We start from the raw sequence: 40,788 nt of genomic DNA, 5'->3' as shown, positions 1-40,788 counted from the left end.
TTCCGGGTACACCAACCGGGGGGGGGGGGGGAGGCGGAATGCCTCCGCCGCGCCGTTTCCACACCCAGAACCGACGAACGAACGAAGGAGCCACACGATGAGCGACGACGACATCGGAGCCAGCACACGACTGGAGGACGCCCCCGCGCCGGACGACCCCCGCAAGCCGGACAGCCCGCCGAAGCTGCACCGCGGCTCCTGGAAGCTCGTGCTCAGACGCACGCTGCGCGAGTTCAGCAACGACAAGTGCACCGACTTGGCGGCCGCGCTCACCTACTTCGCCGTCCTCTCGCTGTTCCCCGGGCTGCTCGCACTGGTGTCGCTGCTCGGCGTGCTCGGGCAGGGGACGTCCGCGACCACGGCGCTCCTCGGGATCCTGAAGCAGGTCGCGCCCGGCGACACCGCCTCGCTCCTCAAGGGGCCGCTCGAGAACGCGGCGCACTCCCCCGCCTCCGGCCTCGCACTCGCGCTCGGCATCGTCCTCGCGATCTGGTCGGCCTCCGGCTACATCGGCGCGTTCTCGCGCGCAATGAACCGCATCTACGAGCTGGACGAGGGACGGCCGTTCTGGAAGCTCAAGCCGCAGCAGCTGCTGGTCACGGTCATCTCCCTCGTGCTCGTCGCGATCGTCGCGCTCATGCTCGTGGTGTCCGGTCCGGTCACCAAGGCCGTCGGCGGCGCCCTCGGGCTCGGATCGACGCCGCAGACGGTGTGGGAGATCGTCAAGTGGCCGCTCATGCTCGTGGTCGTGGTCGTCATCCTCGCGGTGCTCTACTACGCGGCTCCGAACGCCAAGCAGCCGAAGTTCCGGTGGATCAGCGTCGGTGCGATCGTCGCGATCCTGGTGCTCGCCGTCGCCACGTTCTTGTTCGGGCTGTACGTCGCGACGTTCGCGAACTACTCGAAGACCTACGGCCCGCTCGCGGGGGTGATCGTCTTCCTGCTCTGGGTGTGGATCGCCAACCTCGCGCTGCTGTTCGGCGCCGAGCTGGACGCCGAGATCGAGCGCGGCCGCCAGCTCCAGGCGGGCATGGACTCGGAGGAGACCATCCAGCTCCCTCCGCGCGACACCCGGCTCAGCGAGAAGTCGCTCAAGAAGGAGGAGGCGCTCGTCGCGGAGTCGGCGACGATCCGGGAGAACGCGGACGCGAGCGGCGCTGGCCGCCCTGCAGGGGACGATTGAGGGCGCAGGAGCAGCAGATCTGCGAATTTTCATAGCCTGACCGGGGGTTCTCCCCAGATTCGCGGCTACCGTCCGGCCCAGCAGGGTCACAGAAATGACCCACCGACGTCACTGAAAGGACACAGGGGAGCCATGGGCGATACTGCGCCGTTGGAGAAGCGACCGCCCGAGGAGCACGTTCCCGGCGTCGGCACCGGGCGCGGCGAGGGCGCGTCCCTCCGTGCGGCACGCCGCAGCCCGCTCGCCCGATTCTTCGGCGCGCTCGGTCCCGGCCTGGTCACGGGAGCCGCGGACGACGACCCGTCCGGGATCGCGACCTATTCCCAGGCGGGTGCGACGTACGGAAACAGCATGCTGTGGACGGTCCCGCTCACCCTGCCGTTGATGATGGCGGTCCAGGAGATCTGCGACCGGATGGCTCTGGCCACCGGCGACAGCCTCGGCAAGCTGATCCGCCGGCACTTCAGCCGCAGCTTCCGCATCGCGATCGGTGTCCTGCTCGCCGCCCTCATCTGCGCGAACGTCCTCAACGTCGGCGCCGATCTGAACGCCATCGGTCAGGGCATGTCGCTTCTCCACGCCGGGCCGGCCTGGATCTGGAGCCTGGTCGCCGGTGTCGGCATCGGCATCGCCGTCGTCGCGGGTTCGTTCGAGCGGATCGGCATGATCTTCAAGTGGCTCTGCATGGTCCTGCTGGTCTACATCGGCGTGCTTTTCGTCATGCACGTCGACTGGGCGGCCGTCGGCCGCGGCCTCGTCGGGTCCGGCATCCGGATCACCCCCGCCTACCTCGCTCTCGTCGTGGGCGTGCTCGGGACGACGATCAGCCCGTACATGTTCTTCTGGCAGTCGGCGCAACGCATCGAGGAGCTGCGCGCGGAGGAACGCGGCGGCGACGAGGCTCCCGCGCTGTCGGACCGTCCGAAACCGGAGGCGAAGCGCCGCCTCCGCAACAGCCGACTCGACGTCTTCACCGGCATGGCCTTCAGTGTGCTGATCATGTTCGCGATCATGGCGTCGTCGGCGGCCACACTGGGGCTGCATCACAAGGCCATCTCGAGCGCGGCCGACGCCGCCAAGGCCCTCGAACCCATCGCGGGGAACTACGCCGGCATCCTCTTCGCGCTCGGGTTCATCGGATCCGGCGTCCTCGCGGTGCCTGTCCTCGCCGCCTCCGGGGCCGCGGGGATGGCCGGCCTGCTCAACAGGGACTGGGGTCTGGACCGCAGCCCCCGCCGCGCGCCGCTGTTCTACATCCTGCTCGGCCTCGGGATCCTCGTGGGGAGCGTGCTCGCGATCGTGTCGACCGACCCGATCCAGTTGCTCGTGCTCTCCGCGATCGTCAACGGGATCGCGGCCGGGCCGTTCCTCATCGTCATGATGCTCATCTCGCGGAACCGGCAGATCATGGACGGCCACGCCAACGGCCCGCTCGCGACGGCGATGGGGTGGGCCACGACGGTCATCATGTGCGTGGCCGGCGCGTACGGGGTGTTCTACACGGTCACGGGAGGGTGAGCGTCCGGGCTCCCCACCGGTGATGCGGCGTTGATGGCTGCCGCGAGGTACGGCGCCGAGGCGCTGGCGGGCGCATCCGCGACCTCACGGGGTGTGCCCGTGGCGACGACGGTTCCGCCGTTCTCGCCCGCGCCGGGGCCGAGATCGATGACGTGGTCGGCGGTGGCGACGACGCGCATGTCGAGTTCGACCACGACGACCGTGTTCCCGGCGTCGACGAGACTCTGCAGATGCTCGACGAGGCGGTCCGCGTCGGCGCAGTGCAGCCCGGAGGTCGGCTCGTCCAGCACGTAAAGGGTGTCCGCGCGCTGGGCGCGCTGCAGTTCGGAGGCGAGCTTCACCCGTTGCGCCTCGCCGCCGGAGAGCTCGGTGGCCGGCTGACCCAGCCGCAGGTAGCCGAGTCCGACATCCACGAGCGCGGTCAGGGAGCGCATGATCTCGTTCTCGCCGGGAAAGAACGCGTGGGCCTCCTCGACGGACATCGCCAGGATGTCGGCGATGTTCCGGTCACGCCAGGCGATCTCGAGCGTGTCCTCCGTGTACCGGGCGCCGTGGCAGTCGGGGCACACGGTGTAGACCGACGGCAGGAACAGCAGCTCCACCATGACCGACCCCTCGCCTTCGCAGGTGGGGCAGCGGCCGCCGGCCACGTTGAACGAGAACCGACCCGGCCGGTATCCGCGCGCCCGCGCTTCCGGCGTCTCCGCGAATCGGCGCCGGACGTGATCGAACAGTCCCGTGTACGTGGCGACGTTGGAGCGGGGCGTTCGGCCGATGGGCTTCTGGTCGATGCTGACGACTCTGCGCACGGCGCCGAGATCGCCCGACACCGTTCCTTCGAGCACTTCGGGCCCTCCGGCGAGGAGCAGGTCGTCGGTCTCCGGGGCGTCGTCGTCCACGCTGACGGGCCGGCCGAGGTGGTCCCCGAGCAGCGCGGGGAGGACCTGGCTGACGAGGCTGGACTTGCCCGACCCCGACACTCCGGTCACGGCCGTGAAGGCGCCGAGAGGGAACGAGACCGACGCGTCGCGCAGGTTGTTGCGGCTGACGTGCTCCAACCTCAGCCACCCGGTCGCCTCCCGTGGGGTTCGCAATGCGAGCCCGCGGCCGCCGAACAGATAGCCTCTGGTCACCGACTCGTCCACGCCGGCAAGCCCGCCCGGCGCTCCGCTGTAGATCACGCGACCGCCGCGTTCCCCCGCGCCGGGCCCGATGTCCACCAGCCAGTCCGCGTGCCGCATCACCTCCACGGAGTGCTCGACCACGAACAGGCTGTTGCCTCTCCTTTTGAGCCCCTCGAGGATGCCGAGGAGAGCGTTCACGTCTTGCGGGTGGAGGCCCGCCGACGGCTCGTCGAGCACGTACACGACACCGAACAGCTCGGAGCTCAGCTGGGTGGCGAGACGCAGCCGTTGCAGCTCGCCGCCGGACAGCGTCGGTGTCGTGCGGTGCAGGGAGAGGTACCCCAGCCCGAGGTCGATGATGGGTCGCAGGCGCTCCAGCAGCTCCGCCGCCAGCCGCGCCGCCGCGGCGCGCTTCTCCACCGACTGATTCGGAGTCCGCCGCACGTCGGGCGCGGCCGCGTGCGACGCGCCTCCCGCGGCGACCCGCTGCTGCGTCGCCTCGTGCCGGGCCTCCTCGCCGAGCGCCGCTCCCGAGGTGGCGAGGTCGTCGGCGGCCGCGGCCACGACCGCCGCGAGCCGGCCGGAGAGCTCACGGAGCGGGAGTCGTGAGAACTCGGCGATGTCGAGCCGTTCGAACGTCACGGAAAGCGCCTCCGGCTTCACACGCTTCCCGTGGCACACCGGGCACACGGCGGAGGTCAGGAACTCGGCGACCCGCCGCTTCATCGACGCGCTCTTGGTCGTGGCGAACGTGTCGAGCACGTAGCGGCGCGCACCGACGAACGTGCCCTGATAGCTGGGCTCCATCCCCGCCGAGATCGCCCGCCGCGTCTGCGCCGGCGTCAGCCCCGCATACACCGGGACGGTCGGCCGCTCCTCGGTGAACAGGATCCAGTCACGGTCCTCCCGTCGCAGGTCACGCCACTCGGTGTCGACGTCGTAGCCCAGCGACACCAGGATGTCCCGCTGGTTCTGCCCGTGCCACGCCGTCGGCCAGGAGGCGATGGCCCGCTCCCGGATCGTGAGCGTCGGGTCCGGGACCATCTGCCGCTCGGTGACTTCGTACACCCGGCCGATGCCGTGGCATTCCGGGCACGCGCCCTGCACCGTGTTGGCCGAGAAGTCCTCCGCGTAGAGCATGGGCTGACCGTCCGGGTAGTCGCCGGCCCGCGAGTACAGCATCCGCACCAGGCTGGAAAGCGTGGTGATGCTGCCCACCGTCGACCGGGCACTGCGCCCGCCGCGCTGCTGCTGCAGCGCCACCGCCGGCGGCATGCCCGTGATCGAGTCGACGTCCGGGACGCCGGCCTGGTCGATGAGCCGCCGGGCATACGGGGCGACCGACTCCAGGTAGCGCCGCTGCGATTCCGCGAAGAGCGTCCCGAACGCGAGCGACGACTTCCCCGACCCGGACACCCCGGTGAACACGACCATCGCGTCGCGCGGGACGGTCAGGTCCACATTCCGGAGGTTGTGCTCGCGGGCGCCCCGGACCCTGACATCCGGCTGGACCGCGGATGGGACTTCGTTCGTCATCGTCTGAGACCCTCCTCACCGCCGGACGGTACCAGCGCTCCTGGAGTGCACAAGGGCGCGCACCGCGACGGAGTGCCACGATCAGAGGTGGACGATCTCGACATCTCCCCACGCCGCGGCGAGATACTCCGCAGCCAGGCGGCGGTGGCACCGCTCGGGAGCCGCCTCCGAGCACAGCAGGACCCCGCCGTCGAGGTCGGCCGGTCGCAGCACGGCCTCGACCTGCCGGTCGCGGAGGAGCCGGAGGTACGTCTCCGCGTAGCGATCCCACGAGAGCTCGCCCCTCTGGTAGGCCCGCAGGTGTTCAGCGGTGGGCGCGAGCCGCAGTTCATGGCGATAGGACATCCCGCACAGCTCGCGGACGAAGAACTCGAGGTCATCCCGCTTCGCGAAGCCGGCGAGCTGCGAGACGTTGTTGAGCCGAGTGTCGACGAGCGCTTTCGCGCCGCTGTCCCGCAGCATCCCGAAGAACCGGCTGGCCTTCTTCTTCGTGAAACCGATGGTGTAGAGCCTCATCATCCCGCCCCTCGGAGATCTCCCCCACTGTACGCGGGCTCGAGATTCCGGCAGGAACGGGCCGGGCGGCATGGAGGGACCGGCCACACCGCCCGGCATCGGCGCCTCAGCCGATCCTCGGCACCTCGACCCACAGTCCGGTCTCCGCCGACTGCTCGATCGCGTCGTCGATGAGTGCCGTCGCGTAGCCGTCGGCGAAGTTCGGGCTGACCCCGGTGCCGTCGGCGATGGCGCTGAAGAAGTCGTGGGCCTCGATGATCTTCGTCTCGCCGTAGCCGATGCCGAGGGCGGGGATCGGCCAGAGAGCGTCGCCGTTGGGGTGAGCCGGCCCGGTGTAGATCGTACGGAACCCGCGACGGTCGTCGCCGTCCGAGGCGAAGCAGACCTGCAGCTCGTCGCGGCGCTCGTAGTTGAAGACGATGCTGCCCTCGGTCCCGTGGATCTCGAAGGTGATGTAGTTGTTCCGGCCGTAGCCGTTGCGGGTGGCCTCGATGGAGCCGATCGCGCCGTTGTCGAAGCGGATCATCGTCATCACCTGGTCGTCGACGTCGACCGCGCCGCGCGGTCCCCCGCCGCCGCGCGCGTTACCCAGGCTGTCGGCCCCGCCCGTCTGGAGGGGGCGGTCCGGGATCCAGGTCTCCATCATGGCGTTGACTGAACCGAACTCGCCTACGAGGTAGCGGGCGATGTCGATCACGTGCGTCGCGATGTCGCCGAGGGCGCCGGAGCCCGCGATCGACTTCTGGAACCGCCAGGACAGCGGCGAGTCGGGGTTCGCGCTCCAGTCCTGGAGGTAGGTGCCGCGGAAGCTGAGGATGCGCCCGATCGCGCCTTCCTCGATGAACTTCCTGGCCAGCGAGATGGCGGGCGTGCGGCGGTAGTTGAAGGCGACCATGTTGACCACGCCGGCGGCCGTGACGGCGTCGTACATGGCCTTGGCCTCGGCCGAGGTGCGGGCCAGCGGCTTCTCGCTGATGATGTGCTTGCCGGCCTCCGCCGCCGCAATCGCGATCTCGGCATGGAGATGGTTGGGCGTGGCGATGTCGACGACGTGGATGTCCGGGTCGTTCACGACGCTCCTCCAGTCGGAGGTCGAACGCTCGAAACCGAACCGGCGGGCCGCCTCGGCCGCCAGCTCGTCCGTCGCCTCGGCGATCGTGTGCCGGACGGGGAGCGCCGGGGCCGGCCAGAAGAACATCGGCATCGCCGCATACGCCAGCGAATGGGCCTTGCCCATGAATCCGCCGCCGATCAGTCCCACGTTGAGGTGCTGCATGGTTGTTGTCTCTCCTTCTCGAAAAATGGTCGGTGTGCGGCGCCGTCAGGCCGCGAGCAGACGGCGGAGGGTCTCGCGGCTCGACTCTGCGGCCTCCCTGGGGTGGCCTGCGTAGTCGTCGAGCTCCACCATCAGCCAGCCGTCGTATCCGGTGTCCTGCAATGCCGCGACGATGCCGCGGAGGTCGAGCTCGCCGGCCCCGAGCGGCTGGAAGGTCACCGACTCCCGGTCGAGGTCCTTGAGGTGCACATGATTGATCCGGTCCCCGTACGCGCGGATGATCGCCGCGGGGTCGCCGCCGCCCGCTGCCAGGTGCGCGACATCCGGGCAGAATCCGATGCGGGTGTTCGGAAGCAGCCGGTCGAGCTCCTCGGGGCTCTCCACGATCGTGGAGAGATGCGGGTGGTAGCTCGCCTCGAGGCCGGCGGCCTCGGCGATGTCGGTCACCTGGTTCAGCGAGTCCGCCAGCCGGCCGTAGTCGCCGTCCTTCGTCCCGGTCGCCCGCCGTGCGCCTCCCCCGATGACGAGCCGCTGCGCTCCGAACCGCGCCGCGAGGTCCGCGGACCGACGGATCCGGTCGAGCTCGTCCGGCAGGATGTCCGGGTAGATGAAGTTGGCCCCGCTGTAGACGCTCACGAGTTCCAGCCCGGCGTCGCGGAGGTGGCCGGTGAGCACCTCCGGCCGGTCGGCGTAGTCGACGAGGTTGCCGTCGAACATCTCGACGCCCTCGTATCCCGCCGCTCCGATGTCCCCGATCGCCTGGCGCATGTCGCCGTGCGTGAGATAGAAGAGGTCCTTGACGCTGGTCACGCCGGTCGGATGACCGACGACGCCGCCCCAGGTGATGGAGCAGTATCCGAGTCGCATTGCTTGCCTTTCCGTGGGTTCGTTACTTCTTGCGGGCCAGGGCGACCGCGAGGATGATGATCCCGCCGCGGACGACCTGCTGCTGGCTGCTGTCGAGGCCGGCGAGGATGAGTCCGTTGTTGATGAGTCCGATCAGCAGCGATCCGAAGAGCGTGCCGATCACGGTGCCGCTGCCGCCGAACAGGCTGGTTCCGCCGAGGATCACGGCGGCGATGGCGGAGAGCTCGTCGCCCGTCCCCCACTGGAACCGCCCCGACTGCAGGCGCCCGGCATAGAGCATCCCGGCGACGCTGGCCACCAGTCCCGAGAGCAGGAGCACCTGGAAGGTGATGCGCTTGGTGTTGATGCCGGTGAAGTCGGCGGCGGTGCGGTTGCCCCCGGTCGCGAGCACCTGACGGCCGAACTTGGTCCGCGCGAGCACGACCGCCCCGACGGCGACGAAGACGCCCGACCAGAGGATCAGCCCCGGGACGGGTCCGATGTTCCCCGAGCCGAAGATCGTGTTGTACGTGTCGTCGAGGATCGGGATCGGCGCCGAGGCGGTGATCCACTGGGCCGTGCCGACCGCGATCCCCAGCATCCCCAGGGTGACGAGGAACGACGGGATGCCGAGCATGCTCACGAGGGCGCCGTTGATGGAGCCGACGACGGCGCCCACCGCCAGCCCGCACAGGATTCCGGGCACGGGCCCCCAGGCCGCGATCCCCATCGCCGTGACGACGCTGGCCAGGCCCGCTGTCGACCCGACGCTCAGGTCGATCTGCGCGGCGGCGATGACATAGGTCATCCCGACCGCGATGATCGTGATGGTCGACGTCTGCCGGAAGATGTTGAGCAGGTTGTTCGGCGAGAGGAACCCCTGGTCGTGGAGCAGGATCGCGAAGAACGCGAACACGACCACGAATCCGATGTAGATGACGTAGCGACGCCAGTCCCAGTTCTTGACGGCCTCCGCGAGGCCGGTGCGCGGGGTGGCCGAGTCGATCGTTGCCGGTTGGTTCATTTCTGGACTCCTTGTACTGCGAGTTCGAGGGTCTCTTCGTCCGGCACGTCGCCGCGCGGGAGCTCGCGGACGATCGAGCCCTCCCGGATGATCAGGATGCGGTCGCTCACGGCGAGGAGTTCGGGGTATTCGGACGAGATGACGATCACGGCCTTGCCGGAGGCGGCCAGGTCGCGCACGCGGTCGAGGATCTCGCTCTTGGTGCCGATGTCGACGCCGGCGGTCGGTTCGTCGAGGATGAGCACGTCGGGCTCGGTTCCGAGCCATTTGGCGATCACGACCTTCTGCTGGTTGCCGCCGGAGAGCAGCCGGACCGGCCGGCCGGGGTGGCTGACCTTGATGCGCAGCCGCTCGATGAGGGACGCCGAGAGTCTCCGGCTCTCGGCCGTGCTGAGCAGCGGGCCGTGCCGCACCTCGTCGAGGAGGGGCAGCAGGAGGTTCTCCCGCACCGAGTGGTCGAGCACCAGCCCCTGCTCGCGGCGGTCCTCCGGGACGAGGGCCAGGCCCGAGGCGATGGCGCGCTTCGGCGAGGAGAGCACGACGGGGCGACCGTTCACCAGCACCTCGCCGGCGTTCGCGCGGTCGATGCCGAACAGCGCCCGGGCGAGCTCGGTCCTCCCGCTGCCCATGAGCCCCGCGAGCCCGACGATCTCACCGCGGCGCAGGGAGAAGGAGGCATCGCGGACACGGTCGCCTGCCGTGAGCCCGCGGACCTCCAGCAGCGGTGGACCGTCGTGCTCGACGGTGTCGCGAGAGCGGTAGGTGAGCTGTCCCTCGATCCTGCGACCGACGATTCCTTCGACGATCTCCTCCGGGGTGACGGCGCTCAGCGGGGCGGTGAACAGGCGACGTCCGTCCCGGAGCACCGTGATGCGATCCGCGATGCGGTAGACCTCGTCCATCCGATGCGAGATGTAGATGATCGAGATGCCGCGCGCCTTGAGCCGTCCGATCAGTTCGAACAGCGCCTCCGTCTCGTGACGGGCGAGGCTCGCGGTGGGCTCGTCCATGATGAGGACGCGGGCGTCCTGCGACAAGGCCTTCGCGATCTCGGTCAACTGCCAGTACGCGGTGCCCAGCCGCCCGACTTCCGCGCGCGGGTCGATGTCGACGCCCATGCGGGCGAAGACCTCTGCCGCCTGGCGGACGACCGCGCGCTCGTCGATCAGTCCGAGGCGCGTCAACGGCTCGGCGCCTAGCAGGATGTTCCGCGCGACGGTCAGGCTGGGGACCAGGCTGAACTCCTGGAAGACCATGCCGATGCCCGCGGCCTTGGCGGAGTGGATGGAGTCGATGCGCGTGGGGGCGCCGTCGACGAGGATCTCCCCGGCGTCGGCCTGGTACACGCCTTGCAGGATCTTCATCAGCGTGGACTTGCCCGCGCCGTTGCCGCCTGCGAGAGCGTGAACCTCGCCGGGCCGGACGTCGAAGTCGACATCGTCGAGGACGACGACACCGCTGAAGGCTTTCGAGACGGCGCGCATCTCTACGGCGTTGTTCGATGTGGTCATGGATCCGCCTTTCGACCGGCCGGGAGCGCGGCTGCGCTCCCGGCCGGCTCGCCTACTTCTTGTACGAGTCCTTCAGGTCCTGGGGCGGGTCCTGGTGGTAGACCTTCTTCCACGCGTCCAGCACGTTCGAGTGGTCGACCGGCAGCGCGCTCAGCGCGATGTACGGCGGGGCGCTCTTGCCGAGGAGGGCCCCGGCGCCGAGACGCGCCTCGGTCACTCCCTGGTCGAACGGGACCTGCGCGCCGAGGCCGACGATGAGCTGGTTCTTGGCCAAAGCGATGGCGACGTTCTTGCCGAGGTCCTCCGTCGCGATCTTGAGGTCCGCGCGGCCGGAGGCGCGGGCCGCGGCCATCACGCCCTCGGCGGGGACGTCCCAGACCCCCCAGATGCCGGAGAGGTCCGGGTGCTGGCTGAGCATCGCGTTGGCCGCGGCCTGGGCGTCTCCCGCGAAGTCAGGACCGGCGATCCCCTTCTCCGTCACGATCTTGATGTCCGGGTAGTCCTTGGTGATCGTGTCCTTGAAGCCCTGATAGCGCTGCTTGGTCACGAAGAAGTCGGCCTGGTGGAAGATCGTGCCGATGGTGCCCTTGCCGCCGAGCGCCTTCGCCAGTTCGTGGGCCGAGACGACGCCGTTGCCGTAGTTGTCGGCCGAGACGACCGAGACGTAGTCCGAGCCGGCCTTCAGTCCCTGCGGGACGTTGTCCATGAACACGAGCTTCGCGCCCGACGCGGCGGCGGCCTTGTACGCGGACGCGGTCGCCACCGGATCGGTCGGGATCGAGACGATGATGCTCGGCTTCTGCGCCAGGACGGTCTCGAGGTCGGAGACCTGCTTGTCGGGCTTGAAGTCTGCGTCGGTGGTCGCGATGACCTTGATCCCGAGCTTGCCGAACTCGCTCTTGAGCCCCGCGATCTGCGCGGTCGCCCAGTCGTTCCCGCCGTAGTGCATGACGATCGCCGCCGTCGCGCCGAGCCCCTTCACCTTGGCGATCTCGTCGGCGGACAGGTCGGCGGCGGAGGCCGGGGACGGCTCCTCTCCGTTCGGGCCCTTGCTGAACACCTGCCCGGCCACCTTCTCGAGGGCCTTCTCGGCCTTCTGGGAGGCCGCGGAGTTCTGGTCGGCGCCGGAACTCGTCGTGGAACTGCAACCGGCGACCGCGAACACGAGCGCTGCTGCGGCTGCGATGAGTGCTGTCTTTCGAAGCATGCTTCTTCAGTCCTTTCTGGATTGCGATGGATGAGGTGCGTGGATCCCCGGCGTCCTGCGCACGCCGCTGCCGCGGTCGGACGCACGCCGGGGGGCGGACTCCGCCCCGAGATCACGATCGGCTCCCTGGACAGTCGTCACTGACGTCGGGGCGGATCGATCTCGTTGACATCGCCGGCGTCGGTCCGTCGAACTCCGTCGGCGCCTCTATCGTGAACGTTCACGGAACTATTTGTCAAGCCGGGCGGACCGACGTGTCCCACCGGTCAGGCGGCGGGGATCGCGCTGTTCCGGACGACGAGGGTCGGCACGCTGGGCGTGCGATCGACCTCTCGGCCCTCAACGGCCCCGAGCAGGACCTCCATCGTCCCCCGGGCCAGCGCGGGGAAGTCCTGCCGCACGGTGGTCAGCGGCGGCAGGAAGTAGTCCGACCCCTCGAGGTCGTCGAAGCCGACGATGCTGACGTCCTGCGGGACCCGCACCCCGTTCTCGACGAACGCCCGGATCAGTCCCAGCGCGGTGTGGTCACTCACGGCGAAGATCGCCGACGGGATTCGGCCCTCCTCGATGAGACGGAGGCCGACCTCGTACGCCCACCGAGGGGTCCAATCGCCCTCCAGGCAGAGCCCGGGCCGCAGCCCGGCGCCGGCCAGTGCCGTCTCCCACCCGCTCTTGCGCACGCGTCCGTCGAACCAGTCCATCGACCCCGCGATGTGCGCGATGTCCGTGTGGCCGAGGTCGATGAGGTGCTGGGTCGCCATGCGCGCTCCCAGCTCCTGATCCTCGGAGTACGTGAACACGTTCGGAGTCCCCGACGCACCCGCGGCGATCATCTCCACCGGCACGCGCACCGACGCCGCCCGCGTCGCCTCCGCCATCGACAGCCGCGGGGCGATGACGATGATGCCGTCGACGCCGATCTCGTCGAGCGTGTCGAACGCGCGCTGGATGGAGAACTCGTACGGCTCGTTCGCGGCGACAACGGTGACGACGTAGCCGCGCTCCCGGGCCTCCCGCTCGAGCGAGAGCAAGGTCCCGACGGGTCCGAACCGCGGCGACCCGTCGGTCACGATCCCGATCGAGGTCGACCGGTTGGTGACGAGGGAGGTGGCAGAACGGTTCCGCCGGTATCCGACCTCGGCGATGATCTCCTGGATCCGGGCGCGGGTAGCGGCGTTCACGTCCGGGGCGTCATTGATCACCCGCGAGACGGTCTGATACGAGACGCCGGCGATCCGTGCAACGTCGGTGATGGAGGGCTTCCGCGTCGGCACAGGGCTCCTTTCGGCGAGTGGCTCCCAACGGACTCTATCTCCAGCGGGCACGCACCGGCTCTGCCCTCACCCGAGGCCGCGCCGGAGGCGCTCCCCCAGCAGCCAGTTGATCCCCCAGCCCGCGACGATGGTGAACGCGATCGCCGCCGCCATCGAGAGGATGCCGGGCGGGGTCGCGATGATGCCGAGGCTCACGATCAGGGTCGTCGCGCCGGCCGGCGGATGCGGCAGCTTCACCACATGCAGCACGAACGCGGTGAGCGCGACCGAGACCGCGCCCGCGAGGACGTACCCGGGGGTGGGGCCGCCGACCGGTGCAGGCGGCTTTCCGGCCATCCCGAACAGATACAGGCAGATGAGGCCGGCGACGATCGCGACGGCGTGGCCGACGGCGGCGTTGAGCGGGCGCGACGCCTTCTCCTGCGGTGAGCCGAAGATCAGCATGACGGTCGGGCCCAGGCTCGGGAACAGCCAGGGAGAGGTCAGCGCGATCCCGATCGCGCCAGAGGCGCCCAGCACCACCAGTGACAGCACCGCCGTGTACGCGCCGGCTCCGGCCTGCCCGCCGGCCCGCGTGACGCGCTTCAGCACCGAGGGGCGCCCCATCCGCATGCTCATGACGCGGCCACCAATGCCTGGGGCGCCGCCTGCTTCATCCGGGTCAGCAGCCAGCGGAGCTGGACGGCGGTCTCCTTGTCGCAGTTCTGGACGACGGTGAGCAGCTCCTCGTCGCGCAGCGCCTGCGCCGCCTGCTTCACCATCGTCCAGGTGACGTCGGCGAGGCTGGCGAGGAGGTAGAGGTCCTGCAGGTCGCGGAGCAGCCCGACCGGCCCGCTGCGCGGCTCGCTGATCGCGTCGGCGTGGAGGCGTTCCGGCTCGTCGTCCGCCGGCGCCTTTCCGATGCGCTCGATGACGGGGTCGAGAGCGGCGCGGTGCGCGTCGCACTGGTCGGCGAGGGTCATGCACAGGAAGTGGACGTCCGGCTCGTCGCCGTGCGCCTCGGCGACGGTGCGATACGAGCGGCCCAGCGTGGACTCCGACTCGGCCAGCAGGGTGAGGTACACCGGCAGCTTCATGAGCCCGCCTCCTCGGCGTAGCGGCCCACCTGGACGGCCGCCGACTTGAAGACCGGCTGCTTCGAGACCGGGTCCCACTCGGTGATGGTCAGCTCGTTGGCCGCGGTGGGATGCCGCTCCTCCGCGCCGGGCGGGGCGTCCCAGTAGCCGTAGTGGAAGGGTGCGAACACCGTCCCGCGGCGGATCTCCGAGATCCGGGCGGGAGCCACGATCCGGCCGCGGCGCGAGACCACCTCGACCAGGTCGCCTTCGGCGATGCCGCGCTCCTCCGCGTCCTCCACCGCCACCTCCAGCCAGACCTCGGGCGCGGCCAGCGTGAGCTCCGGGCTACGACCCGTCTTGGTGCGCGTGTGGAAGTGGTAGACGCTGCGTCCGGTCGTCAGCCGCAGCGGGTACTCCTCGTCCGGCGGCTCGTGCGGTCCGGAGTAGGCCGCGGACTTCAGCAGGGCGCGCCCGTCGGGACGCAGTGCCTTGTACGACTCGTCGCCGACGGTGGCGCCGGTGAGGAGGTCGTGGCCGTAGCTCTCGCAGTACGCGGGATGCGAGGGGAAGTCGAAGTCGGTGTACAGCCGCGGCGGGCTCTCAGTCTCGCCTTCCCGTCGCGGCCACTGGATGCCCGACTCGCGTCGCAGATCGTCGTAGGAGATGCCGGTGTAGTCGCAGGGACGGCCGCGCGACGCCTCCTGCCATGCGCGGTAGGCGTCCTCCGGCCCCTCCCAGTCGAGCAGAGGGCGCCCGTCGTTCCGGCGGAAGCCCATGCGCCGCGCGTAGTCCAGGAAGATGTCGAGATCTGCGCGCGCCTCCCCCGGCGGTTCGACCGCCTTCTCGGAGAGGTGGACGGTGCGGGTCGCGTTCGTGAAGGTGCCCGTCTTCTCACCCCAGCCCGCGGCGGGCAGCACCACGTCCGCCAGCTCGGCGGTCTCCGTGAGGTAGAGGTCCTGCACCACCAGGAACAGCTCCTTCTTGGCGAGCAGCTCGCGGATGCGGGGCAGCTGCGGGAGGGAGACGGCGGGGTTCGTCGCGGAGACCCAGAGGAAGGAGATCGACCCCTGCTCGGCGTACCGGAACAGCTGCATCGCGTGGGTCGGGGGCGCCCAGTGCGGGATCTTCAGCGCGTCGACGCCCCACAGGTCGGCCAGCTGCTGCACGTGCTCCGGGTTCTCCCAGTTGCGGAAGCCCGGCAGGTCGCCGTCCGCGCCGCACTCGCGGTTGTTCTGCGCGGTGGGCTGCCCGTTCATCTGCAGGAGACCGGCGCCGGGCCTGCCGATCATCCCGCGCAGCAGGTGGAGGTTGTTGACCTGGCACGCCGACGCCGTGGCCTGGGCGGACTGGTAGAACCCCTGCAGCACGGTCGAGAACACCCGGTCGGTCTCGCCGAAGATGCGGGCGGCGCGGCGGATGTCGTCCGCGTCGACGCCGCACACCTCGGCCGCCCGCTCCGGCGTCCACTCCTGCGCCCGACCGCGCAACTCCTCGATGCCGAGCGTGTGCGCGTCGACGAACTCCTCGTCGATCCAGCCGTTCTCCATGAGCTCGCGTTCGAGGGCCAGGAGGAGCGCGAGGTTGGTGCCGGGCCGCACGGGCAGGTGCACCTCCGCCTTCTCGGCGGTGGGCGTGCGCCGCGGGTCGATCACGACCAGTCGCGGCGGATTCGGCCCGGCCAGCCGGTCCAGCACCCGCGACCAGGTGACCGTCTGCGTCGCCGCCAGGTTGTGGCCCCACAGGAACATGGCCTCGCACTCGTCGATGTCCTCGTAGCAGCCGGGCTGACCGTCCGCGCCGAACGTCTCCTTCAGCGCGGAGGCAGCGGTCGCCGTGCACAGTCGCGTGTTGCCGTCCATGTGCGGGGTGCCGACGCCGGCCTTCCCGAGCACGGCGAGCGCGTAGTACTCCTCGATGAACAGCTGGCCCGAGGTGTAGAAGCCGTGGCTGAGCGGGCCGACCTCCTCCAGCAGCGCGGAGCTGCGCTGCACGATCGCGTCCATCGCCTCGTCCCAGGTGCACTCCACCAGCTCGCCGTCGCGCCGGATGAGCGGATGCGTGAGCCGGTCGCCTCCGCGCATCCCCTGCCAGCTCGCGTAGAGGCCCTTGGGACCGAGCCGGCCGTGGTTGATCCGGTCGTCGGCACGGCCGCGGATGCCGACCATGCGGCCGTCCTTGACCGCGATGTCGCACCCGCAGCCGTTGCTGCAGAGCACGCACGCGCTGCGCACCCAGGTGTCGACGTCCGCCTCGCTCAGCCCGGACTGGAGGGCGAGGTCGACGCGCCCGGGCCAGTGGCCTCCTCGCTCGTACGGCGTGCGGTCGCCCCACACGTCCTCGATCCGGGAGGCATCCCCGGCGGACGTCGTTGTTCGCTGAACCATGACCGCCACTGTCGGCTCGCGCGGTCGCCGCTGCAAGGGGTGGGGGTCAGGTCGCGGGGCGCGACCCCCGACGGTTCGGCTGCTCGATCGGGGCGGCGTCGATGAACGTCCGCGCGATCGTCCCCCCATCGACGGTCAGCCACAGGTGCAGCCGGGACGGTCCGCCAGGGGCCGGCGCCGTCAGCACGGCGGCGTCGCTCAGGCGGTACGGCGCCGCGACGACCGGAGCGGAGGCCACAGGTGCAGCTCCCTCCGAGAACGTCGATCCCGCAGCACCCCAGGCGGCGCGCACCACGCCCTCGACGCCGGTCGCCCCGAGGTGCGACACGTGAACGGACACCGTCAACGGCTCCACGGGCACGGGGATGTCGGCGCCGGCGTGGGCCGGCACCACGTCCACGACCAGCACCGTCGGGCCGAAGGAGTCCGCAGGGTTCAGGCCGCCGAGGTCCTTGCGGCGGCGGCCGGCGTCGAGGAGGCCGGCCATCTCGTGCTCGACGTCGGTGAGCTCGGTGTAGACGTAGCCGGCGAAGCGGTCGTGGCGGCGGATCTCCTGGGTCTGCCAGCGCACGTGCCAGGCGCGCTCCAGACTGGTGAAGCCCGCGCCGAACTCGCTGTTGAGGATGGGGACCCCGGTGCGCGGGAAATCCTCCGAGCCGTAGAACGACTTGTCGACGATGAAGTCGGGGCCGAGCTTGACCTCGAACGTCTCGCGCTCCCCCGCGGCCAGCTCCGCGAGGTTGCGCGCCCAGTTCGCCGGGTTCTCGTCGTAGTAGTGCCAGTCCACCAGGTCGGTGCGCACGTGCGCCCAGCCGGAGTTCTCCACGATCGGGCGGGTGTCGTCCAGCGCCCGCATGGTCTCGTAGGCGTGCACGGCGGCGGCTGCGCGCTCGGGGCTGCCGGGGATGTCCCAGTCCAGGCCCCACTCCTCGTTGTAGAGGCCCCAGACGACGATCGACGGGTGGTTGCCGTCGCGGGAGACCAGCTCCGGCAGCTGCGCCTCGAACGCCTCGGCGGCCTCCGCGCTGAACCGGCTGGGGCACGGCGGCTCGGCCCACACCAGCATGCCGGTTCGGTCGGCGTAGTCGAGCCAGAGCGGCTCCTCGAACTTGAGGTGCTTGCGCACGAGGTTGAAGCCCAGCTCACGGGCGAGGTCGATGTCGCGGACGAGCGTGCCGGCATCCGGCGCGGTGAGGCCGGTGCGCGGCCAGTAGCCCTGGTCGAGCACGCCGCGCAGGTAGAAACGCTCCCCGTTGAGGTAGAGCGCCTCGCCGCGGGTCTCGATGCGGCGCAGGCCACCAGTGACGGTGAGCCGGTCGGCGGCCTCGCCCTCCCCCACGGTGAGCTCGATCGCGTAGAGGTGGGGGTCGTCCGGGCTCCAGAGTCGCGGCTCCGGGAGCTCGATTCGACCCCGGAAGCGGCCGCCGACGATGGGCAGCTCGACCCGGCTCCCGGCCACCTCGGCCACCACGGGGAGGCCGTCCGCCGGGTCGCCGGCGACGGCGCCCTCCAGGTCGAAGCCGGTGAGCGAGTCGCCGCGGACCGAGACGTCCACGACGTAGCTGCGGCCTCGCGCCTCCAGCCAGACGCTCTGCCAGATGCCAGAGGTGGGCGTGAAGGCGACGCCGTCGTAGTCGTCGCGCGGGATGGAGCGCTGCTTGCCGTGCGGGAGGGCGCGCTTGTCCGCCGGCGCGTCGACCTCCACCCGCAGTTCGGCGGGTGCACCCGGCGCCAGCAGCCCGGTGACGTCGAACTCGAACGAGCTGTGCCCGCCGGAGTGCCGCCCGACCTCCACGCCGTCCAGCGAGACCACGGCGTGGTGGTGCACCGCGCCGAAGCACAGCACGATCCGGCGGCCCGACCATTCGGCCGGGGCGATGATCGTCCTCCGGTACACGGCGTGCTCCAGCCAGGTGCGCTGCACCCCCGACGCCTCGGTCTCCCAGGCGAACGGCACCACGATCTCGTCGGGCGTGCGCTCGTCGCCCTCGAAGCTCCAGCGTCCGTTGAGGCTCAGCCAGGCGGCCGAGCGGTCGCGGTCGGGGCGCGGATACTCGGGCCTCGGAACGTCGAGGTCGGCGGCGGCGTCGAGGTCGACGGCGGTTTCTGCGATGGTCATGGAGTCAGCCCTTTACGCTTCCGGCGAGGATGCCGTTGATGAAGTGCTTCTGCAGCACGATGAACAGGATGAGGAGCGGGATGAGCGCGACGGTCGCCGCGGCGAGCAGCTCGCCGGTGACGGTGGCGTAGTCCGCGCCGACCTTGTTGCCCGAGATGTTCTGGGCGAGGGTCGAGAGCACCACCTGGAGGGTCGCCATCCGGCTGGAGCTCGCGACGACGACCGGCCAGACGAAGTCGTTGTAGATGTTCATGATGGTCAGCACGGCGAGGCCGGCCAGCCCCGGGCGGATCACCGGCACGATCACACGCCAGAAGATCCCGAACTCGCCGCAGCCGTCGACGCGCGCCGCGTCGAGCAGCTCGTCGGGCACGGCGGCGATGACCTGCCGCATCCAGAAGATCGCGAACGCGTCGACCGAGCCGGGGAGGATGAGCGCCTGGTAGGTGTTCACCCAGCCGAGCTCCTTCATCTCCAGCAGCAGCGGGATGATGAGGACGATCGTCGGCAGCATCAGCGTGAGCAGCACCGCGCCGAAGATCAGGTTCTTGCCGCGGAAGTCGTACTTCGCGAAGGCATAGGCGGCGAGCGGCGCGAAGAAGAGCGTGATCGCCCCCTTCACGAGCAGCACGACCCCGGTGTTGAGGAACCCGGAAGCGATCGGGACGTCCTGGAGCATTCCCCGGAAGTTGTCCAGCGTGAAGGCGGACGGATCGAAGCCGAGCGGGTCGCGGATGATCTCCGCCGCCGGCTTGAGCGACGAGAGGATCGCCCACGCGACGGGCGCGAGGAACGCCACTGTCAGCACGAGCAGGAACGCGTGCGAGCCGAGGTGGGGGCGGCGCTTGCGGATAACGACGTCGGCCATCGGTCAGTCCTTGGCTCGCAGCAGGCGGACGAACACGAGCGAGAGCGCCATGACGACGATCACGAGGAGGAACGAGTTGGCCGCTCCCGTGCCCAGGTCCGCCCGGGTGATGTGGTTGTAGAGGTAGAGCCCGGCGGTGGTGGTCGACCCGTACGGGCCTCCCTTGGTCACCACGTACGGCTCGGCGAACATCTGGAACACCGCGAGGGTCTGCAGCACCACGCAGAACATCAGCGAGCGGCGCAGCAGCGGCACGGTGATGCTCCAGAGCTGCCGGATCCGGCCGGCGCCGTCGAGGGATCCGGCCTCGTAGAGGCTGGCGTCGATCGACTGGAGGCCGGACAGCAGGATGATGACGACGAACCCGGTCGTCTTCCAGAGGAACAGGAGCGCGAGCGTCGGCTTCGCCCAGGCGCTGGTCACCAGCCAGCCGATGTGCGGCAGCCCGACTGCGCCGAGCACCGCGTTCACCGCACCGTAGTTCTGGTCGAACAGCACGATCCAGATCTGGGCGACGGCGACGAGCGGCGTGACGAACGGGACGATGAACGCCAGCCGGTAGAACCCGCGCAGCCGGAGCTTCGAGGTGTTCAGCAGCACCGCGATGACCACGGAGACCACGAGCTGGACCGGGACGATCAGCAGCCAGAGGATCCCCGAGTTCGCCAGCGACGACCAGAAGTCGGCGCTGCCGAGCAGGTAGGCGTAGTTGCCGAGACCGACCCACTCCGCCGCGCCCGCGCCGTGCCAGTCCGTGAAGCTCAGGCGCAGCGTGAAGATGAGCGGGTAGATGCTGAACGCGAGGAAGACCGCGACGAACGGGAGCACGAACAGGTAGGGGGCGAGCCGGCGCCGCCAGGGCAGGCCGCGCCCACGGCGCGTTCTGCCGAGGCCGGTCGCCTGCGGTGCTGTCAGTGTGGTGGTCACGTCGTTCCTCGTGGTGCGTGCGTTCGGCGGAGGGGTCGGTCCGGCCGCTACTTGCGGTCGATCAGGTTGGTCTGGATGTCCGTCGAGGACTGGTCGATCACCTGCTTGGGCGTCATCGTCCCGTCGAGCATCTTCTGGAGGTCGTTGCCGAGATAGTCCACGGCCCCGGACCACCAGGACGGGATCGGTGCGCCGCCCGGGATCTGCTTGCCGGCCGTGATCGCCGTGCTCCACAGGTCTTGGTCGCCCAGGGCGGGGATCGGCTTGAACAGCGGCTTGGCCGGGTCGGCTGCGGGCTGGTAGGCGGGGACGGAGGTGTTGAGGCCTCCGGGGTAGACGCTGTTCGGACCGTACACCGCCGTGTAGCCGGCCTTGTCGAACATCAGGAACTTGTAGAACAGCCACGCGAGCTGCGAGTTCTTGCCGTCCTTGGGCAGCACGAACGACGAGCCGCCCATCGCGCCGCTGCGGGCGCCGCCGTTCGACCACGCGGGCAGGGACATCGCGCGCCAGTCGCCGACCGTCGTCTTCAGCTGCTGCTGCGGCGCGAAGTCGAACCACTGCGCCCACGGGTAGAAGACCTCGCTGCCGGAGTCGAGGGCTCCGATGTCGCTGGGGCTGAGGTACTCGGCGCGCGTACCGAGGCCCTGCTTCTGGACCGAGTCGAGCCAGGTCAGGATCTTCGTGTACTGCGGGGAGTCCAGGCGCAGCTTGCCGTCGGCGCCGGCGAGGCTGGTGCCGAGCTGGCTCGCGTACATCTCCAGCTGCAGCTGGCCGAGGAACGTGGTCTGCTCCAGGTGGATCGGCTTGGCGCCCGGCTTGTAGGCCTGGTACTTCTTCGCGGCGGCGATGAGGTCGTCGTAGGTGCGGATGCCGCTCGGGTCGATGCCGGCGGCGCTCAGGGCCTTGGCGTTGTAGAACAGCAGGCCAGGGTCGAGGTCGAACGGGACGCCGTAGATGCCGCCCTTGACCGTGTTGACGTCGACCTTCTGCTTGGCGATGTCCTTCGTGTACGGCGCGAGCACGTCCTTCAGGTTCCAGAGGTAGCCGACGTAGCCGCCGACCTTGGCGTCGTCGAGGAACACCCCGTCGGGCACGTCGGTGCCGGTGATGAGCGTGTTCTGCAGCTTGCTGTCGATGTCGACGGCCTCGTGCTTGACGGTGATGCCGGGGTAGACCTTGTTGAAGTCCTTGATCGCGGCGTCGAAGACCTTGAACAGGTCGCCGGAGCGGTCCCAGATGGTGATGGTGCCCTTCGGCGAGCTCGCGGTGGGGGCCTTCAGGACCGACGCGTCGGCCGTGGAGGTGGAGGCGCTCCCGGAGCCGATCTCCGGGCCGCAGCCGCTCAGGCCGACGGCGACGAGCGCCGCGGTGGCCACGGCCGCGACGCGGACAGCAGCGCCGCGGGCGTTGCGTGGTGTGAGCTTCATGACACTCCTTTGTGCAGGATCGACGATACGTCGGCCAAGGGGATCCGCTCGCTGCGGTGGTTTGCCAACGTATGCAAAACCATAACGCACATTTGCAATCGTTGCAAACGATAGGATGTGGAAACTGCGAGAGGAGAGCCATGCCCGCGACGTTGCGCGATGTCGCCGATCGAGCACAGGTGTCGGTGCGGACGGTGTCCAACGTGGTCAGCGGATACGAGCACGTGAGCGAGAAGATGCGCACCCGCGTGATGCGCGCGATCGACGACCTCGGCTACGTCCCGAACCCGGTCGCCCGCACCCTGCGCACGGGGAAGACCGGCCTGCTCTCCCTGGTCGTGCCGGAGATCGACGTCCCGTACTTCAGCGAGCTCGCGCGCGCGGTGATCGACGAGGCCGACGCGCTCGGGTTCCAGGTGATGATCGACCAGACCGGGCAGGACCACGAGCGCGAGCGCCAGCTGCTGCGCGGCGGGGGCCGGCGCAACCTGTTCGACGGGATGCTGTTCGCGCCGCTCGCGACGCGCGACGAGCTCGACGACATCGAGGCGTCGGAGGAGCTGCCGATCATCCTGCTCGGCGAGCACGTCTTCGACGGGCGGTTCGATCACGTGGCGATCGACAACGTCCGAGCAGCGCACGACGCCACCACGCACCTCCTGGAGAGCGGCCGCACCCGCATCGCGGCGATCGGCGCCCAGCCCACGGAGGAGTACGCCACCCCGCTCCAGCGCACCGAAGGGTTCCAGCTCGCACTCGAAGAGCACGGACGCCGGCCGGTGGAGGCCCTCCAGATGACCGCCCCGCACTACGGCCGCGCCGACGGCTACGCCGCCGCCGCCGCGCTCATCGCGCAGGACCGCCGCCCCGACGCCATCTTCTGCTACTCGGACCTCCTCGCCATGGGCGCCATCCGCGCCGTGTTCGACGCCGGATTGCGGGTGCCGGAGGACATCGCGGTGATCGGGATCGACGACATCGAGGAGGGCCGGTACTCGCGCCCCTCCCTCAGCACGGTCTCCCTCGACATCCCGTTCATCGCGCGCACCGCGGTCAACCGGCTCGCCGCCCGCATCGACGATCCCACGGTGGAGGCGCAGGAGTTCATCGCGCCCCATCAACTGATCCCGCGCGAGAGCACTGCGTGAGCGGGCCCTCTGGCAGGCGCTGAGCACCCGCGCCCCCCGTGCAACGAGCTGCGCAGCCGTAGCACGATGCGCGCGAGGTTCAACCCCGAGGCGATGCCTTCGACTTCGCCGTATGCTCGGTCGACCATGCGGACCGAAGGGCGGCAGATGAGCAGGAACCTCCGATGACCTCAGCGCTGAGCGATCGACGCGCGGGGTCGGGTGGACGATGGCACGAGAAGTTCATCGTCGAGGAGCGGGTCGTCCCTGCGTCCTCGCGGAGGAACCTCTACATCAGCTCGGCCGTCCTCGTGCTGGTCGGGCTGGTCTGCTTCCTCGTCGTCCTGGACTCGGTCCGCGAGAGCGACGGGCTGTCGGTGATCGACCGGCCGATCCAGAGCTGGCTGGAGGGCATGCGATCACCGACGCTGACCGTCGTGATGGCGACCGTCGCCATCGTCTTCGGTCCGGTCGTCCTGCCGATCATCGTCCTCGTCACGGTGGTCTGGTGGGGCTTCGCGGCGCGACACGCGTGGCGACCGCTGCTCCTCGCAGGGAGCATGCTGGTGGGCGTGGCCACCGTCCAGATCCTCGCCCCGGTCATCGGCCGGCACCGGCCGCCCGTCAGCGCCATGCTGATCGGCGTGGACCACACCTCGTCGTTCCCCTCGGGGCACGTGATGGGCGCAGCCGATTTCCTCCTGATCACGACGTACCTGATCTTCTCGCGCCGCCGAAACCCCGTGTACGCGGTCATCGCGCTCGTCGTCGCGTTCGTCCTGGCGCTCGCGACGGCCGCCTGCCGGGTCTACCTGGGGTACCACTGGCCGACCGATGTGCTCGCCTCGATGTCGCTCTCGCTCGTCGTCATCGGCGGCGTGATCGCCGTGGACACCTGGCGGACCGTCCGGGTGCGGCCCGCCGCGCAGGAGTCACCGTGAGCGGCGAGCGGCCCGGACCGGGCGAGGGGCCGGTGGAGGCGGTCGAAGAGGTCCTCCAGAGCGACGCTCCCGCCGAGGTGAAGATCGCGCGACTGTGGCCGGTCGTGTCCGGTGCGGCGGCTCTCCTCTTCGTCGTGCTGCTCGCGACGGTGATCTTCTACCGGCAGGCCGACAAGCCGTTCGGCTTCGAGCTCGCGTGGATGAACGCGCTCGTCGCGGCGCGGGCGCCGGTCTGGACGATCCCGGCGCTCGTCCTCGATCAGGTGGGCGGCGGCATCAGTTCGATCGTCTACGTCCCGCTCGTGATCATCGGCGGCCTGCTGATCTGGCGCCGCCCCTGGGCCGCGCTGTACTACGTGATCGCCGCGGTCACGAGCGGGGTGATCGTGACCATCATCAAGAACCTCGTCGGACGCCCGCGGCCGACGGCGATCCTCGTCCAACCGGACTTCGGCTCGTTCCCATCCGGGCACAGCGCCACCGCGGCCCTCATCGCGACGACCCTCGCCATCATCTTCTGGCGCGCCTGGGTCTGGGTGGCGGGGCTGGTCTACACCCTCCTGATGATGCTCAGCCGCACCTACCTCGGCGCGCACTGGATCCTGGACACCGTCGGGGGCATGCTCGTCGGCGTGGGGGTCGGGATCGTCCTCTGGGCGCCCTTCGCCCTGCGGCTGTACCGCGAGCGCCGGCGGCCCCATCCGCCCATCTGGGTCAAGGTGGACCGGCATCCGGCGACACCGGGAGCCTCGGGTCACACCGCGGAGTAGCCGAGGCGTGAGGAGAGGAGAGTTCGGCGGACGCTGCGGCTGCCGAACTCGTGCCGAGGGGAGTAGCGTTCACGGGGTGACAGAGACACGAACGATGGTGCGCACGGAAGTGTCCATCAATGGCAGGTCGTTCTTCCTCGCCCAGGGCTCGGAAGCGGAAGACCTGCGGGGGCGGATCGAGGCGGCAGTGAACTCGCCGGGCACGTTCGTGACGTTCACGGTGGTGGGCAACCGGGAGGTCAGCGTGCTCATCACCCACTCGAGCCAGGTCGTCTTCACGGTCGAGACCGTGCAGTTCGACGAACGGGACACGGGCGACAGCGAGTTCCCGTTCGGGGGGCTCTACGACTACTGACCGGCGTCAGTTCGCGTGGAACGCCCGGTGCACACCGATCGGCACCGGCCGCCCGACCACGGGATTGCCGCCGTCCTCGCCCTCGACGACCAGACCACGGGTGCTGTCTGCGGCATTGGCCAGCCGGGCGAGCCACTCGCGGTTGATCGACGGCGACCGCGAGCCGTCGAACTCGAAGTAGAGCGGGGTGCTCGGGTCCAACCAGATCGACCCGCGCCCGCTCCCCCGCTCCGAGGCGACCTTCCAGGACATGATGAACGGCTCTCCCCGGCGGAGCTTGTTGACGATCACGACCTGCAGATGCGCGAGCAACCGGTCATCGAACTCGAAGACCAACGACTCGTAAACCAGCGAGCCCATCCGCCACGCCCTCCTCTAGACCGACCCCCATCCATACGTGAGAGTACCTGGCCGGAGGCAGACCGCAACCCGAATCACCCGCGCGGGGCCCGGGGTTTCTCGCTCCCGGTCAGATCGTGAGGTCGCGCAGGTAGGCCGCGTACCCCTCGGGAGCACGCCCGGTGAGGCGGCTCGACGTCGTCACCGGGTGGCGCTCGCTCTCGGCGATCGGGTAGCGGGCCGCGCGCAGCCGGGCGACGAGGTCCACGTCCTCCCCGACGAACAGCGGCAGGAATCCGCCCACCCGCGTGTAGGCGTCCGCCCGCACGCCGAGGTTCGCGCCGTGCACGTGACCGAGGGTGGCGCCGGGTGGATGGCTCCGCTGCCACGCACGCTGCCTGGCCTCGTCGAGCTCGTCCAGTCGCGGAACGACGGCGCCGACGTACGCGGCCGAGGTCGCCGCCTCGCTCAGGTGCTCGTCCAGCCAGCGCTGCGGGACCACGCTGTCGGCGTCGGTGAACGCGATCCAGGTGCGATCCTCCGGGATCGGCGACGCGCCCAGCCCGGCGACGACGGCGTCGTGGCGGCTCCGGCCGACGTTCTCGTGGTCGCGCTCGATCACGATGACGTCCGGGAACCCGCGCGCGACGTCGGCTGAACCGTCCGTGCACGCGTCCAGCACGAGCACGACGGTGGAGCGGACCGGGACCGTCGCCCGTGCCGCCTCGATGGACTCCAGGCACGAGCCCAGCGTCGACTCCTCGTTGCGCGCGGGGACGACGACGAGCACGCCGTCGACCGTCATCCGAAGACCTCCAGGAGGAAGTCCTCGTCCTGGTGCTGCACCAGCACACGGAGTCCGGCGCGGTTCGCGAAGGCGGCATGGGCGTCCCAGCCGGACTGGGCGAAGTCGTCGGCGTGGCCCGTCCAGTGGCAGAGCACGACGTGGCCGCCCTCCGCGAGCGACCCGAGGATGCGATCGACGGTGGTCGCCCACTGATCCGCCGCGAGGTAGTAGGCGACCTCGGAGACCACGATGAGGTCGAACGGGCCGTCGGGCCACTCGTCGGGCACGCGCATCCTCTGGACGTCGACGTTCGGGTGGGCGGCAGTCCGCTCGGTGGCCAACGCCACCGCCGTCGGCGCGGTGTCGACGCTGAGCAGCGCCTCGCACCGCTCCGCGAGAAGCGCGGACATCTCGCCGTTGGAGCAGCCGATCTCGAAGCCGCGCGCGTACCGCTCCGTCGGCAGGACCGCGCACGTGATCGCGCGCTTGCGCCGCTCGTACCACCGCGTGCGCACGGACCACGGGTCGGCGCTCACCCGGTGCAGTGCCTCGAAATGGTCGCCCGCGACGCTCGCCTCCGGTTCGAAGAGGATCTCCCTGCCCTCGACGGCCCGGTCGACGAAGTCGTCCGTGAGCACACCGTCGGGGTTCTCCGCGGTGTGCATCTGGCTGGCGAACATCGAGAGCGCCACGCGTTTCCGAGCGCGGGCGCACGCGGTCAGCTCCACCTCGCTCACCCGGTCCCGCGGGAGGTCGTCCGGGGATCCCCACTGCCACAGCCAGATCGGGTAGAGCAGCAGGGCGTCGCCGTGCACCGCGCACGCCGAGGCGACCTCGCGGCCGAGGGTGCGATGGTCGCCGTGGCGGTCTCCCGGCCAGGGCGCCAGCACGAGCAGGCCCTCGCGGCGGCGAGCGGCCAGGGCCAGCTCCACCGCATCGCGGACGAGATCCGCCTCGTGCTTCAGGCCGCCGTCCGTCAGGCCGAGGACGGTCAGGTCGATGGTCGACCCGAGCCGGGACAGCGCGGACGTCAGTTCCGTGACACGTTCTTCGCGCTCGCTGGTGGCGACGACGACCGAGATGTCGATGCCGAGCTCGGCGGCCATGGCGAGCAGGCCGCCGACACCGAGCGTCTCGTCGTCGGGATGCGCGGAGAAGACGATGATCCTGCTGAAGCCGGCGAGCCAGTCGCGGGTCCGGTGCGGCACGCCCTCCCAGATCGACGGGTCCTCCCAGGCGTCGAACGGCGTCGTTGCGACGAGCGGGTCGAAGGTCACCACGCGAGGAGCCCTCCCGCCAAGTGGCCCGCGAGCGACGCGTCGTCGCGGCCGCGATGGTACTGCGAGACGTAGAGCTCCAGGTCGGCGCAGCGTCGGGCCAGTCCCTCATCGAACGCGAGGGCGGCCGGTCCGAGGACCTCGCGGGCGGCGTCGAGCGTGGCCGCGACCGCGTCGGCGACCGTGCCGCGGACGGCGTGGGCGAGGACGGCCGGATCCGGGACCTCGTGCGCGTCGATCCGGGCGGCTGCGTCGTCCAGCGCCAGCCGGCCGGCGTCGAGGCGGCGGTAGAGCTCGCCGGCCCGTGCGGCGAGGATCGCGTCGTCAGGGCGCTTCCTGGCGCGCGCGATGAGGGCGTCCACGATCGGGAGGCAGCCGCCCCACCAACAGGCGGCGACACCGATCGCGCCCCACCGGAAACCGGGGCGGTCCAGATACCAGCCGTCGCCGCCGACGGGGCGCGCGGGCGAATGGTCGAACGCGACCGGACCGCTCACCACCTCGGCGAGGCCGCGCGCGACCCACTGCGCCGCTTCGGCCGTCACACCGGGAGCCCCCATCGAGACCGCGAACATCCGTCGGCCGCCTTCGGGCGTGGAGGCGGTGACGAGCGCGCTGGTGAGGCTGCCGGCGAGCGAGCACCACGGCTTGCGACCCCGCAGCACCCAGCGGTCCTGCTCCCGGCAGGCCAGCAGCGCGTCGCCGGGAGCCTCCGCGGCGAACACGCCCCAGGTCGTGCCCTGCTCGGGCTCGGGAGCGTCGGCCTCGGCGAGGATCGCCACGGCGTCCAGGTGCGGTTCGATCACGCGCGCTGCCGTCACGTCGACCGCCGCGACCCTGGCGAGTCCGCGGAAGCGTTCGGCCGTGCGCCCCGAACCGGGTAGCGGCAGCAGGGAGCCCGGGGGCGTCGTGCGCAGCGCCTCCAGCAGGGGTGCGACGCTGCCACCGCAGCGCGCCGCGGCGTCGAGGTATGCGTTGATCCCGGTGATCGTGGCCGGCGCGGTCATCATGCGAGGTCGGTCCGGCTCGTGTCCATGAAACGCACTCTGAGCCGCAATCCGACGTGATCAAGCCCCTTGCGCTGCGCCCGCGAGCGTGTGTCCCTCCCTCGCGGTCTCGGGACGGTCGGCGCGCACGGTACGCGCCCTCCCCTGAGCAGACAACCGGCTTCATCCGTGGGGTTCGCCGCGTAGCGTCCGCCTCGACCGACTACGAACGAAAACACTGGAGGAACGCATGAAGGCCGTCGTCTACAAAGGACCCCGCGATGTGGCAGTGGAGGAGGTCGAGGACGCACGGATCGAGCAGCCGCTCGACGCCGTCATCCGCATCACCACCGCGAACATCTGCGGCTCCGACCTGCACCCGTACGAGGGCAGGGCCGACATGGAGCCCGGCATGGTGTTCGGGCACGAGAACATGGGCATCGTGGAGGAGGTCGGACCGGGAGTGGACCGCGTCAAGGTCGGCGACCGGGTCTCCGTGCCGTTCAACCTCGCCTGCGGCACCTGCCGCAACTGCAACCTCGGCTACACGTCCGCCTGCCTGCGGGCGAACCCGTCGGGCAACCCGGGAGCGGGCTACGGCTACCCGAAGATGGGCCCGTATCGCGGCGGCCAGGCGGAGTTCCTGCGCGTGCCGTGGGCGGACTTCAACCTGCTGGAGCTGCCGGCGGGCGACCAGTGGGAGAGCGACTTCACCATGCTCTCCGACATCTTCCCGACCGGCTACCACGGGGTGGAGCTGTCCGGCTTCCGAACCGGCGAGTCGGTCGCGATCTTCGGCGGCGGCCCGGTCGGGCTGATGGCCGCGCACAGCGCCATGCTGCGCGGGGCTTCGCAGGTCTTCGTGGTCGACAAGGAGGACGACCGCCTGGCGCTCGCCCAGACCTTCGGCGCGACCCCGGTCTCCCTCGCCGACGGCGACCCGGTCGAGGCCATCCTGGACGCGACCGACGGCTTCGGCGTCGACCGCGGCGTGGAGGCCGTCGGCTACCAGGCCCACGACTCGTCCGGCCACGAGCATCCCGAGCTCGCTCTCGACAACCTCGTGAGCGTGGTGCGGGCGACCGGCGGGATCGGCATCGTCGGCGTGTACGTCCCGGAGGACCCGGGCGCGGCCGACGCCGGCTCGAAGGAGGGGCGCGTGCCGTGGAGCTTCGGCGCCGCCTGGGAGAAGGGCATCGCGTTCGGCACCGGCCAGTGCCCGGTCAAGCGGTACAACCGCGAGCTGCGCGACCTGATCATCCACGGCAAGGCCACGCCGAGCGCGATCGTGTCCCACGAACTGCCGCTGACCGAGGCGCCCGACGCGTTCGCGCACTTCGACGCGCGCGACGACGGCTGGACCAAGGTCGTCCTGCACCCGGCGGCCTGAGAGGAGCCCGCGATGCCTCAGAGCCAGTACGAGTTCGACAACCCCGTCGACCGCTACCCGCACATCCACCCGCCGGAGACCCAGGTGCCCGAACCGGGGACGGACAGCGAGCTCGACCCGCCGGCGGACCACGGCGAGAGCAGCTACGTGGGCCACGGCCGCCTCGCCGGACGCAAGGCGATCGTCACCGGCGGCGACTCCGGGATCGGCGCGGCCGTGGCCATCGCCTTCGCGCGGGAGGGAGCGGATGTCGCGATCGTCTACCGGCCGGAGGAGGAGGTGGACGCGCAAGCCGTCGCCGAACAGATCCGCGGCGCGAGCCAGACGGCGCTCATGCTCCCGGGCGACCTGACCGAGCGGGCCTTCTGCGACGAGGTCGTGAAGCGGACCGTCGACGAGTTCGGCGGCCTCGACATCCTGGTCAACAACGCCGGCAAGCAGCTGTTCTGCACCGACCTCGCCGACCTCCCGGACGAGCAGTTCGACGAGACGATGAAGACGAACGTCTACGCGATGTTCTGGCTGACCAAGTCGGCGCTGCCGCACCTGCCGGCCGGGGCGACGATCATCAACACCACCTCGGTGCAGGCCTACCTGCCGAGCGAGCTGCTGGTGGACTACGCCACGACGAAGGCGGCGATCAACACCTTCACCAAGGCGCTGGGCCAGCAGCTCGCGCCGAAGGGCATCCGGGTGAACGCGGTCGCGCCGGGGCCGGTGTGGACGCCGCTCCAGGTCAGCGCGGGGCAGCCTCCCGAGAAGCTGCCCGACTTCGGGTCGAAGACGCCGCTCGGCCGGCCGGGGCAGCCGGCCGAGCTGGCGCCGGCTTACGTGTTCCTCGCGTCGCCGGAGTCGAGCTACGTGGTGGGCGAGACCCTCACCGTGACTGGTGGGATGCCGACGCCGTAAGCGGACACGGCTGCGGGCGCGCTCCGGACAGGAGCGCGCCCGCGGCCGGTCCCGCTACTTGACGGCGGGGCGCCGGTTCTCGGCGCTGACCATCCAGGCCAGCTGCTCCAGCCGGTCGATGATCGCGTGCAGCAGATCGGCGGAGGTCGGGTCCTCCTCGTCCACCTCGTCGTGCACCGAGCGCATCGTCCGCACGACGGTCTCCAGCCTGTCCGTGATCAGGTCGACGGCGTCGGAGGTGTCGACCTCGCCGTTCGGGAACTGCGCCAGCGTCGTCGTCTCCGCGACCGTGCGCGATCGGCCGTCCGTCGTCGCGTGCAGCGCGCGCAACCGCTCCCCCACTGCATCGCTGAACTCGCGCGCGGCCTCCACGATCTCGTCCAGTTGCAGGTGCAGGTCGCGGAAATTGCGGCCGACGATGTTCCAGTGCGCCTGCTTGCCCTGCAGGGACAGCTCGATCAGGTCGACCTGGACCTGCTGGAGGTCGCCCGCGAGAGTCGCCGAGGCGACGAATCCGTTCTCGGCGTTCTCGCGCCGGGTCGCGTGCTCGCCGGGCGCCGCGCCTTTCGCGCGCGTGGTCCGGGGCGCGGCCGCCGCCTTCGTCGCCGTGTTCGAGGTCTTGGATGTCGTAGCCACTGTTGGCCCTCCTTCAGTCCGTGTTCAGCGCGAACCTAGGCTCGGCTCCGCCGTGCGGCCAGCGGGTTGACCTTGCGCCGAATCGTGGTGCGGGTCACCGGCCTCCCGTCATCCGGTCGCGGTCCGGGTGAAGAACGCGGCGAGCGCGGTCGACAGCTCCTCGGGAGTCTCCTCGGCCATGTGGTGGCCGGACGCGATCGGGCCGCCCGACACCGTGTCGGCCCAGTCGCGCCAGATCTCCAGCGGGTCGCCGAACAGCTCCTCCAGGTCGTCCCGGGCGGACCACAGGACCAGCAGCGGCCGGGTGATCCGCCGGCCGGCTGCGCGATCGGCGGTCTCCGCGGCTGCGTCCACGCCGATACCTGCGCGGTAGTCCTCCAGCATGGCCCGCACGACACGCGGGTCCTGGACCGCTCGCCGGCGCTCGGCGAAGTTCTCCGGGCCCATCAGCTCCGGGTCGCCGCCGTACCAGGCCTCCGGGTCGGCCATGATCACCCGCTCGGGAGTCTCCGGCTGCGCGAAGAAGAACCAGTGATACCAGGCGACCGCGAACTCCGGCGTGATCCGCTCCAAGTGCTCCACGATCGGAATGCAGTCCAGCAGCGCGACGGCGCCGACGGACTCCGGGTGGTCCATCGCCAGCCGGAAGGCGACGTAGCTGCCGCGATCGTGGCCGGCCAGGAGGAAGCGCTCGTGCCCGAGCGAGCGCATCAGCTCCCGTACGTCATCGGCCATCGCGCGCTTCGAGGCCTGGGAGTGGTCCGGGCGCGGCTCCGGCGCGGACGACCGGCCGTAGCCGCGCAGGTCGGGCACGACCACCCGGAAACCGTGGTCCGCGAGAAGGGGCGCGACGCGATGCCAGGTCGACCCGGTCCGCGGGTGCCCGTGCAGCAGCACGACCGCCGGGCCACGGCCTCCGTGCCGGACGTGGACCCGCACCTCGCCGACGTCGACGTCCTCCTCCACGAATCCTTCGAACACGCTGCGCACGGTGCGCTCCGGCCGACGTTGATGAAGACCTGCTCAGGGACCTGGGAAGCGCGCCCTCGCGGTGGGAGCGTCTATGCCATGAACGCAGAGAAACAGGTGTCGCGGCACGTCTCCGGCATTCGCACCGCCACCATGATCGCCGCCGGCGTCGTCGCAGCGGCGGTGACGGGACTGTTCGGCCAGTGGGCGTATGCGGCAGCGGTGGGCTGGGCCGTCGCATGCGCGGTGTACCTCGTCTGGGTCTGGATCACCATCTCCCGGATGGGCGGCTCCGAGACCGGGCGGCACGCGGCGGCCGAAGACCCGTCGCGGACGACGAGCGATGCCCTTCTGCTTATCGCCTCGATCGCCAGCCTCGCGGCACTGGCGCTGCTGCTGGGGCAGACGAAGAACGCTCCGCCGCCGGGGAAGGACCTGATCGCTGCGCTCGGCCTGGCGTGCGTGGCCCTGTCGTGGTTCTTCATCCACACCCTGTACACGCTTCGCTACGCGGTTCTGTACTACAACGAACCGGCGGGCAGCGGGAGGCACGGGATCGACTTCAACGAGGATGTTCCACCGCGGTATCTCGACTTCGCCTACCTGTCGTTCACGGTCGGGATGACCTTCCAGGTCTCCGACACCGACATCTCCAGCCAGCGGATCCGCGCCGCGATCCTGCGCCACATGCTGCTGTCCTACCTGTTCGGGGCGGTCATCATCGCGTCGTCGGTCAACCTGATCGCGAGCCTCGCGTCCTGATCCCGTCCTCCCAGATGGTTCGTGCGATGCTCGGCCGGCCGCCGATCGACCGGACGTAGAGCGTGCGCGCGATGTGCTCGGCGCCGACCGCTTCCTCCAGCATGATCGCGGCGAGGTCCTGCCGTGAGACGAACCGGCCCGTCATCGGCTGAAGCGACACCTCGGTGGGGCCGGCGGCCTCCCGGTCGAACAGCGCCGGCGGTCGCACGATCGTCCAGTCGAGTCCGCTCGCGCGGATGATCCCCTCCATGCGGAGCATGTCCTCGTACATCGTGCGGCCGAGGCGATGGACGATCGGTCCGATGACGTAACGGCCGATGAGGCGGTCGACCGGTCCGGCGGCAGGGAAGCCGTCCGGATCCACGGCCGAGGAGCTCACCACGACCAGACGCCGTACGCCCGCCTCCGACATCGCGTCCACGATGCACCGCCCGCTTCGCGAGTACAGGGTGATCGGAGCGCGACTGTATGGCACCCCGAGGGCGGAGAGCACCGCGTCCGCCCCGTCGATCGCGGCGCGCACGTCAGCGGGGACGGTCGCGTCGCCCCTGCGGACCGTCAAGCGCTCGTGCGTGCGACCGAGCTGCTCCGGGTGCCGGGTGACGGCCGTCACGGCGTGGCCCGCCGCCAGAGCGTGTTCGACGGCGGCCGCACCCGTTCCGCCGTTGGCGCCGAAGACCGTCACTCGCACCGCGTTCAGTCCTCGGGGACGAGCGTGTAGACGGCGGCGTCGCCGTCCTTCGCGTATCGGGCGGCGACGATCTTGAAGCCCGGGTTCTGCTCTGCGATCACCGGCAGCCACGGGTCCGCGCCGCCCTTGCGCAGCCGGTGCTCGACCTCCGCCGGCAGCCGGGGGATCGTCCTCGTGTCCTTCGGCGCTTCGATCACCTGGAGCACCGGCTGCCGGTGGAACCGGGGACGCGCGCCGACTGCGCGCCGTTCCGCCGGTGCGTACGGGCGACTCACGCGTGAAAGGCGGCCGGCTGCGTTCTCGATGGTGGTCATGGTCCCTCTCTCCGGTTGGTGGACCCCTCCACACGTACCACGCCTCACGGCGCGCTTCGACAGGTGTTCGACGACTCGACCTCAGCGGTGACGGAGCTCCCGTCGGAGCTGCAGGTGCGCTCCAGGGGCGGGGGCCAGGTCTTCGAGGCCCAGCTCGATCAAGGTGAGGCGCGCACGCAGGATGACCGAGCGTGGAAGCTCCGCGAGCCGTGCGAGGCGCGCGTGGGGCAGCGTCGAGACTCCGGTGTCCGACGCCTGTGACGCCTCGACGTGGGCGACCGTGAGCACGGTCTCACGGTCGAGGGCCTTCGCGGCCAGGAGCGGGATCGCGTCAGGGTGCCGGAGCGCACGATCGACCGCGGTGATCCACTCCTCACGCCCCTCGAAGCGGTTGCCTTCCACCGCCCTACCGCCTGGCGAGGCCGATCAGACGGGCGAGTCCACCACGGATCCGCGGCGTGGGCTGCGGTTTCGCGGGCTCGCCCGCTCGGCTCCCGGTCGGCGCTTTCCCGAGATCCACGAAGCCGACGGACTGGCACCGTGTGCACGTCCACAGCTGGGTGTGGACCGACAGGCCGATACCGTAGTAGGGGTTGCTGACCACTCGTGCGCGGGCGCCGCAGCGCGGGCAGGTGCGCCTCCGCGACGGGGACTCCGAGGCGGTCATCGAGGGCCGGCCGCGCTGTGCCGTGGTGGGTGCATACATTTCCGCCTCTTGTCCAGCAGGATGCGGCGGCCCTCCCCACCCGAAGGGGAGGACCACCGTTCGCCGCCGACGGGGGCGCGGCTCGGCGACCCATCCACGCTATGCACGTCGGGGGGCCTTCGATATCCGCTCAGCGCGAGGTGCTGTCCGAAGTGCGCGGCCATCCGTCATTTAGTTAGTGCACATACAATCTCGGCATGCGACCGCAACACGACGAGATGTTCAGGAGCCGCCGCATCGCCTCGGGACGCGACGTCGAGCTGGCCCGTCGCGCGCTCACCGACGTCTACCTCCCAGTGGACTTCCCCCACGCACGATCGACGACCGCCGTCGACCTGACCCTCAACGCCGTGAACGTCGGCCGGATCGTGTGCGGCTTCATGCGGTTCGGGGACGCTGTGCGCCTCGACACCGCCGAGGCGGAGAACTACCACGTGAACATCCCGACCAGCGGCGCCGCGACGATGTGCGCGGCCCTCGGCACGCCGGTGTACGGGACCCCCCGGACGGCCGGCGTCTTCATGCCGGGGAGACCGGTCGGGTTCGACTTCAGCGAGCGCTTCTCCCAGATCGCGCTGATGTTCCCCCGCGACGGGCTGCAGCTCGAACTGGAGGACCTGCTCGGCGGACGCCCCGCTCGCCCACTCGAATTCGAAACCGAGCTGAGCCTCACCGGAGCGGGCGGGCAGTCGATCCTGCACGCCCTCCGGATGATCGACGCCGCCGCGGCGCAGGTGGACGGTCCGCTCGGTCACCCGCTGGCCGCGCAGCGGCTGGAGCAGATGCTGATCCAGGCCCTGCTGTTCGCGCAGCCGCACAATCACACGGCTCTGCTCTCCCGCCCATCGCCCGCTGCGGGCCGCCGTCCGGTGTCGAGAGCGGTGGAACTCCTGCGCAGCGACCCCGGACGCCCGTGGACGGTCGCCGAGCTGGCGGCGGAGGTCTCGATGAGCGTCCGCAGCCTCCAGGAAGGGTTCCGCCGCTCGCTCGACACGACACCGATGGCCTATCTGCGCGGGCTCAGGCTGGAGAGAGCGCATGACGAACTGTCCGCCGCGGAGCCCGGCACGGTCAGTGTGACCGAGGTCGCCACCCGGTGGGGATTCGTGCATCTCGGCCGCTTCGCGGCGGCGTACAGCAGTGCGTACGGCGAGCCGCCGTCGGCGACCCTGCGGAGCTAGACGCCGATCCTCCGCGCCTCCTGGGGAATCCGGTCAACCCCTTGCGTTCGTGCACGAGCGGGCATTCCATCCGGTGTGAGGCGTCGGGACGACAGGGAGGCACGACCATGACCGTCAAGCTCAACCGGAAGGCGCTCGACCACGCCCGCTCGCTCGTCGGTAAGGGCACCGTGGTCCGCGACGAGCGGGACGACTGGAGCGAGGACGCGCCGAGCGCGGACGACGAGAACGCGTTCATCGAGAAGCACGGCTGGGAGCAGTACGCGCTCTGGCACCTCGGGGAGGACGCCGAGAAGAGCGAGGAGACGAAGGGACGCTACAGCTTCCCGTACGGCGACTTCGCCAAGGTCCATCGTTGCGCGGTCATCTCGCTGGAGAGCCGCGCGGCGCAGAACGACCACGACGACATCGCGCGCGCCTCCAAGAAGCTGCTCGAACAGATCGACGGCGAGTGAGGCCGGCGTGGGACGACGGAACACCCGGATGAGACGAGCCGCGCGACGGCCGGCCCGCAGCGCCGCCGTCGGGATCGACCGCCTAGTGCGGAACGTGGAGACGGGCCGGTTCGAGCGCTCGCTCTCCGCCCTGACGGCCGCGGGCGCCGTGGTGACCGCCGCGGAGATCTACTTCGAGCACGACAAGGCGAGCTTCGGCAACCGGTGGATGTGGGCTCCCGTGATCCTCGGTCCGATCGGAGCGGTCGCCGGGGTGGCGGGGTTCTTCAGCAGGACGGCCGCGAAGACGGCGCTCCCGCTCGCCGCGGCGACGATCGTGGCGAACGGTCTGCAAGGCGTCTGGCTGCACGCCCGCGGCATCGGGCAGAAGCCCGGCGGCTGGCGGAACCTCCGCTACAACCTGGAGATGGGGCCTCCCCTGCTCGCTCCGCTGCTGGTCACCCTGGTCGGCGGGATGGGCCTGCTGGCCGCCGTCCTGAGGCGGGAGAAGTGACCGCACGCGAGGTGAGCGACGACGTCCCCCAGCGCTTCCCCGGCTTCCACGTGCTCGACCAGGCGACGCACTGGGACGAGGAGACGCGCTCGGTCGTGCGCTCCCGCGTCGGCCGTCCGCCGGACATCCGGTTCTTCGACGCGGTGGAGGAGGCGGCGGCGACCGCGCTGTTCGACCGCCTGCTCGATCAGCATCCCGAGGACCGCCGGGTTCCGGTGACCGCGATGGTGGACGCCCGGCTGGCCGCGAAGGAGACCGACGGCTGGCACTACGACTCCATGGCCGACGACTGGGAGGTGTGGCGGACGAGCCTCGCCGCCCTCGACGCCGAGGCTCACGCTGTGCATGGCTGTGCCTTCGCGGTGTGCGACGAGGAGCAGCAGCTCGGCCTGCTCTCCGGCATCAAGGACGGCGAGGGCGAGTGGCGCGGCTTCCACCGGGCGCGCATCTGGAGCCTCTGGACGCGCTACGCCTGCACTGCCTTCTACAGTCATCCGGCCGCCTGGGACGAGATCGGTTTCGCCGGGCCCGCGTATCCGCGCGGCTACAAGAACCTCGGGCTCGACAGCCGAGAGCCGTTCGAGGTCGCCGACACGCAGCCCGACGACATGCCGCGCACCGGGACGGCCGGCTCATGAGCACGGTCCGCGAGCGCAACGACTCCGCGTGGCTGCTCACTCCCGACGGCTCCCGCGAGGAACCCCGGCTGCGGCACGGGATGCGCCGCTTCGCCGACAGCGACGAGGTGGACATCGCCATCGTCGGCTGCGGCGCCGGCGGCTCCGTGATGCTGCAGCGCCTGGCACGCGCCGGCTGGGACGCGGTCGCCTTCGACGCCGGGCCGTTCTGGGACCCTGCGCGCGACTGGGTGAGCGACGAGGCCGGCTCGCACCACCTCTACTGGACGGAGCCGCGGCAGATCGGCGGCGACGACCCGGTGCCGCTCGGCTCCAACAACTCGGGCCGCGGGGTCGGTGGGTCGATGGTGCACTACGCCGGCTACGTGCCACGCTTCCACCCGAGCGACTTCCACACCTACAGCGCCGACGGCGTCGGGGCGGACTGGCCGCTGGAGTACCCCGACCTGGCCCCGTTCTACGACGACATCGAGAACGAGCTCCCGGTCGCCGGCGAGGACTGGCCGTGGGGCGACCCGCATCGCTACCCGCACCGGCCGCATCCGGTGTCGGGCAACGGGGAGACCTTCCTGCGCGGTGCGTACGCGGCGGGCATCCAGGCGAAGGTCGGGCCGGTGGCCATCTCGAACGGACGGTTCGGGCACAGGCCGCACTGCATCTACCGCGGGTTCTGCCTGCAGGGCTGCAAAGTGAACGCCAAGGCCTCGCCGCTCATCACCCACATCCCGGACGCGCTCGCGCACGGCGCCGAAGTGCGCGCCGACAGCATGGTGACCTCCATCGAGGTCGACCAGTTCACCGGGCGGGCGACCGGCGTCCACTACGTGAAGGACGGCGTCCCGCGCTTCCAGAAGGCCCGGATGGTCGCGGTCGCCGGGTACTCGATCGAGACGCCGCGGCTGCTGCTCAACTCGGCGTCGGCGCGCTTCCCCGACGGCCTGTGCAACGACTTCGACCTGGTCGGCCGCTACCTCATGGTGCAGGGCGCGCCGCAGACCGCAGGCCGGTTCGAACAGGAGATCCGGATGTGGAAGGCGCCGCCTCCCGAGGTCAGCACGGAGGAGTTCTACGAGACCGACCCGGCCAAGCCGTACAAGCGCGGGTACTCCATCCAGACCGTCTCACCGCTGCCGATCACCTGGGCGGAGCACGTCATGGCGCAGGGCCACTGGGGCGCCGACCTGCGCCGCTACATGACCGACTACGTGCACTGGGCGTGCCTCGGCGCGCTCTGCGAGTTCCTGCCGCGGGCTGAGAACCGCGTCACGCTGGCCGACGAGAAGGACCGCTACGGCCGCCCGGTCGCGCACTTCGCCTACTCGCAGGGCGACAACGACCGGGCATTGGCGAAAGCCGCGCAGGCCACCATGGAGCACATCCTGGAGGCCGCGGGAGCTCAGGAGACCATGACCGTGCAGCGCTACGCCCACCTGGTCGGCGGCGCGCGCATGGGCGCGGACGAGACGCGCGGGGTCGTCGACGCCGACTGCCGGACGTTCGCCGTGCCCAATCTGCTCATCACGGACGGGAGCGTGCTGCCCACGCAGGGCAGCGCGAATCCCGCCCTCACCATCATGGCGGTGGCCGCGCGCGCGGCGGACCGCCTTATCCATCGCAACGACTGAAGGAGAGAGACCCATGGCGACGACAGTCAGCGAGTTCGTGATCGGACGACTGCGGGAGTGGGGCGTGCGGCGTGTGTTCGCGTTCCCCGGAGACGGCATCGGCGAGTTCGACGGGATGCTCGGCAAGGCCGAGCGTGCCGGGGAGGGCGTGGAGTACATCCGTCCCACCCACGAGGAGATCTGCGCCCTGATGGCGACGGCGCACGCCAAGTTCACCGGCGAGGTCGGCGTCTGCATCGCCACCTCCAGCCCGGGTGGCTTCCACCTGATGAACGGCCTGTACGACGCGAAGATGGACAACCAGCCCGTGGTCGCGATCGTCGGCCAGCAAGGACTCAACTCCTTCGGCACCTTCAACCAGCAGGAGAGCAAGCTGGAGCAGACGTTCTCCGACGTCGCGGAGTACGTGCAGACGATCGTGTCGCCGGAGCAGGCGCAGGCCGTGATCGACACCGCGTTCCGGACGGCGATCACCCGCAAGCAGCCGTGCGTGGTCATCCTGCCGCATGACGTGCAGGGGATGGAGATGGCCGCTCCCGGCGCGGAGATGTGGGTGTCGCGGTCGAGCGCGGTGCCGCCGTCGACCGCCATCGCGCCGCCGGCCGAGCAGCTCCGGGCGGCCGCCGACATCATCAACGCGGGCGAGCGGGTGACGTTCCTGGTCGGGCACGGCGCGGTCGGCGCGACCGAGGAGGTCCTCGCCGCCGCCCGGCTGACCGGCGCCGGACTGATGACGACGCTACGCGGAAAGCAGGTCGTGCCGGGCGACATCCCGTTCCACACCCAGCAGCTCGGCCTCCTGGGCTCGCGGCCGAGCTACGACCAGATGCAGGACTGCGACACCCTCGTCCTGCTCGGCACCAACTACCCGTACGGGCAGTTCTTGCCGAAGACCGGGCAGGCCAAGGCGGTGCAGATCGACCTCCGGCCCGAGCAGCTCGGGCTGCGCTACCCCACCGATGTGAGCATCTGGGGCGACGTGAAGACGACGCTGGCCGGGCTCCTCCCGCTGCTGACGCAGAAGGACGACCTGTCGTGGCAGGAGAAGGCGGCCTCCGGGATGCGGGAGTGGGACGCCGAGCTCGCCGCGCAGGCCGAGCAGCACTACGACGACGGCGTGAACCCGCGCCGGGTGTACCACGAGCTCAACAAGCGCCTCCCGGCCGGCGCGATCGTCACCGCCGACGCCGGCACCACCGCCGACTGGTACGGCCAGCACATCCGGCTGCGCGACGGGATGCGCGGCGACCTGTCCGGACGCCTGGCGACCATGCTCGCGGCCATGCCGTACGCGGAGGCGGCGAAGTTCGCCTACCCGGACCGCACGGTCGTCTGCACGATCGGCGACGGCGCGTTCCAGATGCTCGGGATGAACGAGCTGATCACGATCAAGAAGTACCTCTCGCGGTGGTCGAACCCGAACTTCGTCGTGCTGGTGCTGCACAACGACGACCTGACCCAGGTGTCATGGGAGATGCGCACGGAGGACGCCAACCCGGTCTGGTCGACCTCCCAGGACGTCGAGTCGGTGGACTACGCGGGCTGGGCGCAGCTGCTGGGCTTCCAGGGCATCACCGTCACCTCGGACGACCAGATCGAGGCCGCCTGGGATGCCGCCCTCGCCCATCCCGGCGTG

General features: G+C 70.3%; 39 protein-coding genes (1 of these 39 only partly in view). 15 read left to right on the top strand and 24 right to left on the bottom strand.

What is annotated here, in order from left to right:
- Nucleotides 1–97 precede the first annotated feature (97 nt).
- Together ABCS02_RS01235 and ABCS02_RS01230 are read left to right on the top strand one after the other, a co-directional pair.
- Nucleotides 98–1,183: a YihY/virulence factor BrkB family protein gene (locus ABCS02_RS01235; RefSeq protein ID WP_345833793.1), complete on the top strand. Its 1,086-nt coding sequence runs from the start codon at nucleotides 98–100 to the stop codon at nucleotides 1,181–1,183.
- A gap of 150 nt (nucleotides 1,184–1,333) precedes the next feature.
- On the top strand, nucleotides 1,334–2,701 hold the full coding sequence (locus ABCS02_RS01230) for an Nramp family divalent metal transporter (RefSeq protein ID WP_345833792.1): 1,368 nt from the start codon (nucleotides 1,334–1,336) through the stop codon (nucleotides 2,699–2,701).
- Here the strand turns inward: ABCS02_RS01230 and ABCS02_RS01225 are convergent.
- From ABCS02_RS01225 to ABCS02_RS01155, 15 genes are all read right to left on the bottom strand, one after another.
- Nucleotides 2,680–5,361: an excinuclease ABC subunit UvrA gene (locus ABCS02_RS01225; RefSeq protein ID WP_345833791.1), complete on the bottom strand. Its 2,682-nt coding sequence runs from the start codon at nucleotides 5,359–5,361 to the stop codon at nucleotides 2,680–2,682. The genes ABCS02_RS01230 and ABCS02_RS01225 overlap by 22 nt on opposite strands.
- Nucleotides 5,362–5,442: 81 nt before the next feature.
- Complete coding sequence (locus ABCS02_RS01220) at nucleotides 5,443–5,877, bottom strand: DUF488 domain-containing protein (RefSeq protein ID WP_345833790.1); 435 nt, start codon at nucleotides 5,875–5,877, stop codon at nucleotides 5,443–5,445.
- A gap of 106 nt (nucleotides 5,878–5,983) precedes the next feature.
- Nucleotides 5,984–7,153, bottom strand: coding sequence for a Gfo/Idh/MocA family oxidoreductase (locus ABCS02_RS01215; RefSeq protein WP_345833789.1), 1,170 nt, complete (start codon nucleotides 7,151–7,153; stop codon nucleotides 5,984–5,986).
- Between the two features lie 45 nt (nucleotides 7,154–7,198).
- Nucleotides 7,199–8,020, bottom strand: coding sequence for a sugar phosphate isomerase/epimerase (locus ABCS02_RS01210; RefSeq protein ID WP_345833788.1), 822 nt, complete (start codon nucleotides 8,018–8,020; stop codon nucleotides 7,199–7,201).
- A gap of 22 nt (nucleotides 8,021–8,042) precedes the next feature.
- Nucleotides 8,043–9,023, bottom strand: a complete 981-nt coding sequence (locus ABCS02_RS01205; protein ID WP_345833787.1) for an ABC transporter permease — start codon at nucleotides 9,021–9,023, stop codon at nucleotides 8,043–8,045.
- Nucleotides 9,020–10,534 (bottom strand): sugar ABC transporter ATP-binding protein, encoded by a 1,515-nt coding sequence (locus ABCS02_RS01200; RefSeq protein ID WP_345833786.1) that lies wholly within the window; start codon nucleotides 10,532–10,534, stop codon nucleotides 9,020–9,022. Before ABCS02_RS01200 ends, ABCS02_RS01205 begins: the two co-directional genes overlap by 4 nt.
- A 52-nt stretch (nucleotides 10,535–10,586) precedes the next feature.
- Entirely contained in the window at nucleotides 10,587–11,741 is a 1,155-nt protein-coding gene (locus ABCS02_RS01195) for a substrate-binding domain-containing protein (protein ID WP_345833785.1), read from the bottom strand.
- Between the two features lie 266 nt (nucleotides 11,742–12,007).
- Entirely contained in the window at nucleotides 12,008–13,015 is a 1,008-nt protein-coding gene (locus ABCS02_RS01190) for a LacI family DNA-binding transcriptional regulator (RefSeq protein WP_345833784.1), read from the bottom strand.
- Nucleotides 13,016–13,081: 66 nt separating this feature from the next.
- Nucleotides 13,082–13,633: an HPP family protein gene (locus tag ABCS02_RS01185; RefSeq protein ID WP_345833783.1), complete on the bottom strand. Its 552-nt coding sequence runs from the start codon at nucleotides 13,631–13,633 to the stop codon at nucleotides 13,082–13,084.
- On the bottom strand, nucleotides 13,630–14,091 hold the full coding sequence (locus ABCS02_RS01180) for a hypothetical protein (protein ID WP_345833782.1): 462 nt from the start codon (nucleotides 14,089–14,091) through the stop codon (nucleotides 13,630–13,632). The genes ABCS02_RS01185 and ABCS02_RS01180 overlap by 4 nt, the downstream gene beginning before the upstream one ends.
- Nucleotides 14,088–16,457: a nitrate reductase gene (locus ABCS02_RS01175; RefSeq protein ID WP_345833781.1), complete on the bottom strand. Its 2,370-nt coding sequence runs from the start codon at nucleotides 16,455–16,457 to the stop codon at nucleotides 14,088–14,090. The genes ABCS02_RS01180 and ABCS02_RS01175 overlap by 4 nt, the downstream gene beginning before the upstream one ends.
- A gap of 46 nt (nucleotides 16,458–16,503) precedes the next feature.
- Entirely contained in the window at nucleotides 16,504–18,576 is a 2,073-nt protein-coding gene (locus tag ABCS02_RS01170) for a glycoside hydrolase family 2 TIM barrel-domain containing protein (protein WP_345833780.1), read from the bottom strand.
- 4 nt (nucleotides 18,577–18,580) lie between these two features.
- Entirely contained in the window at nucleotides 18,581–19,444 is an 864-nt protein-coding gene (locus ABCS02_RS01165) for a carbohydrate ABC transporter permease (protein ID WP_345833779.1), read from the bottom strand.
- A gap of 3 nt (nucleotides 19,445–19,447) precedes the next feature.
- Nucleotides 19,448–20,371 (bottom strand): sugar ABC transporter permease, encoded by a 924-nt coding sequence (locus ABCS02_RS01160; RefSeq protein ID WP_345833778.1) that lies wholly within the window; start codon nucleotides 20,369–20,371, stop codon nucleotides 19,448–19,450.
- A gap of 47 nt (nucleotides 20,372–20,418) precedes the next feature.
- A complete protein-coding gene (locus ABCS02_RS01155; protein WP_345833777.1) occupies nucleotides 20,419–21,801 on the bottom strand; it encodes an extracellular solute-binding protein in 1,383 nt (460 codons plus the stop codon).
- Nucleotides 21,802–21,941: 140 nt separating this feature from the next.
- Here ABCS02_RS01155 and ABCS02_RS01150 point away from each other — a divergent pair, with 140 nt between their 5' ends.
- The 4 genes from ABCS02_RS01150 (at nucleotide 21,942) to ABCS02_RS01135 (ending at nucleotide 24,994) form a co-directional block, all read left to right on the top strand.
- Complete coding sequence (locus ABCS02_RS01150) at nucleotides 21,942–22,949, top strand: LacI family DNA-binding transcriptional regulator (protein ID WP_345833776.1); 1,008 nt, start codon at nucleotides 21,942–21,944, stop codon at nucleotides 22,947–22,949.
- Between the two features lie 164 nt (nucleotides 22,950–23,113).
- A complete protein-coding gene (locus ABCS02_RS01145) occupies nucleotides 23,114–23,869 on the top strand; it encodes a phosphatase PAP2 family protein (RefSeq protein ID WP_345833775.1) in 756 nt (251 codons plus the stop codon).
- Nucleotides 23,866–24,639: a phosphatase PAP2 family protein gene (locus ABCS02_RS01140; RefSeq protein WP_345833774.1), complete on the top strand. Its 774-nt coding sequence runs from the start codon at nucleotides 23,866–23,868 to the stop codon at nucleotides 24,637–24,639. The genes ABCS02_RS01145 and ABCS02_RS01140 overlap by 4 nt, the downstream gene beginning before the upstream one ends.
- A gap of 76 nt (nucleotides 24,640–24,715) precedes the next feature.
- Nucleotides 24,716–24,994, top strand: coding sequence for a hypothetical protein (locus tag ABCS02_RS01135; protein ID WP_345833773.1), 279 nt, complete (start codon nucleotides 24,716–24,718; stop codon nucleotides 24,992–24,994).
- 6 nt (nucleotides 24,995–25,000) lie between these two features.
- Here ABCS02_RS01135 and ABCS02_RS01130 read toward each other — a convergent pair whose 3' ends face one another.
- From ABCS02_RS01130 to ABCS02_RS01115, 4 genes are all read right to left on the bottom strand, one after another.
- Nucleotides 25,001–25,354: an ATP-dependent DNA ligase gene (locus ABCS02_RS01130; RefSeq protein WP_345833772.1), complete on the bottom strand. Its 354-nt coding sequence runs from the start codon at nucleotides 25,352–25,354 to the stop codon at nucleotides 25,001–25,003.
- A 109-nt stretch (nucleotides 25,355–25,463) separates the two neighbouring features.
- Nucleotides 25,464–26,138 carry a glycosyltransferase gene (locus ABCS02_RS01125; protein WP_345833771.1) on the bottom strand — a complete coding sequence of 225 codons (675 nt, stop codon included), beginning with the start codon at nucleotides 26,136–26,138 and terminating at the stop codon, nucleotides 25,464–25,466.
- Complete coding sequence (locus ABCS02_RS01120) at nucleotides 26,135–27,400, bottom strand: bifunctional PIG-L family deacetylase/class I SAM-dependent methyltransferase (RefSeq protein WP_345833770.1); 1,266 nt, start codon at nucleotides 27,398–27,400, stop codon at nucleotides 26,135–26,137. Before ABCS02_RS01120 ends, ABCS02_RS01125 begins: the two co-directional genes overlap by 4 nt.
- Nucleotides 27,394–28,407 (bottom strand): acyl-CoA dehydrogenase family protein, encoded by a 1,014-nt coding sequence (locus tag ABCS02_RS01115; RefSeq protein WP_345833769.1) that lies wholly within the window; start codon nucleotides 28,405–28,407, stop codon nucleotides 27,394–27,396. The genes ABCS02_RS01120 and ABCS02_RS01115 overlap by 7 nt, the downstream gene beginning before the upstream one ends.
- A gap of 226 nt (nucleotides 28,408–28,633) precedes the next feature.
- Here ABCS02_RS01115 and ABCS02_RS01110 point away from each other — a divergent pair, with 226 nt between their 5' ends.
- Nucleotides 28,634–29,773 (top strand): glutathione-independent formaldehyde dehydrogenase, encoded by a 1,140-nt coding sequence (locus ABCS02_RS01110; RefSeq protein ID WP_345833768.1) that lies wholly within the window; start codon nucleotides 28,634–28,636, stop codon nucleotides 29,771–29,773.
- Between the two features lie 12 nt (nucleotides 29,774–29,785).
- A complete protein-coding gene (locus tag ABCS02_RS01105) occupies nucleotides 29,786–30,682 on the top strand; it encodes a glucose 1-dehydrogenase (protein ID WP_345833767.1) in 897 nt (298 codons plus the stop codon).
- A 54-nt stretch (nucleotides 30,683–30,736) separates the two neighbouring features.
- On the opposite strand, the gene ABCS02_RS01100 is transcribed toward ABCS02_RS01105, so the two are convergent.
- Nucleotides 30,737–31,318: a DNA starvation/stationary phase protection protein gene (locus ABCS02_RS01100; RefSeq protein ID WP_345833766.1), complete on the bottom strand. Its 582-nt coding sequence runs from the start codon at nucleotides 31,316–31,318 to the stop codon at nucleotides 30,737–30,739.
- Between the two features lie 108 nt (nucleotides 31,319–31,426).
- A complete protein-coding gene (locus tag ABCS02_RS01095) occupies nucleotides 31,427–32,299 on the bottom strand; it encodes an alpha/beta hydrolase (protein ID WP_345833765.1) in 873 nt (290 codons plus the stop codon).
- An 87-nt stretch (nucleotides 32,300–32,386) separates the two neighbouring features.
- Here ABCS02_RS01095 and ABCS02_RS01090 point away from each other — a divergent pair, with 87 nt between their 5' ends.
- The gene (locus ABCS02_RS01090) at nucleotides 32,387–33,049 is read left to right on the top strand and encodes a DUF1345 domain-containing protein (protein ID WP_345833764.1); all 663 of its coding nucleotides are present in this window, start codon (nucleotides 32,387–32,389) and stop codon (nucleotides 33,047–33,049) included.
- Here the strand turns inward: ABCS02_RS01090 and ABCS02_RS01085 are convergent.
- The 3 genes from ABCS02_RS01085 to ABCS02_RS01075 form a co-directional block, all read right to left on the bottom strand.
- Nucleotides 33,021–33,734, bottom strand: coding sequence for an NAD(P)H-binding protein (locus ABCS02_RS01085; RefSeq protein ID WP_345833763.1), 714 nt, complete (start codon nucleotides 33,732–33,734; stop codon nucleotides 33,021–33,023). The two genes, ABCS02_RS01090 and ABCS02_RS01085, sit on opposite strands and share 29 nt — an antisense overlap.
- Before the next feature lie 11 nt (nucleotides 33,735–33,745).
- Nucleotides 33,746–34,054 carry a hypothetical protein gene (locus ABCS02_RS01080; RefSeq protein ID WP_345833762.1) on the bottom strand — a complete coding sequence of 103 codons (309 nt, stop codon included), beginning with the start codon at nucleotides 34,052–34,054 and terminating at the stop codon, nucleotides 33,746–33,748.
- Between the two features lie 81 nt (nucleotides 34,055–34,135).
- On the bottom strand, nucleotides 34,136–34,456 hold the full coding sequence (locus ABCS02_RS01075; protein WP_345833761.1) for a hypothetical protein: 321 nt from the start codon (nucleotides 34,454–34,456) through the stop codon (nucleotides 34,136–34,138).
- A gap of 501 nt (nucleotides 34,457–34,957) precedes the next feature.
- Here ABCS02_RS01075 and ABCS02_RS01070 point away from each other — a divergent pair.
- The 6 genes from ABCS02_RS01070 to ABCS02_RS01045 form a co-directional block, all read left to right on the top strand.
- Nucleotides 34,958–35,941 (top strand): AraC family transcriptional regulator, encoded by a 984-nt coding sequence (locus ABCS02_RS01070; RefSeq protein WP_345833760.1) that lies wholly within the window; start codon nucleotides 34,958–34,960, stop codon nucleotides 35,939–35,941.
- Nucleotides 35,942–36,048: 107 nt separating this feature from the next.
- Nucleotides 36,049–36,396, top strand: coding sequence for a hypothetical protein (locus ABCS02_RS01065; RefSeq protein ID WP_345833759.1), 348 nt, complete (start codon nucleotides 36,049–36,051; stop codon nucleotides 36,394–36,396).
- A gap of 28 nt (nucleotides 36,397–36,424) precedes the next feature.
- Entirely contained in the window at nucleotides 36,425–36,889 is a 465-nt protein-coding gene (locus tag ABCS02_RS01060) for a hypothetical protein (protein WP_345833758.1), read from the top strand.
- Nucleotides 36,886–37,527: a gluconate 2-dehydrogenase subunit 3 family protein gene (locus tag ABCS02_RS01055; protein WP_345833757.1), complete on the top strand. Its 642-nt coding sequence runs from the start codon at nucleotides 36,886–36,888 to the stop codon at nucleotides 37,525–37,527. The genes ABCS02_RS01060 and ABCS02_RS01055 overlap by 4 nt, the downstream gene beginning before the upstream one ends.
- On the top strand, nucleotides 37,524–39,152 hold the full coding sequence (locus tag ABCS02_RS01050; protein ID WP_345833756.1) for a GMC family oxidoreductase: 1,629 nt from the start codon (nucleotides 37,524–37,526) through the stop codon (nucleotides 39,150–39,152). Before ABCS02_RS01055 ends, ABCS02_RS01050 begins: the two co-directional genes overlap by 4 nt.
- Before the next feature lie 13 nt (nucleotides 39,153–39,165).
- On the top strand, nucleotides 39,166–40,788 hold the 5' portion of the coding sequence (locus ABCS02_RS01045) for a thiamine pyrophosphate-requiring protein (RefSeq protein ID WP_345833755.1). It continues 216 nt past the right edge of the window; the window shows 1,623 of its 1,839 coding nt (coding positions 1–1,623); the start codon lies at nucleotides 39,166–39,168; its stop codon lies beyond the right edge, outside the window.

This window comes from Microbacterium sp. X-17 (assembly GCF_039615055.1).
This window is presented reverse-complemented; position numbering and strand designations above follow the sequence as displayed.

Excerpts from the sequence above, each read along its gene's own strand:
- ABCS02_RS01175 (WP_345833781.1), bottom strand. The coding sequence starts at position 16,457 with ATGGTTCAGCGAACAACGACGTCCGCCGGGGATGCCTCCCGGATCGAG.
- ABCS02_RS01115 (WP_345833769.1), bottom strand. The coding sequence starts at position 28,407 with ATGATGACCGCGCCGGCCACGATCACCGGGATCAACGCATACCTCGAC.
- ABCS02_RS01125 (WP_345833771.1), bottom strand. The coding sequence starts at position 26,138 with ATGACGGTCGACGGCGTGCTCGTCGTCGTCCCCGCGCGCAACGAGGAG.
- ABCS02_RS01195 (WP_345833785.1), bottom strand. The coding sequence starts at position 11,741 with ATGCTTCGAAAGACAGCACTCATCGCAGCCGCAGCAGCGCTCGTGTTC.
- ABCS02_RS01180 (WP_345833782.1), bottom strand. The coding sequence starts at position 14,091 with ATGAAGCTGCCGGTGTACCTCACCCTGCTGGCCGAGTCGGAGTCCACG.
- ABCS02_RS01110 (WP_345833768.1), top strand. The coding sequence starts at position 28,634 with ATGAAGGCCGTCGTCTACAAAGGACCCCGCGATGTGGCAGTGGAGGAG.
- ABCS02_RS01200 (WP_345833786.1), bottom strand. The coding sequence starts at position 10,534 with ATGACCACATCGAACAACGCCGTAGAGATGCGCGCCGTCTCGAAAGCC.
- ABCS02_RS01185 (WP_345833783.1), bottom strand. The coding sequence starts at position 13,633 with ATGAGCATGCGGATGGGGCGCCCCTCGGTGCTGAAGCGCGTCACGCGG.
- ABCS02_RS01210 (WP_345833788.1), bottom strand. The coding sequence starts at position 8,020 with ATGCGACTCGGATACTGCTCCATCACCTGGGGCGGCGTCGTCGGTCAT.
- ABCS02_RS01215 (WP_345833789.1), bottom strand. The coding sequence starts at position 7,153 with ATGCAGCACCTCAACGTGGGACTGATCGGCGGCGGATTCATGGGCAAG.
- ABCS02_RS01205 (WP_345833787.1), bottom strand. The coding sequence starts at position 9,023 with ATGAACCAACCGGCAACGATCGACTCGGCCACCCCGCGCACCGGCCTC.
- ABCS02_RS01065 (WP_345833759.1), top strand. The coding sequence starts at position 36,049 with ATGACCGTCAAGCTCAACCGGAAGGCGCTCGACCACGCCCGCTCGCTC.
- ABCS02_RS01155 (WP_345833777.1), bottom strand. The coding sequence starts at position 21,801 with ATGAAGCTCACACCACGCAACGCCCGCGGCGCTGCTGTCCGCGTCGCG.
- ABCS02_RS01220 (WP_345833790.1), bottom strand. The coding sequence starts at position 5,877 with ATGAGGCTCTACACCATCGGTTTCACGAAGAAGAAGGCCAGCCGGTTC.
- ABCS02_RS01130 (WP_345833772.1), bottom strand. The coding sequence starts at position 25,354 with ATGGGCTCGCTGGTTTACGAGTCGTTGGTCTTCGAGTTCGATGACCGG.
- ABCS02_RS01145 (WP_345833775.1), top strand. The coding sequence starts at position 23,114 with ATGACCTCAGCGCTGAGCGATCGACGCGCGGGGTCGGGTGGACGATGG.
- ABCS02_RS01235 (WP_345833793.1), top strand. The coding sequence starts at position 98 with ATGAGCGACGACGACATCGGAGCCAGCACACGACTGGAGGACGCCCCC.
- ABCS02_RS01170 (WP_345833780.1), bottom strand. The coding sequence starts at position 18,576 with ATGACCATCGCAGAAACCGCCGTCGACCTCGACGCCGCCGCCGACCTC.
- ABCS02_RS01060 (WP_345833758.1), top strand. The coding sequence starts at position 36,425 with ATGAGACGAGCCGCGCGACGGCCGGCCCGCAGCGCCGCCGTCGGGATC.
- ABCS02_RS01080 (WP_345833762.1), bottom strand. The coding sequence starts at position 34,054 with ATGACCACCATCGAGAACGCAGCCGGCCGCCTTTCACGCGTGAGTCGC.
- ABCS02_RS01165 (WP_345833779.1), bottom strand. The coding sequence starts at position 19,444 with ATGGCCGACGTCGTTATCCGCAAGCGCCGCCCCCACCTCGGCTCGCAC.
- ABCS02_RS01105 (WP_345833767.1), top strand. The coding sequence starts at position 29,786 with ATGCCTCAGAGCCAGTACGAGTTCGACAACCCCGTCGACCGCTACCCG.
- ABCS02_RS01090 (WP_345833764.1), top strand. The coding sequence starts at position 32,387 with ATGAACGCAGAGAAACAGGTGTCGCGGCACGTCTCCGGCATTCGCACC.
- ABCS02_RS01150 (WP_345833776.1), top strand. The coding sequence starts at position 21,942 with ATGCCCGCGACGTTGCGCGATGTCGCCGATCGAGCACAGGTGTCGGTG.
- ABCS02_RS01050 (WP_345833756.1), top strand. The coding sequence starts at position 37,524 with ATGAGCACGGTCCGCGAGCGCAACGACTCCGCGTGGCTGCTCACTCCC.
- ABCS02_RS01070 (WP_345833760.1), top strand. The coding sequence starts at position 34,958 with ATGCGACCGCAACACGACGAGATGTTCAGGAGCCGCCGCATCGCCTCG.
- ABCS02_RS01225 (WP_345833791.1), bottom strand. The coding sequence starts at position 5,361 with ATGACGAACGAAGTCCCATCCGCGGTCCAGCCGGATGTCAGGGTCCGG.